Origin of the sequence: Flavobacterium sp. GSP27 (assembly GCF_003970395.1) — a bacterium.
Classification (GTDB): domain Bacteria; phylum Bacteroidota; class Bacteroidia; order Flavobacteriales; family Flavobacteriaceae; genus Flavobacterium.
Map to the genome: position 1 here is coordinate 54,352 of NZ_RYDP01000012.1, position 57,671 is coordinate 112,022.

A 57,671-nucleotide genomic window follows, 5' to 3' on the forward strand; every position below is an offset into this window, starting at 1 on the left:
GCAACCGTTTTTACGCTTTTGATTTGCAGGCTTGATTTTTTTGTTTCTTTTTTGATCAAGCAAAAAAGAAAAGAACATGTATATATACACAAAACATCCTCGCTCTCCACTCTTTCCCCCTGCCCTTAAATAAAAAGCATAAAAAAACAACATTTGAAATTAAAAGGAGGACTGCCAGTGGCAGTCAGGTAAATAAATACAACCGTTTTTACGCTTTTGATTTGTAGGCTTGATCTTTTGTTTTTTTTGCATCAAGGCAAAAGAAAAAGTTAAACAACGATCACTTATAATTAAAGTGAAGTGAGATAAAAAGTAAAAATTCATCTCATTCTCTCTAACCAAATTAACAGTTTACTGTTTTATATTTTTTTATGCAACAAATAAAATTTCACACAATAAATAAGCAGCAATGGCACAATAACAAGCCCAAACAAAATAAAATCCGAAACGTTTTGATACAAACCAAGTACCATTACCGAAACAATAATCTGAACCATACCATAAAACGCCGCAATCAATCGGTGTTGAATTTTATATTCATTACTCAAAACCTGATAGAAATGCAACCGATGTGCCTCGAAAATATTGTCTTTTAAATACAATCGGTGCAGGATCGTACAAATAGCATCAACTCCATAAACTGCTAAAAATAAAAGCCAAACCAAAGAATTTGTGACCAGAATAAGTTTCAAAACCAGATAAATTACCCAAAAAGCAATCGCAATACTGCCCACATCTCCGGCAAAACATTTGGCCTTTTTTCTATAATTAAAAAATAGAAAAACCAAACTAGCAAGCATCGCATATAGTATAAAAGCACCATCAATAAATACCTGGATATTTTGATTCACATACAACAATGACCCCATCACCACCAAAGTATACAATCCCGTTATACCATTGATACCATCCATGAAATTATACGCATTAATCAAACCTATGGCTAGAATATAAGCGAATACAATTCCTAAAACGGGAACAGAATTAAAAACACCTAAATCGTAAAAAATTACGCTGATGGCGAGAAAATGAACCGAAATTCTAATTTTATTAGACAAACTCTGAATGTCATCCCAAAAACTAACGACAGTTACCAAAGTAATTCCTGTAAAAAAAAAGCAATTATTTTGGAGGTGCTGTGCAAAATAAAGTAAAGCCGCAAACCAAAAAATGATACCGCCTCCTCTAAGCGTAATTTCAGTATGTGCTGACCGATGATTGGGTTTGTCCACGATGTTGTACCGATCAGCTACTTTGAAATAAAGCAATTCCAGTAAGAATAAAACTGCAGTTATGAATAGGTATTGCATGTATATAGAAAAAATTTGTAAATATAGAGCGAAATGTAATTTTTTTTTAAGTTCACTCTTCAAGAAAGTGAGGAAAGTATTCTCAAAATTTATGCGTTTTAAAGGTATTGTAGTTGCTCAACAAAAAAATGATGTACATGTAACTAAGTGTAATGCCATCACAATATAGCAGCAGATTGAGATGTAAAGATCGAATAGACTACTGATTAAAAACGTATTTTAATTAAAAATTAAGATCTAAGAGTATAGTATAAAAAAAGAAACAATAGGAATTAGGATTAAAAATTCTAAGATTATGTATTCTAAAATAACTCAATTCATAATGGTTATGAACCAAAAGACTTGAATGTTACTACTAAACCATCTCGAGAAGCAACGGGCAGGGGTTTGCCAATGGCTTCTGCAATCTTGTCATTACTCACCACATAATTCTCTGTCAATTTTTGCAAACGTTCTGAGTTAAGTGGCAAATGCAAATAATTACCAAGTATTGAAACCAACTTAATTTAAGAGGACTGAAAATTAAAAAATACTTGTTATCTTTTTATACTATTTTTAAATAAAAATTCTAATTTATCAAACAACATTTCTTTAGAAAAATTATTTTCATAATATGTTTTTGAATTACATTCCATTTCTTGTTTTTTTTCAGTAGTCAATTTTTTTAAATGTATAGCTTTTTCTGCCAACGCGACAAAATTACCAGCTGAAACTGCATAACCACACTTACTGTCATTTATTAATTCATTACCTTCACCATTAAGTGCTCCCAAAATGACCTTTCCAGAAGCCATATACGCTTGAATTTTAGCTGGAACTGTTAATGCAAATACAGCCTCGTCTTTTAACGAAACTAACATAACATCTGCTTTCCTAAAAAAATGAGGCATCGTGTCAATATCATGCCTTCCCAGCAAATGGACATTATTTACATTTTTTATTTTTATTTCATTTTTAATCCAATCCATTTTTCGACCATCCCCGACGATAACCCAATTTATGTCATCTGACACCGTCAATTCAGCAGCTTTTAATATCGTCTCAAAATCTTGTGATTCTCCTACATTTCCAGCAAACATAATATTAAATCCATCTGGAAGATCCGGTATAGAAACCTCTTTGAGTGAAGTTTGTGTAAAAATGTCTTCAGCCCAATTGGGAAAGTAAATAACCTCTTTCTTTTTATCTTTTAATTTTTCAACTATTGAATCTCTAAAATAATTGGAACTAATTAAAATAACATCTGAATTGTTATAAATATGTTTTACCAATCTATCAATAAAATGAATAATTTTACTGTTTTTAAAATTACTGGCAGCTAAAATACTTTCAGGCCATAAATCTAAAACCCACAAATAAAGAGGTTTCTTATATTTTTTCTTTAACCACAATCCTGGTAAAGCCATTGTTACTGGAGATAGCTGCTGGACAAAAATAATATCAAATTTACCTTTTACTCTAAACATACAGGTAAAATAGGAAAAAAAAACAAACGAAAGATAATTTATAATCAAATGAATTCCTTTACCATTTTTTCTTGGATATACTGGAGTTCTAATAACTTTTGCACGTTGTATAATCTCTTCTCTCTTCCCAAAAAAAGAATATCCTTGATAAAAATCCCCATTTGGATAATTGGGTTTTGCTGTTAATACAGTAACATCATGACCTCTTTTAATAAAATCAAAAACCAAATCATTACCCTTAAAAGTCTCAGGATAAAAATATTGAGAAACAAATAATATTCTCATTTCATTAATTTATTTCACTCCAAACTACTCTCTTAACATAATCGGTATAACTCAAAATAATCCGTACCATTTTTTCCGAAACATTAGGCATCGAATAATCAGATACGGCTCTAAAATTGCGTTCGACACCTCTATTTTGTGTTTGCAATTGCGTTAATCCCTGCATGATCCTTTCCGGATTCAATCCTACCATCATTACGGATGCTTCTTCCATAGCTTCGGGACGCTCGTGGGCATCACGAATATTCAAAGCAGGAAAATTTAATGTAGATGATTCTTCTGATATCGTTCCGCTATCCGATAATACCGCAAACGACTTCATTTGCAATGCATTATAATCATTAAAGCCCATTGGTTTCAAAAACTGAACTTCCGGACGCATGGCAATTTGTTTGGAATCAATCATCTTTTGAGTCCTCGGATGGGTACTCACAATAATTGGATAGCCATATTTTTCGGCAATCAGATTTAAACTGTCCATTAATCCCTTGAAATTTTTTTCGTTATTGATGTTTTCTTCTCTATGAGCCGAAACCACAAAATATTTGGTTTCTTGTAAATGCAACGTATTTAAAATCTCTGAAGCATTAATTTCAGGTAAATAGTGATTCAAAACTTCATACATCGGAGAACCGGTTTTGATAATTCTATCCGCAGGTAATCCTTCTCTCAATAAATACTCTCGTGCAATATCACTGTATGTCAAATTTATATCAGACACATGATCTACAATTTTACGGTTTGTTTCCTCCGGTACTCTTTGGTCAAAACAACGGTTACCTGCCTCCATGTGGAATATAGGAATATGACGCTTCTTTGCAGGAATAGCACATAAACAACTATTGGTGTCGCCTAATACCAAAAAAGCATCTGGTTTTTCAGTCTCTAATAATGGATCAATTTTTATCAAAATCTGTCCGATGGTTTCAGTTGCGGTTGTCCCCGCTGCATTCAGAAAAAAATCGGGCTTACGAATCCCTAAATCATCAAAGAAAATTTGGTTGAGTTCATAATCATAATTTTGTCCGGTGTGAACTATAATATGCTCAATAGCCTCCGAAGCGTCTAAGGCTGCCATCACTCTTGATAATCGAATTATTTCCGGACGGGTACCAACAACGGTCATTACTTTTAATTGTTCTTTCATTTCTTATTAGTTCTCGCAGATCTCACAGATTTCCGCCGATGTTTACTTTGATTTAATTAAAAATCATTTACTATTCTTTTTATATTTTCTGTTATATTTTCACAATTAAAATTAACTAATATACCGACTTTCTTTCGTGACAATTTTAGATAAGTTAAGAGTTGCTTAAAATGTAATTTAGATAAATCTTTCACAGATTTGATTTCAATAATAACTTTTTCCTCCACCAATATATCTAGTCTAAATCCAATTTCTAAATTGATACCGTCATACAATACTGGAAGTACAACTTGACTTTTAACTTCAAAGTTATGCTTTTTAAGTTCATAAAGTAAAGCAGCTTCGTAAACAGACTCTAACAATCCTGGACCTAGATTTTTGTATACTAAAAATATACATCCTCTAATTTTATAGGTAATATCATTTTCTTCCATAAAACTAAAATTTAATATTCTGCGAAGATCTGCGGAATCAGCGTGCAAACAAATTACACATTCTCAAAATACGTATCTGGATCATTCGGGTCATAAAATTCATTAATCCAAAAATTGGTATAAAGAATCTCTTCCCCAATGTTTTTTATATTATGAGCGTACCAAATAGGCATGTCTACATACGCAGGTTCAGCTCCATCTAAATAGAAATCCAATACTTCATCAGTACCTATACGACGCAATTGAATTAAGGCTTTCCCTTTAATTACTGCAAAACGTTCTATTTTGCGGGTATGATAATGATTTCCTCTCGTAATTCCGGGAACCGTAGTAGAAAATGATACCTGCCCACCAACTCCTAATCGAATGATTTCTACAAAAGATCCTCTAGGATCTGTATGCTTGACAAATTTTACTGGGAAATGATTTTTTATATCCATATAACAACGAAATGTATTGAACAAATTCAGTTCAAATGCAGTATTGATAGTAGGAATTACCCCGTTGTCTTGGTATTGCTCTTTATAGGTTTCCAGCAACGATAACAGTTGAGAAACTTTAAATTCCGAAGTATGAGGAATAACAATTTCTGATTTACTTTCTCCTCTCCTAATTTCTGAAAGAATCGCATCAACCAATTCTCCCACATAAATTAACTTCATATCCCCATCCACTTCAATAGTAGGAGTATCATTATGGGATAATTTATGGCAAAATGTAGCTACCACCGAATTGTAATTGGGATGACCAAAAGGTCCAAAAACATTAGGAATAATCATTCCAGTGAATTTTCCTCCTGCCTTTTCAGCCCAATACATCATTAACTCTCGTCCTTCTTTTTTAGATTTCCCATACAGGTTATCTCTTTCTTCTTGGGTAGAAGAGGAAAATAAAACATGTGCTTTAGAACTTGTAACTTCAAGAGCCTTTATTAATTTCTGAACTAAACCAATATTCGTATCATAAATAACTTGAGGGTCATTATGGCGGTTCATCGCAGCTAAATGGACAATAACATTACATTGAGCAACAAATTCATTTAGCTTATTTTCATCAGCAAAATACTCTTTTTGAAAATCAATTCTCTGGAATTCTACTGGGAATAACCCTAAAGTATTGTATAAATGCGTCCCGACAAAACCTGCCTGTCCTGTTATTCCTATTTTAATCATAATTATATTTTCTAATTGATTTCACACTGATAATAGCTGATCTAGCTACATACTGATTCTTACTAATTTCAAAAAATTAAAAAAATCTGTGTAAAACTTTTCTATTTAAAATAATCAATATCAAATCGATATTCATCTTGGATTTCTCCTAACAAATAATCTGCCATGACCAACAATTTAGCTCCTTCCTTAAGTGCTTGAATACTACTTACGTATCCTTGAGGAACATGAAGAACATCAAGTGTTTCAGCATTTACAATAAAAGAGAGTGATTTTAACCCTTTGGAAGGATTCTCCCAATTATCAATGGCAATCAATTCAATTTTAAAACTACCTTGTAAAACAGAAAACCACCGTTGCTCTGTGCGGTGTCCTTGCCACCCACGAACAAATGTGGTCTCCTTATTTTCTATAAGATAAATCCTTTTTATAGCCGTTGCATCAAAAGAATTATTAAATCGAACTGTACCTCTGGTATCAGAATGACTTCCTCCATTTATTATTCTCGGAACCATATTGTTTTTCGATTGATAATTAATGTCAATGTCTGCTGTCTGGAATTTGTTATCAGATTACTGAACACTAAAAACTGACTACTGAACACTAATTTTACCCGGGCATCTGAGCTACATCTTCTCCAAAAATTTCTTTTCTGATTAAAGGTAATGTTGCCAGTAATTTTTTCATTCCCTCTACGCCTTGTTGTTCTGTATTATGAGAATGATAATCTTCTATTATAGAAACGTCTTGTTCTCCTTCCGAAAAATATTGTGCATAATTCAAATCCCGGTTATCAGCTGGAATTCGATAGAAATCACCCATATCCTCAGCTTTAACCATCTCTTCACGCGTACACAAGGTTTCATACAACTTCTCACCATGACGGGTACCGATAATCTTGATTTCAGTATCCGACTTACACAATTCTTTTAAGGCTTGTGCTAAATCTCCAATAGTTCCCGCAGGGGCTTTATTCACAAATAAATCTCCCGGATTACCGTGTTCAAAAGCGAACAATACCAATTCCACCGCTTCATCTAGCGACATTAAGAAACGAGTCATATTCGGATCCGTAATCGTGATTGGATTCCCTTCTTGAATTTGTTTTAAAAACAATGGAATCACAGAACCTCTTGATGCCATCACATTCCCATAACGGGTTAAACAAACTGTCGTATCAGATAAATTTCTGGACGCTGCCACAGCTACTTTCTCCATCAAAGCTTTAGAAATCCCCATAGCATTAATAGGGTAAGCCGCTTTGTCAGTACTCAAACAAATTACTTTTTTAACTTTATTGGCTCCGGCGGCATCAATCACATTCTGAGTTCCAAAAACATTGGTTTTAGTTGCTTCCAATGGAAAAAACTCACAGGATGGCACTTGTTTTAATGCTGCAGCATGAAATACATAATCCACCCCACGCATTGCACGTTCTACACTACTATAATCACGAACATCTCCTATGTAAAACTTAAGCTTATCATTCTTCAAGTGATTACGCATATCGTCTTGTTTCTTCTCATCACGAGAAAAAATACGGATTTCTTTAAAGTGGTCGGTATGAAGAAAACGATTTAATACGGCGTTACCAAAAGAACCAGTACCACCAGTTATAAGGAGGATTTCATCTTGTATTTTCATTTTATTTTATTCTTTCTAAAAAAATTATTCTTGCTGATATTCTCATATCTAGTTCCTTATTGATTTTTAAAATTAAAAAAAATCTGCATTCATCCGCGTTTTTTTAATCTGCGCTCATCTGCGTAAAAATTTTCATTATGGTTTTATTTTAAAGATCCTATTTTTTTCTAACTGAGTTGGATAGTTAATTAATACTGCTTTATAAGGTCCTCTAAACACGAATAAACTTCCTGCAGCCACTCCGATCACACCGTGTTGATCAATCACTTTTTCAATATCGTCCAAAGAACCAGCACCACCTAATACAGTCATAGGAAGCGAAATTTTTTCACGTACTTTAGCGATTAAATCCAAATCGTAGCCTTTCATCACCCCATCCTTATCAATAGAATTGATTACTATTTCTCCTGCTCCCAATTTTTGCGCTTCTTCTACAAATTTAAAAGGATTGATTCCTGTGGCTTTTTTTCCATTGTGGGTATATACTTCGTACCCACCAAGTAATTTTTTCTTAACATCGAGAACCACAATAACGCTTTGTGCACCTACTCGATCTGAAATTTCGGTAATTAATTTGGGATTATGCAAAACTGCCGAACTCAAGGCAATTTTTTCAATACCAAGGCTAAAAATGCGTTGTGCTTGTTCTACTGTTTTAACCCCTCCACCATAACACAAGGGCATCATTGATTGACTAGCCAAACGCTCGATAAGACTGTAATTGGGTTCTTTCCCTAATACAGTTGCATCAATATCGAAAATTGCTAATTCATCAACCTCTTTCTCATTAAAAATTTTAACCGCATTTATGGGATCTCCTACGTATTTCGGATTTTTAAAATTCACGGTTTTTACCAAACCATTGTCATGAATTAAAAGACTTGGTATAATTCTAGGTCTAAGCATGCTTATAATTTTGCGAAATTATGTAATAAGGTTTCACCATAGTGATGACTTTTCTCTGGGTGAAATTGAATCCCGTACACATTTTCATGATGGGCTGCACAAGTAAATTGTCCTCCGTACTCAGAAGTTGCCAAGATATCAGCCGTATTGTTACATTCAAAATAATAAGAATGTAAAAAATAAAACAAAGCCTCTTTTTCTAATCCCTCAAATAATGGATTGCAGATTACAGGATGAACATCATTCCAACCCATGTGAGGGAGTCGGGTAACTTGCTGAATCTTGGTCTCGTCAAATTTCTTTATAGAAGCATCAATCCATTTCAATCCCTCCAGGGTTCCTTCCTCACTAGAATTACCCATCATTTGCATTCCCACACAAATACCAATCACCGGTACTTTTTTGACCATCACTAATTCGTCTAGTTTTTCGCGCATGCCAGACTTTATTAGTTCGGACATTGCATGATCAAAATGACCTACACCAGGTAAGATTATTTTTGTCGCATCTTCAAGATCTGCTGCTGTTCTTGCAATTTTGGTTTCAACATTAACTCTCTTGTACACATTTACAAAGGCATTCATATTTCCAACACCGTAATCAATTATAGTTATCATCTGAATAATCTCTTTTCTAAACCTAAAATAGACATTGCTTTTGCTCCTAATCTAATTAGTTTTATTTTATTTTTATAATCGTGAAAGGTTTTATTCTCTCCCTCGAATATTTCTTGTAATTCACTCACTGATAGGTCTAACTTATCAGCTACATATTCAAACTCTTTCTGTAAAAAATCTTCGCTTAATTCTGGTCTAGACACTCTTTCTAATGCTTCTTCTCTTGTCATTTGACCCGTTAGAATCAAACTCGAAAAATGGGCACGTCTTTTTTGGAAACCAAATTTTTTCGGTAACCAATAATCTTCATAAAATCTTGTAAATCGAGATTCGTGGTGTTTGTGCTGAAAAGGTTCCCAGCCAAATTTCTCCATTAATAATTTTTCTACATCTGTTTTGATATAGGGAACTAAATTTAGAGGTTTATAAACCTGCATCCCTAAAACATATCGGTAATACAATTTATAACTCAAAATATCCACTAACGGAAAAGTCTTAAGCGGACGTTTTCCAAACTTGGAATGGATGTCTTTCACCAACATGGTATCTATACCCGGAAAACCACCCCATTCTTCAGGTTCTCTGCAACATTCTGTAGAGAAATTCCCTCCAGTTAAAACGTACTTAATTTTATTTTTTTTAGCAAATTTATACAAACCCGAAAAAAAAGCATAATCCTGGGGCAAATCCTGATCGGCAATTTGAGATTTCAGAAAAGCTACCTGCAAGTCCTTCATTTCTTCCCAATTAATAACATCCGTATATAAATCCAATCCTAGACCATTACACAATTTCTCGATATTACCAACTGCTTTATCAGTATTCCATCCAGCATCAACGTGAAACAATAAAGGTCGTAACCCCATAATTTCTTTAGCAACATAAGCCACATAAGAACTATCAAGTCCACCACTTAAACCAATAATGCAATCAAAATCTTTTCCTCTTCCTTCTTTTTTAATTTTTTCTGCAACTACCATCAATTCAGCATGTCCTTTTTCATCTGTATTCCAATCAGGAAGGATAATATTTTGAAAATTATGGTAATAATCTGAAACCCCATTACCATCGAAAACGATGTTTGGGTCCGAAGTATCCATAATGGTTTGCGTGCAGATTTGGTAAGGTCTTCTATTCATCTTTTCTTTTTATTGATAATTTTCTAAAAAATAACTGAAGTATTGATCTTAGAAATATAATTCTAGACCATAGCTTCAAATATAACTTTCTTTTTACAATACTAGCGTTTGCCCCATGAACTCTTCTATTTAGTGTTACTTCATCACAATGCAAATTAGATTTAATTATATTTGCTGCCGTTGCAATCCATAAATCATGTGATTCTACATAATCAGGTATTGGCAGAATTAATGCTTTTAATTCTTTTTTTAAAGCCATAGCACAACCATAATAATTCTCTTTCCCTTTAAGTATATCAATGATATTGCTTAAATTTTTATCCGAAAATTTAGAATCTACACCATCGATATTAAAATCAATTTTACCTCCTTTTGAATCAACAAAATTAGAGTTTGTCGAAACTAACATAGCATCCGAATTTACCAGTTTGCTTTTCATCAAAGCTACTCTGCCATCTATCCAAATATCATCTTGATCGGACATAAAAATTATATCTTTAGTCGCCAATGATATTGAACGTCCGAAAGAAAAAACATGACCTCTATTAATTTCATTTAAAAATATTTTAACACGTTCATCATTAATTGACATAATGATTTCTAACGTATTATCAGAAGAACAGTCATCAACAATTATAATCTCGTCATCATGATGTAATTGTTTAATAATTGATTCTAACTGCAACTCGATAAATTTTGCGCCATTATATGATGCTAAGCAAACACTTATACTCATTTAGTATTTATATTATATTTTTTACCAACTCTTCCTAATATACCATCTTTTATAGCCTGAATATATTTTTTTAAATAATCCCATTTATCTGCCACAATAAAAACAGTTAAAAAATTATGTACCAGAGCCGAAACTATTTCCTTTAATCCCATTAAAAAAGGAACATGCTTACTTCTAAAAAAAAGAAATGAATTTCGAACTTTATAATATGACCTTAGTGAGCTATGAATGAAAATTCTCGTGAATTTTAAATCTACAGATTTATCCCCTATTGAATGTTTCATTATAGCCGTAGGAAGAACTCTGATAGGAATTCCTTTAGCTCGACATCTTAAACACCATTCAGTATCTACAAAATCAATAAAATAATCCTCATTCATAAGACCTACTATATCAAAAGTGATTTTTGAAACCGCACTCCCAGATGAAATTACAACATCTACTTCATAGTTCTTCAGGTCACTAATAACATCAAATTGTTTTAATAATCCAAATTTATTTAATCTATAACTAGGAAACTTAAAACCTATATTTTTATCATAAAAGACTGGAGAAAATACCTCCGGCACATTATTACACATATTATTTGTCAATTTTCGAATAAAATCATTTTCAATTTCAGAATCTTGATCAAAAAAGACAACAATTTCAGCACCTTTTTCCATGGCTAAAGTAATACCAATGTTTTGTGCTTTGGCTATACCTAAATTTTCATTTAAACGTATCAACTCAACATCTAAACTATTTGAAATATTCTCTATATAACAATTTTCAGTATTATCAACTAATATAACATTAGTATCACAAGATAAAATTGCTTTACAAATTCTTTCTAAATTAGGAATATCTGGTTTATAACAAACAATTACAGAATATATTTTCATCATAAAATCAGATTAAAGGCACTTCTTCATCTTTAACATTAGAATTATCTAATATCTTATACCAATACCACAGAATAATCAAAAGCCCGTAAGAATTAAACATTGTTGGATTTGTAATTGAATTCAACACATATATTAAAACTAAAAGTAGATACAAACTGTTTTTATTTGAATAGCAGAGTATTTTTTTTGTAGGAAAAATAATATAAAAATATAATAGTGGCGTAAGAATGAAACCAAAATACCGCAACATATCCAATGGGGTTAATTCTGTATGTGCTTTTATTGCTTGAACACCTTTTGAATAATAATAAGAAGCCAATCCTTCACCGAGAAAAAAATTAAAAAAATTCAAGTGATCAAAAAAAGATTCATAATGACCAATTTTAACGGTATTAGATGCCTCTTGTGTATCAAAAACTGACGTATTAGTTATTAAATAAGTAAATAGAATTGTCAATAATGGAATACTTATGGCAAAAAAAACAATCTTGGTTATAAATTTAGATTTGAAGAAAATAATCATTATCGTTGCACAAATTGAAGTCAAAACAGAGCCTCTAGAACCACTCACAAAGATAGTTGTGAAAATAATTAGAATTGCAATTAAGCTACTAAATTTTTTCTTTTCAACAAATGAAATCACATAAAGAATTAATGGCAAATACAGAAATGGAACTGTTCCTATATGAAAACTTATTAATCCTTCTTCTGCAAATTCCCTTAAACCATTAGAACCCGAACTATAGTTTTCAAAAAAAACATAATAGGGTCCCGAAAAAGGCATATCAATAAAAATAATTACTATTAAAAAAGAAAGTGCGGTATAAGCTGCTATTATTAGCCCAGACACTTTGGCTATCTTCTCAATATCAATTTTATAGTAAATAATCGGATAAATGAGGAACAATACCAGCACTGAAAAAAAAAATTGCTCTCTTAAAACAGAATCAACGTTATTAAAAAAAGAAAAAAGAAAGCCATACAAAAAAATAAGTAAAATAATAAACGGAGAAATTGTATTGAATCTATATAATTTATAATTAACTATAGTAAAACTTATAATTATAACAAATATTAATTTGTTAAAAAAAATTGTAGGAAATAACAAGGTAGAAATAAAATAAAGGTAAAAAAGTAATTTCACCCAATTATTAACCGAAATGAACTTCATAATAAAAAATTAATCATTAATAAAAAACTGATAAGCTTTTTTTAGTGTGACAATCTTAATCTATAAATATTTAGCAAACAAATTGAAAAAAAATCATAATTAAAAAGAAAAATATTGTTATACAACAAACAAAATTCTAGTTAAGTAAAGAGATTGCTTTTAACTAAAAAAACGATAAGGGATTTGAATATCCATAGAAATACTAATAATTTAAATTGTTAAAACATTACAAATAAATGCAATTTAGTTTCTTTTCAAAAAGCTTTTAATAATTCTAACATAAAATACCCTTTGAATGAATTTTAAAAAATAATTTTTCTTAAAATTATTTAAATTCGCTTGGAGAGAATCATTCAAATTTAAATATTTATCAACAACTAATTTAATAGTCATATCGTCTAATATAAAATTCCTAAGAATTTCACCATCTAGATGATTATATTTTTTAAATTCATCTACCATCATTTCTTCAGTTAATTTAAGTTTATAAAATCTACCTGAACAATTATGGGATAAACTGGTAGAAAGTCTGTTAACAACGTATCCATCTGAAAAAGATTCAAAATAAGCGCGACTATCATAAACTATCACTGGCCTTCCACATGCCATTGCTTCATAAACCGAGCGTCCTAAACCAATGACAAGATCAACGTCATTTATTAGATCTTCTACATTCCAAACTGGGTTTGTATTTTTATTTAAATAAAAAAGAGTAATTCCCAAAGTATCACAAACTCTTTGTAAAAATTTATTTGCATCCTCCGATTGACATAAACTCAAAACATTTTTAAGTACTTTATTTAAATTTTTTTTGGAATAAAATTTAGACGTGTCAATACCATTCATTATCACAACAGATACAAATCCCTTAATTGCTAAATGATTTTGTACTTCTTGAGAGATAGCTATATGAAAATTAGCACACAAAGATGGCTGTTCTAACGGAGGATAAACCCCATGGCAAGTTTGTATTATAAAACCAAATCCCATTAAGACTTCAACACAAGTATTATGATTGGCTAAAATTAAATCATATTTTTTTTTACTTAGAAATTTAACTCCTAATTCTTTCTCCATTTTTGTAGAAAAATCACCTTTCATAAAAGTGAAATATTCTACGTCAAAACCTCTTGCGAGCAATTCTTTGATAATTGCATAAGTATAAGTCTCAGTTCCACCAGTTTGCACTAAATGATTACTTGCAATAAGAATTGATTTAATTTTTTTCATAATATTAATAATATCCAAAAGATTAGTAAAACGATAAATAGCTTCTTTAGATAATAAATAGCATTATCAACTTCACAACTTTTACAAAAAATGTATTATCATAAACATTTAACATTAGTTTCTTGAATAGATATCTATAATTTTAAAACAGATTGAAATTTTTGGATAACTGAAAACTACAACATTGATTATTGTTAAAATAATAGATTTTTTTTAATATGTTTTTTTCTTTAGTTTACTTTTAAAAAAAGAGCGTATGAAATTTCTTTCATTATTACTTAATCCAATAAAATAAATAGATGTTAAATTAATTGATGTGTAAAATAGTGATTTTACAAAAAAATTAAAATACGGATTGGATATCGAAATGAAAATAAAGTGTGAAGATAACACCAGAATAATCGTTACTATAAAAATTTTTAACAATACCTTTTGAAAAAAAGAATGAAGATTTAAATCTATTAAAAATCTCAAAAACAAAAGTCTACCTAATAACGTGATTGAGTTAATAACAATAATTACAATAAAAATAACAGTAGGATCGTTATACCGACTTAAAAATAAATAAGAAATTGGCAAGCAAAGGAATATAAAAGTCCCAATTGTTATTTGGTACCATTTTATGACACCTGTAGCTTGAGCACCAGTTACCAAAGGTCCTGAAACACAATCAATCAAAATATTTATTAAACACAAAACAACAAATTCTGAAGTATATCTTGGAGGATTTTTCAACCATAACTGCAAAATAAAATCTATATTATAAATAATTGGACAAGCTATTATAAACATTAAGAAGTAGGAGAATTTTGAACTCTGAAAAATAAGATTTAATGATTGCTCTTTATAACCTAAAGCATATTGCTTTATAATTTGAGGGTTTACTGCCATTTGAAAATTAGTGACAAAAACATGAACCGCAGATTGCACCTGCATACTTATTCCATAGGCTGCATTTAATAGTGTTCCAAAAAAAATATTTAATAATATATTAGAACCCTGACCTCTTGCTACCCCAGCTATATTCCCAAACAAACTCCATCCTGAAAAAGAAATTAATTCTCCATATAATTCTTTCTCGTAATAAAATTTATACTTCGTTTCTTTAAAATAAACTTTACAATAAATTTTGTGAGCATTACTTGAAATAAAAGAAACTAAAAAAAGCAAAAAAGAATAAAATATTAATTTATCAATATCAAAAACGACAAGAATATAAACAATAATCAATTTTAAAAAAACTTCAACAATACTCATATAAGCATAGACTTTCATCTTTTCTCTAGCAATAATTAAAGCGTCGTATGGAACTTGAATTGTACCTACAAAAAAAGTAAAAATAGAGAATTGGTAAACCCAATTAACTGCTGACATTCTATTGACCGGTAAATTCAATTTATTATTTACAAACCACAATCCAAATGTTTCTGCTAATAAAAAAAATAAAACACCAATGGATATATGAATGTTTAATGTTGCATTAAACGTCTTTTTCAATTGCTCTAAATCATTTTTTCCTATATCAAAAGTCAAAAAACGCTGTGTAGCCGCAGTCATCGCACTATTAAAGAAACTGAATAATGTAACTATTCCACCCACTATACTGTAAATTCCATAATCTTGAATTCCTAAAGCGTTTAAAACTATTCTGGACGTGAACAATGTGACTCCCATAGTTAAAAGCATTCTAATGTATAGAAAAGCAGTGTTTTTAGCTATAAGTTTAGAAGATGACATTTGATTTTGGTAATTTTCTTTTTTTCAAGTATTCATTTCAATAATAAAAATATCGAAGCTATTAAATAAATTTGGTTATTTCTTAGAAATTTTAAATCTTAATTTTTATGTAAAATAAATAATATTTTTAAGAAGTCTTTTAATTTTGAACTGTCAATTAATATTCTTGATCTTAGAATAAATTCAATAAAATTAAAAATCTCCATAAAGTCATTTCTAATAAAATGACAACTTTTAAGGATTTTATCCCAAAATGGAATAGCTTTCTCCGATTTGTAAAAATGATTTAATTTAAAGGTAAAGTGATGAAAACAGACGCCTTATTATCAATACTAAAACGGTTAAAAACCCCGCCAGAAAACCACCCAAAACCAAACCTTTTACTTTCCCAAATTTTTCTTTCTTCAAAGGCAAAATCGGTCTGTCAATTACCTGAATTAGTGGTGTTTCCTTACGCAACGTTACTTTCGCCAATTCGCTTTGTTTGACTAACTCGGTAAGTATGGCGGTATTGGCTTGCACATCGACCTGCCTGCGGGCAGAAGGAGCACGGCGAACATTCATCGCAGGATTCAAACCAAAAGTATTGTCATTGGCAACAGCAACACCAGTAATCGCACCATTCAATTCTCTACGGATAGAATCGGTTTGACGTTCCAAAATATCCATATTCATTCGTGCTTTTTTACTTTTGGTCGTGACATAAAAATCAGAAACTTCTTTGACAAGCGCTTCCGTAAAATACTTGGAAAACAATTCATTAGTAGAAGAGACATCTATGTTAATAATAGCAATTTTTTTGTCTTTTTGCCCAACAGCCAATCCGGTTTTAGACAAATCTTGATATACCACACCCAAGATACTGTCATGTACACGGGTAAAATGGGTACGCTTGGTATCGGGTAAAAACTGGATGGTTGCAAATTTTGGTTTGTCATTCCACTTTTCCCTCCAGCCCTGATTTTGTATGTACATCTCCGCCAAAGAAATGGTTTTTCCATCCACTACAACGGGGCTCAACAAGGTTTGCTCTACCATCGCACGGGACTTAAACAATTCGGTCAAATTAGAACCGGTAAAAATACTTCCTCCACCGCCGCCAAGGTCTATACCAAATGAACTCGCCAAACCTAAGGCTCCTCCTAATCCGCCTCCTGATTTTTCATCTTCTAGTGCGAAGGACAAAGTAGCTGTATATACCGGTTTTTTTATAAAAGAATAGGCCAATCCTAAAGCTGCCCCTATAACTCCTGCTAAAACAATAATTTTCCATTGCCCAAGCAAATAAGAAAACCATTCTCTTCCTTTTTCAATAAGTTCTTTTAACGATATTTCATCGTTTGGTATTTGTTCGTTCATTTTTCGGTTTTCTGTTATCCGTTGTCTGTTAATCAGCCTGCCCCGAGTTTTTACCGAGGGGTCACTTCGAGTGATTTTATAAAATAGCGACAGCAGTTGCATAAAATTGTATCGAGAAGTAGATTATTGATTTTTCATTTCCTTTGGATCTGGTTCAAAAATATAAAGTGCTGAATTTTCGATTCCCTTTAGGACTAGAGCAAAAACTAAAGATACCTACTTAAAAGCGGTCAAAATAAGTAACGCTAAACTTGACATTACACTTCCTATTCCTACCCATTCCCCGGCACTCATTTTTTTAACTTCCGGTTTTTCTGGCACTATAATTTGAGAACCTGCAGTCACTTTAGGATACGTTTTTATGAATAAGAAAGAGCTTACTACATCTGCTTTACCATTTGGATAAATAATGTAGGCTTTTTTCTTCCAACCCTTGGCATCGATACCACCAACAGCATCTAAGTAATAATTAAATCCTTTTCCTTTTGTATAAGGAATCTCCGAAGTTAACAATACATTACCTGCCACTTTAACCCCTTCATTGTAAGTTGCCACTTCAATCTCATCACCGGGAAACAAAGTTACATTGGTGTTGCTTTTTGGATTTTCAACAATGGCTTTCCAATCCACTGGTATGGTGGCAAATTTTAAATCTTCTTTTAGTTTTTTAGTAAGCTTGTTTTGGATACTGTCTTTTTTACCCAAATTCATATTTACATTTTCCAATGCTTCTATTTGTTCGGCTTGAATGGGTCTCTTGATCTTAACGCCCTCTATATTGGCAACTGATGTCAAGCCACCTGCTCGTGCAACAATATCATAGACTTTGTCTTTTTTAGTTGCCAAAACATATTTCCCGGAATAATGGACCGCTCCGCTGATAGTGACCATTTTTGGTTTATCATAAACGGCCATTTTACGGATATTCACCACATCAAAAGGCTTCAAATCAAAGTTCTTTAACTGTTCATTGTTATCAGCCGTAATTTCGATATTAAATAGTTCCGCTTTATTCGGATTGGCATCGTCTATTTCTTCCGATTGAATCATTCTTGCTATCTCAACTCTCTTAGAAGCCGATCCTGTTAATCCACCAGCTTGAACCAATAGATCATTTAAGGTTAAGTTTTCATGATACTGATAAACACCTGGTTTTTTAATCTCACCATCAATGGTTATTTTAAAGTCTTCAACAAAATCTAAAATTGAATACACCGTTACGATGTCTTCTTTAAATAATGCAACATCCGCTTCTAGATCCCCTGCTAAGGCTTTGGCTAAATTTACATTGACTATTTCCGTGGTCAAATCCGATTGTAGTCGAATGATTCTCGCTCTGTTGCTATACGCATCTTCTTTTAGACCTTCCGCCTTTGCAATCAAATCGGAAACACGCATTCCTTCATAAAAAGAATACGTATCCGGTCTAAAAACGGCACCGTCAATTTTGATACGGTTTTCAAAACGATTCAGAATTTTAGTCACTCTAAACACATCCCCGGACAACGGTTTATAAGTATTAAATTCTGCAAATTTTACATCTCGAACTTTAAATTCTTTAGCTGTTTTTTGCAATACATTTACCGAAGCAGTGTACGCCAATTCATTGAATCCTGATGCAAAAGACAGTAAATCTGCAAATGTCTCCCCTTTTTTCATTTCAAAAATACCAGGACGTTTTACCTGTCCCTCGACGGTAACCCTTTGATTGTAAGCCGGAATTCGAATGACATCATTATCCTTTAATCCCACATTATCCGATTGATTTCCATTGACAAGGAAGCGGTAAATATCAATGTTTTTGTATACTTTATTATCCCTTAACAATTCAATATTTCTGTAACTGCCGTTTTTTCCCGGGCCACCACCTAAAAATAACGCATTATAAACGGTTGCCAAAGAAGATATCGAATAATTACCCGGTTGTTTACTGCCAATTATCGTTACTCTAATCGTTCTGATGCGACTTAAAGTCACTGCGACTTGAGATTGTCCTGATCCCACTGTACTATACACTCTTGCGATTGCACCTTTTATTTTTTGGGTAGCAGCCTCAATCGTCATTCCGGAAACGGAAATCTGACCTACATATTGAATGGTTATTTTACCCTCTGTAGATACTGGAATACTAGCATTAAATTCTTGTACTCCATACACACTAACCTGCACTTCATCACCGGGTCCCAACACGTAATTTACAGGCGTAGCCAATTTTAAATTGGGTTCAAAATTTAAGGTAGGATTATCGAAAAGCTCCGAACCAAAAATTAAAGCATTTAGGGTATCTTTTACTTTCGTATTGACGATTTTTTCTTGTTTTCTATCTTCCGTATCACTGGAATTACTAGTATTTGAAACGCCTGTTTGCAAGGACAGACCAGCAATTCGAGTTCTTAATTTAGCAAACTCCGAAGCGGGCATTCCTTTGGCTAGAGCCATAGGTTCTGCTTGTTCAATCGTCATATTGTTTGTTTGCAGCTGTGTTTTTATTTTTGCGATGTCGCTATCGATCAAATTATCCACTTTTAAAGTACTCAAATCAGTACTTTTTAACAAGTCCTGTGCAAGTACGTGGGAAGATTGGAAAAAAGCAAACAACAATAAAAGAGCAACAATTATTTTTCTCATAAGTAATGTGTAAAAATGTGTATTTTTTTAATTCGAAATATTTTAAGTACTATTTTTTTAAATAAGTAATAGCTAAAATTTAATGTCGTGTTTTACTAAAATTCTAAATTTATTTGCCATAAATTTCAAAGATCGGCACAGATTAATTCGCCACGTAGCTTTAAAAATCGTTTTAATTCATCCAATCTGTGGCAGAAAACTCTTTTTAATAATTGCCACAATATATTTTTCGTGTTACTTATACTATTTTTTAAATAACAAGAAACCCGTTGGGCGTAATGAATAAATTCCCATTAATCTTAAAGAAAAAATTGATGCACAGCACATAATTTTAAAATAGAAGTAATAACCATGGTATAATGTCGTATTTTAAAATCAAGATAAAATTATGTAACAATATAATTTAAAGCTGTTTTACTTAAAGTTAATTCTTTTGACTTTACGACTTTTAAACTTTCGACTTACTTATGTTTCTATGTGGTCAAAAAATTAAACAAATTGAATTACACCCAAGGGGTTAACTAGAATAAAACAAACAACTCTTTATCGTTTTTATTGTAGGAAGTTCTATTTTCTCTATCTTAATTTTATTCTGTACCACAAATCTGTGTCAAAAGTTTTAATTATTAGTTTATTAAATCCTAAAATTATCTCGATTTGTATTTTTTTAATACAATAAATCAGAGTTCTCTCTCCAATTGACTATAAAATTCTTAACATCCTGAGACCTTTCTTTTTGCAAAATCAAATTAGTGGTATCCGTTGTTAAGGGAGCTTTTTCCGATTTTTTTGAAAGCGGTACGATTAAGCAAACGCGTAATTTAGTAAATTCTGAAGCGGGCATTCCTGTCGATAAAGCTAGAGGTTCGGCCTGATGAATAGTCATATTGTTGCTTTTCAACTAAGCTCTACTCTTTTCGAGAGCAGCATCTGATAAATTGTCTACTGGCGGAGTACTCCAATCGGCAGTTTTTAATATATCCTGAACGCTTATCTGGACAGAATGAAAGAGGATTAAAAGGACACTACGGCAGTACCTATTATTTCCATAATTGTTTTTCAAGTATTTTAAATTCTAAAGGGGAACACTATTACCTTATAACGAACCGCTACACCCAATTCTTTATTTTTATAAAAGCTTCGCTGCTCAAAATCCCATTTTACAGTTATTTTGTGCGGCTTGCGCAAAAGTAGCAATTTTTATAGCATTAGAAATAAAAAGGTTTACAATTAATCTTTTCTTAACCGATTAAACCTTTTTTCTTTTAAATGGTTAATTGGTTAATCGTTTAACTGGTTAATCGTTTACTATTTCGTTAACCGATTACACTTTTTTCTTTTAATGGTTAATCGTTTAAGTGGTTAATTGTTTAATCGGTTAACTGGTTAATCGTTTACTATTTCGTTAACCGATTACACTTTTCTCTTTAAATGGTTAATCGTTTAAGTGGTTAATTGGTTAATCGTTTACTATTTCGTTAACCGATTAAACCTTTTTCCTTTAACGTTTATTTATATCCCAGTTTTTTTCGATTTTCCCATTTCTTTTGCTCTATTTTTTCTTCAATAAATTGATCCATTACAGTATAAATTTCCATCAATTGTACATCGTGTTCTCCAAGGCGTTGTTCCAAATCATTTTTCAATTCCATGATTTGTTCAGAAAGATGACTTTGCAAACTAATTGTTTTTCTGATTTCTACAAAGGCACGCATAATGGCGATATTAGTTTCAACTGCTTTTTTAGATTTTAAAACCGTACTAAGCATTGCAACTCCTTGTTCACTGAAAGCAAATGGGGTTTGAGGGCTAAACTTTATTGATTCTGGTAGGTTATCACAATTTGTGATAAGCTCCTGCCATTCTATTTTATTGAGTTGAAACATAAAATCATCAGGAAATCGATAATCGTTTCTACGCACTGATTGTTTTAAACTTCTTGTTTCCACTTCATATAGTGATGCTAAATCAAAGTCAAGCATAACTTTTACTCCACGAAATTCATAAATTTTTGATTGAAATAAACTTAAATCCATATCTAGTTCTTTTCATTGGTTAATTGGTTAATCGTTTAACTGGTTAATCGTTTACTATTTCGTTAACCGATTAAACTTTTTTTTCATCGATTAACCGATTAAACCTTTCTTAAACGATTAAACTTTTCTCATCGATTAAACGATTAAACCTTTCTTAAACGATTAACCCTTTCTTAAACGATTAACCCTTTCCTACTACTCGTATAATTTTCCAAGCAATGTTGCAGGGTCAATATTCAATTTTGAGAAAGCAAACCATTTTTTGCCTAAGTCTTTAAGTGATGCTCCTATATGATACACTTCCGTTTCATCGATTATCAAAAAACGATCATGTGATTTGGAAAATTGCTTAATTTCGACAAGTTCGTATTGGGAATTGAACCGCTCTAAATCGAGTTTTAACTGTTTAGTAATGTCTTTTGTGTAAATAATAACGCCAACTCCTTTTTCTCTCTTTGACAACTGTATTAAAACAGTTTCGTCTACGAAATTATCAATAAGAAGGATCGATTTTTTTGCAGATTTTATCAGTCTGGAAACAAAGGAATGTGCATCGAAAATTTGTCCATCATAGAAAATCCCTTGATTAGGAGACAAATTTGTTTTTAAAATCAAATCAAATTCATTGTTTTTATTTTCCAAAGAACCTACTTTTTTTTCTAAAACATCCATTCGATGATGAATAGCATAGCCTTTGAGCAGATAGTTTTTCAGAATTTTATTTGCCCAAATACGAAACTGAACCCCTCTATTTGATTTCACTCTATAACCTAAAGACATAATCATGTCCAAATTATAAAACTCTACTTGATACGTTTTACCATCACTAGCAGTTGTCGCAAATTTTGCGACAACTTGAATTCCTTCAAGTTCTTCTTTGAGTGCATTAGAAATATGCTTGCCTATAGTTTTAATATCACGATCAAACAAATCAGCGAGTTGAATTCGATTTAACCACACCGTATCATCTTCAATACGAACCTCAATTTGGCTTGTCAGAATTTCAGATTGATAAATGATGATTTCGTTGTTCATTATTTTCTGCTTGCTTGGTTGTTTTTTAAATGGTTAATGGGTTAATCGTTTAACTGGTTAATCGTTTACTATTTCGTTAACCGATTAAACTTTTTTTTAACCGATTAACCTTTTTTCTCTCTTTGACAACTGTATTAAAACAGTTTCGTCAACGAAATTATCAATAAGAAGGATTGATTTTTTTGCAGATTTTATCAGTCTGGAAACAAAGGAATGTGCATCGAAAATTTGTCCATCATAGAAAATCCCTTGATTTAGGGGAAGAGAGGTATTTAACAAAATTTCAATTTTCTGGTCATGCTCAAAAATCTTTTTCTCGATATTTTCAATTCTATTCTGAATCGCATAGCCTTTCAACAAATAGGATTTCAAAGTATTAGTTGCCCATATCCTGAATTGTGTCCCCGTTTTTGACTTCACTCTATAACCGACGGAAATAATCACATCGAGATTGTATAGCTTAACTCTTCGCTTTATCTTTCTAGAACCTTCTTGTTGAACTGTCAAGTATTCCTTGATAGTTGAAAATTCGTCTAGTTCCCCTTCTTTGAAAACATTATTAATATGGAGACTAATATTTTGTTTTGTTGATTGAAATAAATCTACCATTTGTAATTGAGTTAGCCACACAGTCTCATCTTCTATGCGAACCTCAATATGGCTTGACAGCATTTCTGCCTGATAGATAACTATTTCGTTGTGCATTATTTTCTGCTTGCTTGGTTTTTTAAATGGTTAATCGTTTAACTGCTTAATCGTTTACTATTTCGTTAACCGATTATACTTTTTTCTTTAAATGGTTAATGGGTTAAGTGTTTAACTGGTTAATTGTTTACTATTTCGTTAATCGATTAAACCTTTCTTAATCGATTAAACTTTTTTCTCATAGATTAAACGATTAACCTTTTCTTAACCGATTAACCCTTTCCTAACCGATTAAGCGATTAACCCTTTCCTAACCGATTAAACTTTTCTTAACCGATTAAACTTTTCCCTACATCTTAACTTGCTTAAATGCATTTACATTCTCCAAAAACCAATTGTAGGTTCTCTGGATTCCTTCTTCCAGCTGCACCTGATGTTTCCATCCTAGTGCGTGCATTTTGGAGATGTCCATTAGTTTTCTGGGGTACCGTCCAGTTTGCTGGTTCCAAGGGACCTGTGAGCAAGTATTCCTCTTTCAAGGGCTGTGGTGCCAATTTAGGATAGATGCACGAACTTCCCACCATTCCATTGTGTCCTGCGATATATATTTTTGAGGCGGTGTCCATTACTGTAATAATTCCGGTTTTTCCTGTTCCAATGCATTGTATACATTCTTAACATCTTGAGAACTATTTTTTTGAAGAATCAAATTAGCAGTATCCGTATAGACGAAAATAGTGTTTTTCATTCCCACAAACGCCGTATAATTTGTATTGCCAATCACCATATTTCCATTGGGATCAACAGGATGCCCCGTTGCCACTAAATAGTCGTACACCGATTCAAAAGAACCCAAGTCCGACCATGAAAATTCAGACACGACCACTTTTATCTTTTTACTGCGCTCCATTACCGCATAATCAATACTGATGGATGGTATATCCATGGATAAAGCCAAATCTAGATTTCCATTACTGTTGTTGTCCCATGCAATTTTAGATTTTTCATAGACTTCCGGATTATAGGTCTTTAATTCCTCCAGAAAAATGCCTGCTTTGAAACAAAACATCCCGCTGTTCCATAAAAAATTGCCTTTAGAGATAAATTCCCTCGCGGTAACTTGGTTTGGTTTTTCCCGGAAGGAAACTACATCCTCACCCTTGCGCTCAATATACCCGTATCCCGTTTCTGGTTTCGTCGGAATAATACCGAAAGTAACAATAAAACCGTTAGAAGCCTTTTCTACTGCTTCCTGAATCGCCTTATTATAGTGTTCCATATCGCCTATAATATGATCCGAGGGCGTCACGATTAAAATAGCCTCCGGATCAGAAGCTAGTGCAGCAAAAGCGATGGCTGCAGCCGTATTTCGCGGAGTAGATTCAACAATATCGATATATGGAGTATTGGATTTTTCTAGAACGTGCCGACTTAAATGACAGTTATCACTATTTCCTACAACCATAATCTGGTCCACCAAAGTACGATTGCGCTCCACGGTCATTGCAAATAACGATTTACCTTCAAATAAATCTAAATATTGTTTGGGTTGACTTTTGCGAGATAGCGGCCACAATCGGCTTCCCACTCCTCCGGTAAGGATTACATGTGTTACTGCAGGCTGTTTTTTCATAGTGTTTTTTGTGCAATTAGTGCTTATAAGTGATTTGACGCCTCGATTTGGGGTTTACAAAACAGCCTATTGGCGACTATTTTAATTATATTTTTATTTAGACAGGAATCAAATTAAATTCCCTTCTTTTCTTTCGCTTCTTTTTTAAAGTTTCGAGTTAATGACTTAAAAAACTTAGTATGAAGACTACTAAACGCAAACTTCTTTGCTGTAATGACTTGAATACTTTAGAGTACAGTGAGAGGATGAAATGTTTGAATTTTAGAACATAAACACGCCCCTAACCTCTATAGCTCCACTTTTCACCACTCAGCATTCACTAAAAAACACTACTTCTCTTTCATCAGTTCTTTCTCTGTGACTTCTTTTCGCAAGCTGCTACTTGAAAAACGATGGTCTCGTATATTAAAAAAAAGCACGATCCCTTTTTCTTCACAGTAGTTTCGTCCCGTAAAATTCTTGTCTTTATATTCATCTCCTACGATGCGGACATCAATTTTGAACGCACGTAAAATATCCTCCAGATCTTGCTCTGTTGCATAAGGAACTATTTCATCTACATGCTTACAGCCTTTGAGTTGAATATAGCGTTCAACCACAGATTGGGTAGGCCTGTTTTTTTCAGGACGATCGATAGTAGGATCTGTTTGCAGTCCCGCAATTAAATAGTCACACTGTCCTTTTGCTTCCTCTAACATTTTGATATGTCCGGCATGCAACAAATCAAAAGCACTGAATGTTATCCCTATTTTCATGTTTTCTACTATTATGGTTTGAGTCCGAACGGTACTATTTACAATCTCCCATCGACTGCATCCCCTAAAACTCCTTTTACATCATACAACACACTAGTTTCTTTTTGTAACTGTGACAAATCTATCGCTAAAAAGGCAGCATGCGCCACTCCTAACACAATGGCATCAAATTTTTTATTGGGCACTGTAGCGGTTGTTTCTAATTGGTATTCGTGTTGTACTTCTGATGGGTTTGCCAAGGGATCATAAATGGTGATGACAATGCCATAATCCGCTAACGCAGTGATTACATCCACAATTTTGGTATTGCGCACGTCGGGACAGTTTTCTTTAAAGGTGATGCCCAGCATTAAAAGTGCCGCACCATTTATAGAAATGCCCTTTTTGATCATCAATTTTACAATTTGAGACGCTACATATTCTCCCATACTGTCATTTAGGCGTCTTCCTGCTAATATAATTTCAGGATGATATCCAAATTCTTGTGCGCGTTGTGCCAAATAATAGGGATCTACCCCAATACAATGTCCGCCCACTAATCCGGGTTTGAAAGGCAGAAAATTCCATTTGGTGCTCGCTGCTTCCAAAACGGCATGCGTATCAATATTCATTAAATTAAATATCTTGGCCAATTCGTTTACAAACGCTATATTGATATCGCGCTGTGAGTTTTCAATTACTTTGGCGGCTTCGGCTACTTTTATACAAGGAGCCAGATGTGTTCCTGCCGTAATAACAGATTGGTATAATTCATTCACTTTTATTCCGATCTCCGGCGTGGAACCAGAAGTCACTTTCAGAATTTTCTCGACCGTATGTTCTTTGTCTCCGGGATTAATTCGTTCCGGGGAATAGCCGGCAAAAAAATCAACATTGAATTTTAATCCTGAAAATTTTTCTAATACAGGCACACATTCTTCCTCAGTTACACCAGGATAAACAGTGGATTCGTAGATAACGATATCGCCTTTTTTTAAAACCTTTCCCACCGTTTCAGAGGATTTGTACAAAGGCGTTAAGTCTGGACGATTATTTTTGTCTACCGGAGTTGGCACCGTGATGATGTAATAATTGCAATCCGCAATAGCAGTGCTTTCTGAAGATACTATTAATCCGTTTGTAGCTGACGATTTTTCGACTACGCTCTGCCTCTCGACTGCGCTCGAGGTGACAAAACTTGAGACTAATACCTTGCGTAATACTTCATCCGAAATCTCCAGTGTAGTATCCGTGCCTGATTGTAAGGATGCTACCCGAGAGGCATTGATATCAAATCCCACAACAGCATATTGAGTTGCAAATAATCGAGCCAATGGAAGTCCGACATACCCTAATCCAATTACCGCTATTTTTATACTTGAATTCATTTTTTTTTAAACAATTACAATTGAATTGTACATTTTAACCTACCGCTTCGCGACTTCAACTCACATTAATGAGCTGAAAAAGTCATAGATAATAGAGGCAAATATAACTAGAATATGTTGCCGTTTTATTTTTTATTTCTCCTCTGAAACACAAGAAAACATAAAAAAAGACACAAATAACTAGCAATCAATACAAACCATTTGCGAAATCCATTTAAACCCAGATTAAAAATCACCTAAATCAGTGACTAAAAAAAGACGCCCTACCAAACCGACTTTAACTATACCGTACCATACTATAAATGTATCGTCTTTTTGTTTTTTGATAAGAACGGATATTTCCTTTTGAACCAGTAAGGCATTACGGTTTGTTACCCTTAAAAACTTACTTTTATTCCCGTTGCGTGTAATTATACCAAACGTCAGTTCGAGTGCGAAGCGTATCGAGAACCGTTTTTATATACCAAACGTCAGTTCGAGTGCGAAGCGTATCGAGAACCGTTTTTAATTTAAAATTTTCTTGTTCTCGATACGATCCCGCCCAAAAGCGGAATCACTCGAACTGACGGAAAATTATCATCAAAAATTAATTATACCCAACAGCTTAACTTTCTTACTTTTCTTACTGGCTAAAAAATCAATCCTAAAATGAACCCTTTCATCAGGACCGTGTTCTTTACACTGTATCGATAAAACTTTTTTCGGTTCTGTTAAAAATCAAAACTCCCACTAAGAACACCAGTACCGTAATCAAAAAGGTATATCCCAATCCCAAAACAGATATGTGTCCAACATCCAGCAGCATGTATCGTGTCGTTTCGATCACATACGCCAAGGGATTGTAGGTTATCAGCCAGCCGTAATCCGGCAATTTTTCTTTGATGAGTGCCATTGGGTACATCACGGCGGACAAATACATCAATAATTGCACTCCAAAACCAACCAAATTACTAAAATCTCGGTATTTAGTGACTAAGGAAGAGATAAACATTCCCAGTCCCAATCCTAAAACTCCCATCATAACGATCAGTAGTGGAAAAAACAAAGTCGCTGTATTCATCCCTATGGCAGCTCCTTGGGCATAATAATAGCCGTAAAAACAAATGAATATAAAAAATTGAATTCCAAACTTCAATAAGTTGGAAACAACAATAGACAGCGGTACAATAATGCGAGGGAAATATACTTTCCCAAAGATACCTGCATTACTGCCAAAGGTATTCGAGGTACCATTGAGACAGGCCGTGAAGTAATTCCAAACGGTAATCCCGGCCAAATTAAACAAAAAAGGCGGCACGGTTCCGGTATTGATACCCGCAACATTATTGAAAATAATAGTAAAAGTAATGGAGGTAAACAGCGGTTGTATAAGGTACCAAAGTGGCCCTAAAACCGTTTGCTTATAGACGGTCACCACATCCCTTTTTACAAAAAGCAGCAGCAAATCTCTATACTGCCATACTTCCTTCAGGTTAAGGGAGAAAAATTTATTTTTAGGTGTTATTTCAAACAGCCAAGTGGTGTTTTTTTGTTCGGAATCGTTCATTGGTTCATGCTAAAATGCTACTTTTTGTTGTTCTTTCCGTGCGAAAAAAGCTCAATTTTCTACTGCTAAACTCAATTGAATTCTTACGAAGCAAATATAAATAATTTGCATTAAGTATTGTTTAAAAAACAACTTGTTCACATAATTCTTTTTTGCTGCGTCAGAATCGTGCGGAACAGTAGCGCCACTTAAATGGTTCTCCAGAAACACTTTCTTTGCTTGCGAATCCTGCAACACACCCACGCCATTCCATGCAGGAACGGCATTTATCAATCGGATTACGGTGGTGGCAATTTATTGACTGGAAACATTCGTGAACATCATGTGTAATTATACCAAACGTCAGTTCGAGTGCGAAGCGTATCGAGAACCGTTTTAAATTATACCAAACGTCAGTTCGAGTGCGAAGCGTATCGAGAACCGTTTTTAATTCAAAATTTTCTTGTTCTCGATACGATCCCGCCCAAAATCGGGATCACTCGAACTGACGAGTATGATCATCAAAAATCAATTACAATTGCATGGGTACTTCCATCAACAGGATTTCGGCACTAGCGGAATTAGCGGTAATTTTAATAGCATTAGTATCCCAGATTCCTACTCCGTCTCGCTCGTTTAAAGCAATGTTTCCTATGGCAAAATCGCCTTTCAAAACAAAAGCGTAGATTCCATTTCCGGGTTTTTTTAATGCATACGTGGCAGCAAAATCCTTTTCGAATTTCCCTATATGAAACCACGCATCTTGATGAATCCAAACACCTTCATCCTCAGGATTTGGGGATAGAATTTGTTGGAGTTTATTGTGACGGTCGTTTAAATCTAAAGTAACTTGATCATAACGAGGCGTTACATTTTTTTTATTTGGATAAATCCAAATCTGCAAAAATTTAACCAGCTGGTCTTTATTTTTATTGTATTCGCTGTGAAAAATTCCGGTACCGGCACTCATGGCCTGAATATCCCCTTCCTTGATTACGGTAGTATTGCCCATACTGTCATGGTGTTCTAAATCGCCTTCGAGCGGAATAGAAATAATTTCCATATTGTCATGCGGATGTTTCCCAAAACCCATCCCTTGATTGACTCTGTCATCATTGAGCACGCGCAATACGCCAAAATTCATTCGCTCCGGATTTTGATAATTCGCAAAACTAAACGTATGATAGGATTCCAGCCAACCGTGATTGGCATGACCCCGCGTGTTTCCTTTGTGCAAAACAAAATGCGTAAGTACTCCTTTTGTATTTTTATCTGTATTTTCCATTGTTCTATTCTTTAAAAATATAATGCAAAGGTGCGTCAAAAAAAAGGCAGCTGCATTGAACCAGGACAAGAAATGAAAAATTATGAGACTTTAAAGTTTTGTCATTTTGGTTCTCACTTTACTTAAAAACTCAGCCGAAATCCCCAGATAAGAAGCAATGTAATGCTGGGCAACGCGCTGCGATAGTGTGGGATAATGTTCCAGAAACTCTATGTATTTTTGGGTCGCTGTTTTAGAAATAGTATGAAACAAACGGTCTTGCGTAACGGCCAGACTGCGCTGCATCAGGATGCGGAACGCGCGTTCAAACTTTGGTGCTTTGGCAAATAATTCTTCTTTTGCTTCCGGGCTGAACAGCAAAAAATCACAATCTTCCAACGTTTCGATATACACACGGCTTGGTGCATCTTCGTATATACTAAAAGAAATATCGCTCACCCACGCATTCTCGAGGGCAAATTGCAGAATAACTTCAAAACCATTGTCGTCAATATAATATTTCCGGACACAACCTTTGATGACAAAAGCTTCAAAATGGCACATTTCGCCTTCCTGAAGTAAAACCGTTTTCTTAGCAACGGTTTTATATTCCAGCAAAGAATTGAAAATTTCTAATTCTTTGGGTTCAAAAGTGACATAACGACTTATGTTTTTATTAATTTGGGAATACAATAGTTTCTCGTTTAGAATTTAAAGATAGCTAAATACCCTTAAAAAATGACTCGTAAATATATTAAATTAGCAAGATTTCCTCAAAAAACAAAATCTGCTCTCGATTAAATTCCTATTTTTGTTCCAATAAAAACATAATAAAAAAATTTATGCTCATTATAGGAATTGCAGGTGGTACAGGAAGCGGGAAAACAACCGTTGTACATCAGATTATGAATGAATTACCACAGACAGAAGTTGGTATTATTTCACAAGATTCATATTACAAAGAAAATCACGGACTCTCCTTTGATGAAAGAGCATTGATCAATTTTGATCATCCCCGAGCCATTGATTTTGAGTTGCTAGTGGCCCACCTCAAAGAATTAAAGGAAGGAAATAACATTCACCAACCCGTTTATTCCTTTGTAACCCACAACAGGTCTGACGATACCGTTTTTACTCATCCCAGAAAAGTGATGATTGTAGAAGGAATTTTAATCTTGGCCAATCCCGAATTAAGAGAATTATTTGATGTAAAAATATACGTTCATGCCGATTCTGACGAACGATTAATCCGACGCATGAAACGCGATATAATGGAACGTGGCCGTGACATGAATGAAGTCCTTAACAGATACCAAACCACATTAAAGCCAATGCACGAGCAGTTCATTGAACCAACCAAGGCATTTGCGGACATCATTATTCCAAATGACAAATACAACACAGTAGCCATTGATGTGGTGCGCGCAGTAATAAATCAAAAAATTCTGTGATTTAGTTGTAATTTTAACAGAATAAGTATTAGGAGCTATTTCCCGCTTTCCGTTGCAATCTTTTAGTAGGTGAATCTTCCTTCGTCAGTATCACCTACTAAAAGGATTTCCACTATAATCGGGGCTAAAAAAAATAAAAAAAATGACAAATCCATATAAAGACAAACCTTGGTTTAAATTCCTGAGCAACAAATATGTCTGGGTCCTGTTGTTCTTTTCGTCTTGGATGATTTTTCTGGACAACTATTCGTATTTTGATCATCGCATTTTAGACAAACAAATTAAAGATCTGGAAGACAATGCAGAATATTACAAAGACGAAATAAAAAAAGACAAAGAGAATATCAAACAATTAAACAATTCCGAACAAATAGAAAAATACGCCCGAGAAAAATACTATATGAAAAAAGATAGTGAAGACATTTACATCATCGAATTTGAAGGCGACACGATTCAAAAATAAAATCCCATTCCCAACCATTCCCAAAGGGAAGAGAGTGTACAATTTATAGTAATTATTAAAAACAGAACACCAAGTTTCGGTTCCCTCTCCTATGACGAGGACTGGAGTGAGGAAAATGACTAACAAAATGGATACAAACCTTTTCGATGATTTCAACCCCATTTCCTCCAAACAATGGAAACAAAAAATCCAATTTGAACTCAATGGAGCGGATTACAATGAAACCGTAGTTTGGAATTCTCCGGAAGACATTCAGGTAAAACCTTTTTACCACAAAGAGGAGTTTACAAAAGTATTCCCCGTTTCCACAAAAGCAACAGAATTTAGAATTTGCCAAAATATATTTGTCTACGACCTTGAAAAATCAATAGAACGGGCATTAGACACATTGAATCGCGGGGCAGACAGCCTGCGCTTTACAATAGAAAACGAATCAATTAACGTTACCGATCTATTGGAAAAATTGCCTTTAGAGAACGTTACCGTTTATTTTAACCTGGGATTTATTTCAATCGATTTCGTCAAAAAAATTGATGTTTTCGCCAAGAAAAGCAACACTGTAATTTTCTGTAATCTGGATCCTATAGGACAATTAGCCAAAGATGGAAACTGGTTTACAACGAAAGAAAAAAGCAATTTTGACACCCTGAATTTGCTTTCGGCAGCAACAACATCGGTATCGCTACTTAGTATCAACGCTGCGTTGTATCAAAATGCCGGTGCCACTATGGTACAGCAAATTGCTTATAGTGTGGGACAAGCCAATGAGTATTTCAATAGAATTGACGCCATAAATACACCCATTGTTTTTGAAGTGGCCGTAGGAACAAATTACTTTTTTGAAATTGCAAAACTACGAGCGTTGCGCTTGCTTTTTAATCTGATTGCCAAGGAATACAACCATACTTTAGCGTGCAACATCATCGTTTCGCCTACCAAACGTAACAAAACATTATACGATTACAATATAAATATGTTGCGTACCACAACTGAATGTATGAGTGCCATTATTGGAGGAGCGGATGCTATTGCCAATTTACCTTATGATGCTTTGTACCACAAAGACAACGAATTTGGCGACCGCATAGCGAGAAACCAATTGTTGATCCTCAAAAATGAAAGTTATTTTGACAAAGTCAATAATCCGGCAGACGGCAGTTATTATATCGAAAACCTAACCAATCAACTAGCGGAAAAAGCATTGGCTTTATTCAAAGACATAGAGGCAAATGGCGGTTTCCTGAAACAACTTAATGACGGAATCATCAAAAGAAAAATTCAGGAAAGTGCGGATACCGCGCAGGAACTATTTGATTCTGGGAAAGAAATTTTATTGGGAACAAACAAACATCCTAACAAACAGGATAAAATGAAACATGATTTAGAATTGTTTCCTTTTGTAAAAGTCAAACCAAGAAAAACCTTGATTACACCCATAATCGAAAAACGTCTGGCAGAAAAAACGGAACAGGAACGATTGGATCTTGAATAGTAAGCCCGACGCTGTTATTTAATTTAATACCATTGGAAAAGAGTATATTTACTTTGCTAAAAACATAAAATAATGGAACCCATAAGACAAATCGTTAAGGTGAAAAATCACAAAATAAGCATCACACTGCCGAATGATTTTAATGCTGATGAAGTTGAAGTGATTATTCTTCCAAAGTCGAATACTTTAGAAATCCCTCAATGGCAAATGGACCAAGTTAGAGAAAGAACTGAGAAATATCTTAAGAATCCATCTTCAGCTCAAGATATTGATGATTTTCTAAAAGATATTGACGGTGGGTTATAAAATTGTAATTGTAGAGGAAGCTAAACTTGATTTCAAAACAGCTTTGGATTGGTACAAAGGCATTCACCCTAAATTGGGCGATACGTTCTCCAATTCGTTCAAGGAAAGTTTAAAAATAATTAAGTCAAATCCATTACTTTTTCAAATAAGATATGATAAGACCAGAGTAGCTTTAATTGAAAATTTTCCATACTTAATTCATTTCAACAGCTACGAGAACATAATTGTCATTACAGCTATTTTTCATACTTCAAGAAATACTGAAATATGGACTGAAAGGAATTAAAATTTCAAAAAACTATAATCTTTGTACTAAACAAATGAAAAGAAAAGATTTACAACACATACAATTAAAAAGTACAGCGCTAAAACTCGAGCATGAAAATGCTGTGGCTGATGCATTTCTAACTGCAGAAGGAATAGAAGTAAAACCTACGTATTCAGAACAAGATATTAAGAATCTTACTCATCTTGATTTTGGGGCTGGTTTTGCTCCCAATTTACGCGGCCCATACACCACAATGTACGTCCGCCGACCATGGACGGTGCGTCAATATGCCGGATTTTCAACTGCCGAAGAAAGCAATGCTTTTTACAGGAGGAATCTGGCTGCGGGTCAAAAAGGACTATCCATTGCTTTTGATTTACCCACACACCGCGGCTATGATTCCGATCATGAGCGCGTAGTGGGCGATGTGGGAAAAGCAGGAGTTGCCATTGACTCCGTGGAAGACATGAAAGTATTATTCGACCAAATTCCGCTTAATGAAATGTCCGTTTCTATGACCATGAATGGTGCTGTTTTACCTATTATGGCTTTCTATATTGTCGCCGCCGAAGAACAAGGCGTAGCACCCGAGTTGCTTTCCGGTACGATACAAAATGACATTCTCAAAGAGTTCATGGTGCGTAATACCTATATTTATCCGCCGACGCCTTCGATGAAAATCATTGCTGATATTTTTGAATTTACCAGTAAAAAAATGCCCAAATTCAACTCAATTTCCATTTCTGGCTATCACATGCAAGAAGCGGGAGCCACGGCTGATATTGAATTGGCGTACACGCTGGCCGATGGCTTGGAATACATCAGAACTGGATTAGCAACCGGAATGAAAATTGATGAATTCGCCCCACGACTGTCCTTTTTCTGGGCGATTGGAATGAACCATTTTATGGAAATTGCCAAAATGCGCGCAGGAAGAATGATCTGGGCGAAATTAGTAAAGCAATTTGAACCAAAAGACGATAAATCATTAGCGTTACGAACCCATTGTCAAACTTCGGGATGGAGTTTAACCGAGCAAGATCCCTTTAACAATGTGGCAAGAACCTGTATTGAAGCAGCAGCAGCAGCTTTTGGAGGCACACAATCTTTGCATACCAACGCCTTAGATGAAGCAATTGCGTTACCAACAGATTTCTCGGCCAGAATTGCCAGAAACACGCAACTTTATTTACAAGACGAAACTAAAATTACCAAAACGGTTGATCCTTGGGCAGGCAGTTATTATGTAGAAAGTCTGACAAATGAAATTGCTGAAAGTGCCTGGAAACTCATTCAAGAGGTAGAAGAACTGGGCGGTATGACCAAAGCTATTGAATCCGGAATTCCTAAACTTAGAATCGAGGAAGCAGCTGCCAGAAAACAAGCGAGAATAGACAGCGGGCAGGATATTATTGTGGGCGTTAACAAATATAGATTAGAAAAAGAAGACCCTTTACAGATTTTGGATGTGGACAATCAAATGGTCCGCAAGCAACAATTGGAACAATTAGACCGAATCAAAGCGACCAGAGCTACTGAAAAAGTGCAGGAATCACTGAAAAAATTAATCCTTTGTGCGCAAACTGGTGAAGGAAATTTACTGGAAATAGCGGTTGAAGCCGCTCGAAACAGAACTACGCTGGGTGAAATCAGCGATGCGCTGGAAACAGTTTTTGGAAGATACAAAGCACAAATTAAATCCTTTAGCGGTGTGTATAGCAAAGAAATAAAAGACGACAAAAGCTTTGAAAAAGCAAAACAACTGGCAGATGAATTTGCAAAAAAAGAAGGACGTCGCCCTAGAATCATGATTGCCAAAATGGGACAAGATGGTCACGATCGTGGCGCTAAAGTGGTGGCTACCGGGTATGCTGATGTTGGTTTTGATGTTGACATTGGCCCCCTTTTTCAAACACCAGCTGAAGCGGCCAAACAAGCGATAGAGAATGATGTGCACATCCTGGGAGTTTCCTCACTGGCGGCAGGACACAAAACGCTGGTACCACAAGTTATTGCAGAACTTAAAAAATACGATCGAGAAGATATTATGGTCGTGGTAGGTGGCGTAATTCCGGCACAAGATTATCAGTTTCTATTTGATGCCGGTGCGGTTGCCGTTTTTGGCCCTGGCACAAAAATCAGTGAAGCGGCTATTAAGATATTAGACATTTTAATGGACAGTTTCGACTAAAACTACAGCCTATTATTTTGACTCAAAATTTAAGAACATCAATCGAAAGGTTGGTGTTTTTTGTTTTAAATCAGATGCCTATCCGCTAAACGGACTACGTTTATAAAACGGAACAAAAAACACTTATTATTTTGCTTCTTTTAAGCATTGCAATCGTATCAAATGTTCAAGAAACGGAGAAAGCAAAAATCAAAAATAGAAGGAAACCATCAATTTAGTGGTGCATCCCAATAGAGAAATCCTTAAGGCTAAATAATTCGACTATGGGATAAAAGAAAAGAGGCCGTCAAATAATGACAGCCTCTTTTTTTAAGATAAAAAAGGAATTAAATGTTTTTTGCCGTTGCATTATTATCCGCAATAATACACGAAGTATCATACCCTCCAAACATTTTCATATAGCTTTTTATAGAACTACCATAAGCGTCTCTAAAATTTCGTTTTCCTTTATTTTTAAAATATTTTTTTACAGAGCCTGCTCCGCCAAGGTGAGCTGCCGCTAATATCCCGGATTCGGTAACGAATATTCCGTTTAATATAGTGCCTTCGTATTTTTCAATTTCTCTTTTCAGCTCCCATTTGTTTTTCGCCAGTAGCGCTAGAAATGCTTTTTCCTGTAATTCAGGACTATTCAAAAAGGCAGACCGATTATAGACTCCAACCGATTTAAGTGTCTCAATACCAAACTGATATTTTCCCATATATCCGAGGGAGTTCACTTTTTTGTATTTACTTTCGGATTCTCTATATCCAATAGCTTCTTTAAAACCGATAAAGAAATTTCCGGTAAAAGGAATGTTTAATTTGGTGTATTCATTTTGTTCTTCAGAAGGAAATAAGTAGTGTGCTCCCTCATCTTCATTAATAAGAAACCAAGGGCTGGTTTCTAGGTTAAACGGTTTAAAACCTGAGCTTAAAAAAACTGTAATCACAGTCAGACCTGTGTAAAAAGACCACTTCTTAATCATAAATTGTTTTTCTTCAAAACGCTGTCCCGTTAAGAAATTTCTATGCGCAAAGATACAATAAAAATAATAAGTCTGATAATCAAGTAGTTAAACTTTTCTAAAAATAAATGAAGTGGTATTTTATATCGTTAAAACGCACGAATTCAATTGTAGGTGCCGGAATTTTAACCGTGTTCAGAACGGAAAAAACAGTCTTTAAAAAATGGGACTGCGTCTTTATTTTCGTCAGATCAACATCAATACTCAAATAAAACTGTCGGAATCTTTGTGGATTTGTGGTTGAAAAAGCGTTATTATCGCTATTTCCGGTCAGCATTCCTTCGGCTCCGTAACCCAAAGCTACATTTAGCCATTTTGGAATCCTAGAGCGTTTTGCAAAAGAGTGCAAATTAACAGAAAGCCAATAGGTTTGTCCATTATAGTCTTTTAGAATTTGCTCTGTAAAAGAACTGCCCAAAACTTCCGGTCTGTAATTGGCATATTGGGTGGTATGAAAAGAGAATTTAGGGGTAATACGCTGTTCATTCCAGATTAATTCCTGAGAAACGTATAAAGCTGTCCCGGAAGCATTGGCAATTATATCGCCATAGGAGGCACCCCACGCAGCAGAATATCCATCCAGAACCTCAACGGCGGTAATAAATGCAAAGCCCAAGCCGGCTCCGTATAGTAGCTGATTTTTTTTAGAAGCCCCACTCCACTGCAGCATTTGGGCACCAAGACGTCCCAGATGATACGAAGAAAATACATGCCCAGATTTGTCCATCTGCAGCCAATCAGTATTGTCATTTATAAAATGAAAATCAGATTTGGGATAATCAGCGTACCAAAGTTGGTTTAAACCGATCAGCGTTCCTGCGGTCAAAACAGCTTCAGCAACAAACACCTCTTTTTGCTTTTTCCTATTCAAAGAATCGGAGGGTTTAAAAAAAGATTCCGCACGCTCTTGGGCAAATACAATTTGGAAACCCACTAAAAATAAAAATAAAATCCCTTTTTTTAATCCCAAAACTATCTTTTTACGCCTTGGCTGTTGATCCAATCCGAATATTTTTTGGCGTTTTTATTGTGTTCCGTTAATGTGGCAGCAAACTCATGGTATCCAAAACGTTCCACGCTGGCACAAAAATAAATAAACTTGTTTTTCTCAGGATCCAAAACCGCTTCCATGGCTGTAATATCAGGCATAGCGATAGGTCCAGGAGGCAGTCCTACGTTCATATAGGTATTATACGGATGTGCCATTGTCAAATCTTTGTAGAAAACCCTTTTGATAACCTGATCAAAATCGTTTGCTTTCTTCTTTATCGCAAATATTACCGTTGGATCTGCCTGCAATGGCATTCCCGTTCGCAACCGATTGAGATACACGCCGGCTATTCTTGGTCTCTCGTCTTTTTTTACGGATTCTTTGTGAACAATTGAAGCCAGAATAGTCGCTTCGATGGGTGTAAGTCCCTGTTTTTGCGCTTTGGCAACTCTTTCCTTGTTCCAAAAATTACGGTATTCCTTAATCATTTTATCACGGAACTTTTCAGCGGTAGTGTTCCAATAAATCTCGTATGTATTTGGAATAAACAGTACCAAAACAGTCTCTTCATTGAACCCGTTTTCTTTCAAGAAAATAGAATCTTTGAAGGAAGTCAGTAATGACAAGCTATCCGCTTCAATTTGTGAACCTACACGCCCGGCTAAATTCTCAATACGTTCCTGATTATTAAAAGCCAACTTTACTGCTGAATTAAGACGCAATGTTTTTACCAGTTCATAACTGTTCATTCCCTTTTTGAATAAAAAACGCCCCGGAATTACATTGTCAGAATAGCCTCGTTTATTGGCCACCATCTCAAAACGATCCAAGTTTTCGACATACGGAGCAATTATTTTTTTGACCTCTTCGTAATTGGAATCCGTTGGCACGTATACGTACACTTCGTTCTCTGAGAATTTGGTGTTAGAAGAAAAAATTTGGCGCAAAATAACCAATCCGTATAGCATCAGTATTCCTATTAAAACAACAGCGGTAATGGTAATAATTTTTTTTAAATTCATATATGGTATTTTTATTGGAAAAGTAGTATTTTTAACTTTAGTTTGAAATTATGATGAATTAAAACTACATTTTTTAAAATTTAGTATTGATCAATTGAAAAACAGCTTCGTCTTTATAAATACCATTCACAAAAGTCCACTCTTTTTTGACGCCTGTCATTTTGAATCCAAATTTAGTAAAAAGTGCTTTACTAGCTTCATTTTCGGTTCCAATATTTGCATATAACTGGTGTAAATTTAGATTATAAAAAGCATATTCAATTAATAATTCCAAAGCTTCGGAACCAATATTCTGTTTTCGATTTTTGCTTTTTTGAATGACAATACCTACTCCCGCCCTGTTATTCTTTGGATCAAAATCAAATAAATCGATCAAACCTAGGGCCGGGAAATCCTGATCCTGACAAATAGCCAATCGCAATTGCTTGGCTTCATAAATATCCTGATGGGCATTTTCTAAATATTGCTTGACTAAAAACCGGCTGAATGGCGTATGCGTATTGCTGACTTCCCAAATGCTCTGGTCGTTTTCTATGGCATATACAAATTCCAGATCATTGGGTTCTAATGCCCGAATGTAGATATTGTCTCCTTTTAATGTTTTCATTTTAAAATTAAGATTTTACTTAATTATTTTTATACCCTATTTTTTTTCTAGGTTCGGTATTATCTTTTTTGTCAATTAGTTCATCAAGATAATTAAACACAAGTTCTATATTTTTAGTGTGATTGGAGAGTTTCTTTTTAATTTCTTCAATTTCTAATTTCATACTCATAGTATCGGTAAGCATCGCTCTTATTTTTGTGAAAACACGTATAATTTGAATATTTACTTTTATAGCAGTAGTGCTGTTAAGTACACTTGACAACATTGCGACACCTTGTTCTGTGAATGCCATAGGCATATACCTTGTTCCTCCCCAACTTGAGGTGCCAATTTGGCTCCTCAAATTATCGAATTCTAACTGATTAAGTTCAAACATAAAATCTTCTGGAAAGCGTTCTATGTTCCTACGAACCTGCCGCTTGAGTTGTTTGTTTTCTACCGCATAAAGTTCCGACAAATCTTTATCTAACATAACTTTTTGATCTCTTATCAAATAAATTTTACTGCTGATAATATCATCCGGAATCATAATTGCTTTAACCATATTTTCTACTTTGTTCGTGAAAATTATTTTTTAACTGAATAAAAATTAAATCCTTTAGCTTCCTAATTAAATAATAATTGTTCCTTTAAATACAAATTCAGCTGGCCCTTTAAGGAAGACTTTGGAAAATTGTCCTTCCTTTTTTTCGAAAGAAACGACTAATTTTCCGCCTTCTACATTTAAATCGATCGAAGTAGCATTTGTTTTTCCAATAACGTTCATTGCAATTGCTACTGCTGTTGCGCCTGTTCCGCAAGAAAGTGTTTCATCCTCTACGCCTCTTTCATACGTTCGCATAGAGAAAGTGGCCTGGTCAATTTGTTTGACAAAATTGATGTTACTTCCTGCTTTCCCGTACAAATCTCCGTATCGAATAGCAGCTCCGTTTTCCTTGATATTGTAATTTTCCAGATCGTCTACCAGTTGTACATGATGCGGCGATCCCGTATTTAGAAACACATGATCTGTACTGACTTTTACGGCATCAACATCAATCATTTGTAATGATACCAATCCGTCATCGTCAATTGTGGCGTGATGCAAACCATCTGTGGCTATGAAAGTAGCTTTATTCTCAATTACCTGCAGCTTTTTGGCGAAAGCCACTAAACAGCGTCCACCATTGCCACACATGGAACTTTGGTTTCCATCGGAATTGTAATAAACCATTTTGAAATCGGTTACAGGGTCGTTTTCCAATAAAATAAGACCATCACCACCTATTCCAAAACGTCTGTCGCACAAGTGCGCAATGTGTTGTGTATTCTCTTTTGGGAAAAAATTCGAACGATTATCAATCAGGACAAAATCATTTCCTGTTCCTTGGTATTTATAAAATTGTAGTTGCATTTTAATTTCTATTGTGTGCTACAAAAGTACGAACTATTAATGAAATGTTAATCATTGTTAAAGAGCGTTAAACTGTATTTTAGGAAGCTATTTTATTTTTAATTTTACAAGTAAATATCTTAATAAACGAATTTAATTATGAAATCGCCATGACAGAAGCTGTCGCAAACACCAATGAAGATCTGGCGATACCATATTCCTATAAAAAACAAATATTATCTACATATGAAAAAAATTTCAACTCTTTTTTTGGTTTCGTTGTTGAGTGGGGGAGTCACACTTGGCGCTTACAAATTATTATTTGATACCAATGGGTATTTTTCCAGTGAAAAAAATGCCTTGGTAACAGCTGCATCTGATTCGTATGAAACGAAAGTCGGACTGTCTCCCGAGATTCTTGATTTTACCGAGGCTGCAGAAAAAACAATTCATACGGTGGTACACGTAAAAAACGTCTCCCGCAGAACGATTACCAATCCTATTTTAGAATATTTTTATGGGTATAAAGGCGGACAATCCCAGGAACAAGTGGGAACGGGTTCCGGAGTAATCATTTCTGAGGACGGTTATATAGTGACCAATAATCACGTCATCAAAGGCGCATCAGAAATTGAAATCACCTTAAACAACAAAAAATCATACATGGCAAAACTTATTGGAACCGACTCTAAAATGGATATTGCCTTGTTGAAAATTGATGCGAATGAAAAATTACCGTATACTGTTTTTGCCAATTCTGATTCGGTGAAAGTGGGTGAATGGGTTTTGGCTGTCGGAAATCCGTATAATTTAACCTCTACGGTAACAGCCGGAATTGTTTCGGCGAAAGCCAGAGATTTAGGCACCAGCGGAATTCAGTCTTTCATACAAACAGATGCTGCGGTAAACCCCGGAAATAGTGGTGGTGCCTTAGTGAACACGCGTGGTGAACTGATCGGAATCAACACGATGATTTCCTCCATGACCGGTTCTTATGTAGGCTATTCGTTTGCAGTTCCTTCGAATATTGCCCGAAAAATCATTGAGGATCTCATGGAATACGGGAATGTACAACGCGGAATTCTTGGGGTTGAAGGAGGCGAACTAAATAGCATGACTTCTAAAGAACTGGGAATCAATCAAACACAAGGCTTTTACATTAATAAAGTCACCAAAAATTCTGGTGCTGAAAAATCAGGACTTGAAAAAGGAGATGTCATCATCAAATTAGACGAATTAAATGTGGCTACTTTTGCGGATCTTTCCGGATACATCAATACGAAAAGACCCAATGACAAAATACAGGTTACCTATATCAGAGATGGAAAAACAAGAGTAGCTCCTGTAGTGCTTAGCAAAAATGAATTTTTCAGCGCGGAGTTTAAAGGCATCGAATTAGAAAATATTGAGGCTGCTGACAAGCAGAAATTCAAAATCGATTATGGCGTGCGAATCAAATCCATAAGCAGCCAAAATCTGAAGCAATACGAAGACGAGCTGGTGGGAAATATTATCTTGAGTATTGACAATGTCAAAGCTACGGATGTTGCAACGGTATCCCAACTTTTAAGTAAAAAAGAGCAAAACCAAACCATACGCATCGAAATGATTACTAAAAACGGAGAAGTCATGCGTGTAATTCTCTAGCGCATTCCTGTTTTAAAAAAACCAAAGCCATCTTGATATTTCAGGGTGGCTTTTTTATTTTTAAAATAAATCCAAAAATAGCTTACGAAATCGATTGAAATGGGTATTTTTGCGCCAAATTTTAAAAAATACAATCCTTTATTTTCATTAAATTTTCAACATGGCAACTACAACTTTATACGAAAAGGAAGTTTCTTTTCAAGCCGACAGGCGACGTGCAGGAGTAAAACTGATTAAAATTATCAGCGATTTATGGTATGATAAATCCATTGAGATGGTTTTATTTAGAAACCCGCTAATCGACAGGAATGTTAGTGATATTATCAACCTGCATGAATATGCGGCTGAATTTGTAGGCAAACCCATTTCAGTATTTGATTCGGTTAAAATTGCAAAAGCGATTTTAGAATTGAATTTACCGCCTGCAAAATTAGACATTGGAAAACTGACGTACGAATATGGTTTAGAAGAAGATACATATCCTGACGCCAAGTATTTTGTCATTGACAAATTAAAAAATGCCAAAAATTCAGAGGAAATTCAACCAAAAGATGTGGTGCTGTATGGTTTTGGTCGCATTGGTCGTTTATTAGCCAGAGAATTAATGTCGAAAACCGGAAAAGGAAGTCAATTGCGATTGCGTGCCATCGTAACACGCGATAAAAATGATGCTAATTCTCTTGAAAAAAGAGCTTCTTTATTGCGTTACGATTCGATTCATGGTGATTTTCAAGGCTCCGTAACGGCTGATCCTGAAAATAATGCTTTGATTATCAACGGAACCACTGTACACATTATTACGGCAAACGGACCTGAAGAAATTGATTATACGCTTTTTGGAATCGATAATGCATTGGTTATTGACAACACGGGTGCTTTTACCACACACGAAGCACTAAGCCGCCATTTGGTTTCCAAAGGTGTGGAAAAAGTATTACTTACCGCTCCAGGAAAAGGAGTTCCTAATATTGTTCATGGCGTAAACCACAACGAATACAACCCGGATGAAATCAATATCTTTTCGGCGGCATCGTGCACTACGAACGCTATCACGCCAATCTTGAAAGCTGTTGAGGATACTTTGGGCGTTGTCAAAGGACATCTGGAGACCATCCATGCGTACACAAACGACCAGAATCTTGTGGACAACATGCACAAAAAATACCGTCGTGGAAGAGCCGCCGCTTTGAATATGGTGATTACCGAAACGGGTGCCGGAAGTGCTGTTGCAAAAGCATTGCCTTCATTAGAGGGAAAATTAACGTCGAATGCCATTCGGGTACCGGTTCCTAATGGCTCTTTGGTCGTCTTGAATCTGGAAGTATCCAGAGAAACATCGCTGTTAGAAATCAATGCTATCATGAAAAAATATGCATTGGAAGGCGAATTAGTCGAGCAAATCAAATATTCGATGAATAACGAATTGGTTTCATCGGATATCGTCGGCACATCGCAGCCTGCCATTTATGACAGCAACGCCACCATTGTTTCAAAAGACGGAAAAAATATTGTGTTGTACATTTGGTACGACAACGAATACGGCTACAGCCATCAAGTTATTAGATTGGCTAAATACATTGCCAAAGTAAGGCGTTTTACGTATTACTAGCCTGCCGTTTACAGGTTGTGGATTTGCGATTGTAATTTTTTTTTAGTTTTAGTTTTAGTCCCCTTAGTTTTAAATTTGGAACAACCGCAACCCAGCCTGAATTCAATAGAAAATCCGTCCCGTTAGGAAAAACGAGACGGATTTTTTTGTTCCTATTACACCGAATTGGCACGCAGATGACACGGATTTTAGCGGATTTTTTATGTGTGTTAATTTGTTATTACTGTGTTGAATTGGTACGCTGATGACGCGGATTTTAGCGGATTTATGTGTGTTAATTTGTCATTACTGTATTGAATTGGCACGCAGATGATGCGGATTTTAGCAGATTTTTACTGATTTTTTAAAAAGTCTTATTTGAAAATTCGATTTAACATCCGCAAATTCATAACTCATAATTAAAAAAACTATTCCTTAGCTTTTGTCAAATAATACACCGGAATACCAATCAGCATAATCAAAACACCCCAACCGCTTGTACTGGTTTTGGTAAACAACAAGGCTATACAAATTGCTGTCGCGATAATTAGATACAGTGCCGGTAAAAATGGATATCCAAAAGCTTTATACGGTCTTTCAGCATCTGGCATTTTCTTGCGCAGAATAAATATTCCGAGAATAGTCAGAATATAAAATATCAAAACGATGATAACCACAAAATCCAATAAATCCCCATATTTCCCTGTCAAACACAACGCCGAAGCCCAGATACACTGCGCCCAGATAGACCAAGCCGGAACGCTGGCATGATTCAATTCAGCAGCTTTCTTGAAGAAAACACCATCTTGCGCCATCGTATAATACACTCTGGCACCCGCCATAATCAATCCGTTGTTACAGGCAAAAGTCGAAATCATAATCATCACCGCAATTATTAATGTTCCCACCGAACCAAAAATACGTTGCGAAGCCACAACAGCCACACGATCTGATTCGGCCGTAGCAATTTCATACAAAGGCACTACAGCCAAGTACATCAAGTTAGCCAAAATATAAATCACACTCACGATTAAGGTTCCTAAAAACAAACTCAATCCCACGTTACGTTTTGGATTTTTTATTTCTCCAGCTATAAAAGTTACTCCTTCCCAAGCCACACTAGAGAACATTGAACCTACTAGTGCTGCCGAAATTCCTGATATCAACGCCGTTCCGCTAATAGGCAACCACGAACCCGTTTCCACATTCAGGGCTTGTGACGTCCAGACATTGTTCCAGTTCGCGTCCCAAACTTCTGCTTTGGCAGCCATAAAACCAAAAATAATCAAACCTGCCAACGACAGAATTTTGATAACCGTCAGAACCGTCTGTAAAATCTTAGAGTTTTTTACCCCACGGCTGTTGATGTAACTCAACAAAATTATCGTGAAAATAGACACAATCTGGGCGGCATTGAGTTTAAAATCCCCTATCTCATATAAAATATTCTTATCACTTAAAGGCGCGTATAAATAGGCGGCAAATTTGGCAAAAGCCACACCCACGGCAGCAATGGTACCGGTTTGTATCACCGCAAAGAAACTCCAACCGTACAAAAAACCCACCAGTTTCCCGTAGGCTTCCTTGATGTACACATACTGCCCGCCCGCTTTAGGAAACATCGCGCTCAACTCACCATAACTCACGGCAGCAATCACGGTAATCGTTCCTGTAAGCACCCACATGGCAATCAACCAACCGGCAGAACCCAGCTGTCGCACCATATCCGAGCTCACAATAAATATCCCGGAACCTATCATAGAACCCACCACAAGCATGGTTCCGTCGAGTAATCCTAATTCTCTTTTAAAATCGTCTGGTTTATGGTCTTCCATGTTTTTTTGGGTTTTGGGTTTTGGGTTTTGGGTTTTGGGTTTTGGGTTTTGGGTTTTGGGTTTTGGGTTTTTAATTGGCTAAAGATATACTTTTTTTGGAAATTTCATAAAAAGGACTGAGAAAGTGACAACAAAGTGAATCGTGAAAAGTGAGTGGTGAGTGGTTAAGAGTGTAGTTGTTCCTTTGGGCGTGACCCTGCAGCAGCTTTGTCGTTCCTCCTCGCCACTTTGGGTCGGACGGTACGCTATATCTTTATTTTCTTAAAGAAAGAAAATAAAGGATGCCGCTTCCCTCCCTCACGCAAACCGCACTAACTATAACGTTTGTTTTTTTGTATAAAAACTGTAAGAAAATTTTAATATATTTGAAAGAATATAAAAAAAGACAAGCAATAGCGACAATCTACCTGATTTTGGGTGTATGGACGCTATTTTATAGCGAGTGTATACAAGTTACTGGAGACTTGTGCCGAAATTACGCAGGTAGAAACAATTTGAAAATTAACATTTGTTTCCGCAGAAAATTTATAAAGCAGAAACTTGAAAGTTGGAATTTGACAGCGGAAGCTTGAAAAACAAACAGAAGTGCTAAAATTGGAATCTGACAGCGGAAACCTGAAAAGTTGAAACCTGAAAAAAAGAAGCGCAAAAGTTCTAAACGAACAAATATATGGAATTAAGAAAATTTAGATTTAAGAAAGAATTATTTACAATTGATGGAATAAATAATATTACTGGATTAGTAATTACTTCTGGTCATGGATATGGTTTTAAAACTTATTGTTGCAGAAAGTGTGGAGAAATATTTGTTGCACAGCTTGAATCAGTACAAATTGAAAATATTGAGACATATAAAGAAAATTATTGTCCTAAATGTAACGTTAGATTAAAAGAAAACTTGGTTGAATATCCTGAAAACATTTTTTATGAAAATAGAATATTGAAAAATAATAATGATATTGACAGAACCCATTTTGATAACACTGAAATATTAGAAGCGTATTTATTGAAATAAATATAGCCCTTAAAAAATATATTAACCGTAAATTAGAAGCCTAAAATTGGAGTTTGACAACAGAAACTTGAAAAGTTTAAGGTTTAATTGCTATTTCGACAAAAAAAAGCCTCCAGTAACAACCATTTTGAGCTAGCTGGAGTTTAGTGGAATTATCGTTTCGCATCAAGTTTTCGTTAAGCCGAAAATTAAGAGGTTACGAACTTCCAGCCATCTCAAAGTGGCATAACGTTACTGGCTAGTTATGCCGAAATTACGCAGGTAATTTCGATTTGAAAATAAGCAGTTGTTTCCGCAGAAAGTTTACAAAGCAGTTGGCGGTAATTTTAAGAAATTCGAGAGAATTTAATGATATTTTAAAAAATATAAATTATGATAAAGTTTTGGTTAATTGCTGTTTTTATTATTATTATTTCAACATATATATTGTCGAAATTAACTATGAAATCACAAAGAGAAGAAACTGGTGAACGAATTTGGAGATTTGGGAATGGAAGGTCTGTTTATTGGCGTATTCTAACTTTGTGCAGTTTTGGAATAACTGTTGTAATAATGCTTATTATGCATTGGATAGGAATTCCTATTCTGTAATTAAAAATATTTTAAATAAGCAATTTAAGCCCAAACCCGCTTTAGTACTAGAACAAAGCGTGAAAATTGGACCCGATCGCTCGGACATCTGATTTTTTCGGACAACGATTATATTAATCCCTCGGATATTTAATTTTCGGACAACGATAGGGCGGATTTGCAATCCGAGCCTACAAAGAGAATGATTCAGCAAGAAATTATACTAGTTTAGAGAGTGAATTAGAATTTCTTTTATTAGAATTATTATGATATTATTTACGGGCACGAATTGAAAATCCGCGCTATCATGTTTAATAATTTGGCAAGAAACCCGATAGCGCTGATATGCCACAATAGTTAGCGCAGTTTTGTAAACTGTGCCCACAACATTAAGCAAATAACAAAAAATCGCTACAAAGTATAAAGCTATAACAACATAAGATGTTTGTTGAAATAATATAGAATGGGCTGGTCGTTATTTTTTAATACTTTGTGTGACTTATTTTATTTCATGAATAAACAGTCCGTTTTAAAAAAAAGAATTTTTAGTGTAGTTTAAATCACATAAGTAATAACTATGGTATAATGTCGTATTTTAAAATCAGGATAAAATCATGTAAAAATCTGATTTAAAGCTGTTTTACTTAAAGTTAATTCTTTTGACTTTACGACTTTTAAACTTTCGACTTACTTATATTCACTCAGTGACTACAAAAATACAGTTCGCTTGGAGGTTTTTATCCAGACCCATCGGAAAAACAACTGACCTTGGCACTAAGACTTGCGCGAAAGAGAAACCGAAAGAAAAGTCAAAAAAAGAAAATAAAAAAAATGAAATTTAAACTTATAAATAATATTGACAAACTTGGAACATTTGGACTTTTTCTAACTGCAATTTTCTCACCTTGTTGTTTTCCTCTTTTTGCATTTGGAGCATCAGCACTTGGGCTTGGAAGTTTAGAATTATTCGGAGGTTGGACAATGTGGATTTTTCAAATAATGGTTTTGATTTCAATTATCGGAATATATATTTCGTATAGAAAACATAAATACTTCTATCCATTATTAATTGCAATTTCGAGCGGAATAATTATATTTTCCGGATATTATTTGAGTAAATCTGAAAATTCAACTTATTTAATTTATGCAGGAATGTTTGGACTTTTTATCGCAACAATTGGAAATTATTATCAAAATAAAATATACGTAAATTGTAAAACTTGTGGAATATATGAAGGAAAAACTGTTGAATTGAAATCGACAATCATATGTCCGAAATGTGGATACAAAAAAGACGAAATGATGCCGACAAATGCTTGTGAATTTTTCTACGAGTGTAAAAATTGTAAAACAATATTGCGACCATTAGAAGGAGATTGTTGCGTATATTGTAGTTACGGAAGTGTGAAATGTCCACCAATTCAAGTTGGAACAAGATGTTGCTAAAAACGAGAATAAATGAAATAAATTAGTCCTTCTTTCAACAGTTAGAGTTATGTGGCGTGGCGTGGCACTAACAATGAAACTCGTTTTACACAGTCCATCCCATCCCCTTATTACGGGAGAATCCAGACCCTTCGGACGGATTTGCAATCCGAGCCCATAAAGAGAATGATTCAGCAAGAAATTATACTAGTTTAGAGAGTGAATTAAAATTTGTTTTATTAGAATTATTATGATATTATTTACGGGCACGGATTAAAAATCCGCCTATCCTGGTTATAGGGACCCAAAAGCAGGAAAAATTTATATCTATTTGGTAGCAGCCGCCCGCAAAATTAATATTCTAAATACTTAACTAATCCTATTTTATATGACAAAGCTTAATCTAATTATTCCACTCTTGATTTTGACTATACAACTAGTTAACGCACAATCAGTAGAAAGTTTAAAAATAAAAAAATACACACAAAAGAACGCAAACGAAATTATTACTGAATTCTCAGAATTTTTAAGTATCCCTAACGTAGCATCAGAGCCATTAAGCCTTCGTAAAAATGCTGATTTCATCATGTCAATGATGAATCGAAAAGGTATCAAAAATGTGCAGTTATTACATGGAAAAACTAAAAATATTCCGCCAGCCGTTTACGGTGAAGTTCTTATACCGGGTGCAAAGACAACTTTGATTTTCTATGCCCATTACGACGGCCAACCTGTAAATCCTGAACAATGGAATCAAAATCTGAGTCCTTTTATCCCAAAGTTATATACGGCAGCTATTGATAAAAACGGCAGTAACATTCCTTTCCCTTTAGATGGAAAATACAATAACGAATGGAGAATATATGCCAGAAGTGCTTCCGATGACAAAGCAGGAGTTGATGCTATTATAAATGCTTACGACGCCATCAATAAAAGCGGCTTAAAACCGAGTTACAATCTTAAATTCTTTTTTGAAGGAGAAGAGGAAAAGGGCTCAACACACCTAGATGAAATCCTACAAGAGAACAAAGCCCTTTTACAATCCGATTTATGGATAATATGCGACGGACCGGTACATCAGTCTGGGAAAAAGCAAATTTATTTTGGTGTTAGAGGAGATACAAACCTTTACTTTACGGTATATGCCTCAAAAAGGCCATTACATAGCGGACATTATGGTAATTGGGCTCCAAACCCAGCGATGATGCTAGCACAGCTGTTAGCATCAATGAAAGATAACAATGGTCGCGTGACGATAAAGGGGTTTTATGATGATGTAATACCATTAACACTATCAGAGAATAAAGCATTATTGACAGTTCCTTCTGTTGACGAACAGATGAAAACTGAGCTTGGTATAAATAGTGCTGAAATGCGAGATAAAACATTAAGCGAATCGATCAACCTGCCCTCTTTAAACATAAATGGTATGCAAAGTGGTAACGTAGGCAAAATGGCCTCAAATCAAATTCCAACTACTGCTACCGCTGTTATAGACCTGAGGTTAGTATTAGGGAACGACTGGGAAAGACAACAACAAAAAGTAATTGATCATATAATAAAACAAGGCTACTTCGTCACAAGCAACGAACCTACAGATGAAGAAAGAAATTTGTACCCTAAAATTATAAAAGTCATCCGTGATAAAAATGGAATAAATGCGCAACGCACCTCCATGGACTTAGCAATTGTCAAAAAGGTGATTTCTGCAGTTGAAGCCACAACAAAAGACCAAGTTGTACTGCAACCAACTATGGGAGGAAGTCTACCGTTATATTTATTTGAAAAATATCTAAAAACAAACACCATTTCCGTTCCAATAGCGAACCATGACAACAACCAGCATGCAGAAAATGAAAACATTCGACTTCAAAATTTGTTTGATGGTATAGAAACTATGGGGTCATTAATGCTGATAAAATAACTCTAAACGGTAGCTTATCATTAACTTAAATAATGTAATGAGAATACTTTTTAATCCTAATCACTCGGATATTTAATTTTCGGACAACGATAGGGCGGATTTGCAATCCGAGCCCAAAAAGAGAATGATTCAGCAAGAAATTATGCCAGTTTAGAGAGTGAATTAGAAGTGGTTTTATTAGAATTATTTTGATATTATTTACGGGTACGGATTGCAAATCCGCTATCGAAAGCAGTTTTGTAAACTGTGCCCACAACATTGAGCAAATAACAATCACAAATTTTTTAGAAGCTATAAACAAAATAGACTAAAGCACCTCGTTTTAACTATTATTGGAACCAATAAATAATTCGTAACTAATGAACCATCCGAACACCCAGAATTTAATGGATTCTGATACCTTTATTTTCTGCCTGGAAGCCGTTCCTAATACAGAAATTACCACCACAACTGAAGTGATTAAAAACTTAGAGCAATTGGCTTTTGAACAAGGTATAACCAGTATTTACAAAACCTGTGATACCATTGAGGGGTTAGAAGAAAGCTTAAATGCATTGCTTTATGACGACCATAATTTTAAAAATTATGAAATAATCTACTTAGTGATGCCAGGCGAAAGAAATACCATTTGTCTCAATGACTATTACTATAGTTTAGAGGAAATTGCAGAGCTTTTTGAAGGAAAAATGAAAGGAAAAATTTTACATTTTGCAAATGCAAAGGTATTGGACTTAAGTCCGGAAGAAGCACAATACTTTTTAGATATCACCGGAGCACGTGCCGTTTCCGGGTATGGAGCACCATCTAATACATTAACAAGCTGTGCCATAGACAAAGCTTTTTTTAGCTTATTTGAAGAGCAAGATAATGTTGTAGATATTGTTACCGAATTACATGAAAAGCACTTTGCACTTTGTCAGCTACTCGATTTTAGATTGTATTATTAATCTTGATGCGCTGATATACAATTAAAAGCGGGGTACCTATCAATTTCATAAACGCCCGCATTAAAACGCCTACGGGTATTCTATTCATTCAGATCAAAAGCTAAATACACATTCCGGGGTTCAAATTTATTCTGGGTTTTGAACTATTAGATAAAGCCAAAAAACAGTACTCTAATTTCACAAAAAAAGTAACCTATTTAAACCAAAAATTCTAATTCTACATAATGGTCGCTTCACGAAAGAGATTCGATTGTGAATAAGTGTTTCAAAAAGATTTATTTATTTGGCCCTCACACTCCATTCAAAATCCATTTCGGATACTTGAATTCCTTTTTCATCGGTTCCAATGGATTTCATCCAAAACGTTTGTCCGTCTCCTGTAGCAATAGTTTCTTGAATCGCCTTTTCTATTAAATGGCCGTCATTACAGGTAAAAGTGATTCTGCCTGTAGCTTTCTTGGTAAAATTTCCTTTGTTATTCGCAACAAGCATAGAGATTTTTTTGCCGCTTTTTTGAATTTGAAACATTACTAAAGCACCCGTGGCAAGCTCTGCAGCCATGGCTTGCACGGCAAAATACATCGAGTTAAATGGATTTTGGTTTATCCAACGGTGTTTTACAGAAACTATACACTGGTTCTCACCAATGGTTTTTACGCGTACGCCACAGATAAATGCCGAAGGTAATTTGAAAAACAAAAATTTATTAAGTTTAGAGGCTGTAAGTTTCATAGGTAGCTACTGTTTGTTTTTATGGGAATAGAGTGTCGCCATTCTGTATTATTCTTTGGATTTTGAATTTAGGCGAGTTTATTACCGCTAGGTTTTTGCTAAATTACAAAAAAATACTATGCGTACATACAAAAATTGTTTGTTAATGTTGTGTTAAATTTTGGTACTATGCGTAACAAGATACTATCTTTTAGATATATATTTGCATAAGAAATTACTATATACTTTTAATCATGGAAACAACAACTGAAAAAAACATCGCGACATTTACGCATTTAAGTACTTTAACGCAGTATTTCATTCCTTTTGGAAATTATATTTTTCCAATTATTCTTTGGACAACCAAGAAAGAGGAATCTGAATTTGTAGATCACCACGGAAAACAAGTGTTGAATTTTCAATTGAGTTTATTGATCTACTCTTTGGTGCTGATTATGATTGCAATTCCTTCATTTCTTATTTCGGCTTTCAAAAATGTTTCTTTCGAATCATTGATACATCATAACGACATTACACTTTCGAATTTCAACCTTGAAGACAACATTGCACTATTAACGGTTGGATTAATTTGCGTTCTGATTTTCGGACTTTTGAAAGTGGCTGAATTCTTCTTGATTATTTATGCCTCGATTAAAACATCAAACGGAGAAAAATACAAATATCCAATAACGATTCCGTTCCTTAAATAAGGAAGCAGTCAGATTAAAAGAGAACAGACGTAATACAAGGAGCGAACAAACTAGCCCTGATTGAAACGACATCCTTTACTTGCTTTCTTTAAGCAAGTAAAGATAAAGTGGAAAGCAGGAATAAGCTCCGAAAAAAGAAAAAGAGAATCATGCAATACGAGATTGCTTCGTTCCTCGCAATGACAAATCATCACCCGAGCCAGAAAGGAGAACTGGCACGGCAATCAAAAAATGAACCGTTTAATCAACACTAAAATCAAAAAAAGAAATTATGAACATTGAAAACACAAAAGCCCAGATGCGTAAAGGTGTTCTCGAGTTTTGCATCCTATCCGTTTTAAAAGAAAAAGAAGCCTACACATCGGAAATATTGGACACATTAAAAAACGCAAAATTATTAGTCGTGGAGGGAACCATTTATCCACTGCTGACGCGATTAAAAAACGATGGATTGCTCAACTACCGTTGGGAAGAATCCACTTCAGGACCTCCAAGAAAATATTATGGCTTGACCGAAATTGGACAAACTTTTTTAAACGAATTGAATGGTACCTGGACGGAATTGTCCGATGCCGTAAACCTAATAACCAACCAAAAACAATAGTCATGAACAAAACTGTAAATATAAACCTAGGCGGAATGTTCTTTCACATCGATGAAGATGCATACCAAAAATTGACGCGCTATTTTGATGCTATAAAACGTTCTATATCCAATTCGTCTGGACATGATGAAATCATCAAGGATATTGAAATGCGTGTTTCGGAATTATTAAATGACAAACAAAAAACAGACAAATACGTTGTTGGTTTGAAAGATGTAGATGCCGTTATCGCCGTAATGGGACAACCGGAAGATTACATCATTGAAGATGACTTGAAGGGTTCTCAAAGTTTTAGTGACCACTCAAACAGACGAACTAAAAAACTATATCGCGACAAAGAAAAAGGGATGATTGGCGGAGTAGCCGCAGGATTAGGGCATTATTTTGGCGTAGATGCCGTGTGGATCAGAATCGTTCTTATCTTATTGGTTTTTGCTGGATTTGGAACTGGAATTCTCGCCTACATCATTCTTTGGATTGTAACTCCGGAGGCGGTTACTACCACTGAAAAACTGGAAATGACCGGGGAACCGGTTACCATTTCTAACATTGAAAAAAAAGTTAGAGAAGAATTTGAAAATGTTTCTGATAAAATAAAAAATGTGGATTACGACAAGTATGGCAACCAGATAAAAACAGGTGTCGGGAAAATAGGAAGTTCTTTTAGCGACTTTATCATGACTATTTTTAAAATTTTCGCCAAATTTTTAGGTGTAATTTTGATTATTACAGGAATAACAATACTGTTTTTTTTGTTAATAGGTATTTTCACATTAGGTTCCGGAATTTTTATTGATTTTCCTTGGCAAGGTTTTATAGAAGCAGGTAATTTTACAGATTATCCAATATGGGCTTTTGGATTGTTAATGTTCTTTGCTGTTGGAATCCCGTTCTTCTTCTTAGCATTATTAGGGTTCAAGCTATTGGCCCCAAACATGAAGTCTATTGGAAATATTGCAAAATATACGCTGTTTGCATTATGGCTAATTGCAGTAGCATTAGCAATATCAATTGGAATAAAACAGGCCAGTGCATTTGCCGTAGATGGGAGAGTGGTTAAGAAAGAAACCCTTAATTTAAATCCAAATGACACCCTTTTAATTAAATTCAAACACAATGATTATTTTGCTAAAAATGTGGAAGACCGTAATGATTTCATGGTAACACAAGATTCTACCGGAACAGATATTATTTATTCGAATGAAGTTAGTTTTAAAATCGAAAAAACAGAGGAGAAACTGCCTTATATTCAGATTGAAAAAGAAGCAAGAGGAAAATCGTTATCAGAGGCAAAACGAAGAGCCGAACAAATTAAATACGGTTATAAAATAATAGGCAATCAATTGATTTTAGACAACTATTTACTTACTGATTTAAAAAATAAATACAGAGATCAAGAAATAGAAATAACAGTATTTGTACCTGAAGGAACGTTATTAAAACCAGATGCCTCTGTACAAAATTACGACAGATCTGATGATGAATTTTTCAATTTACACTACAGTTCAGATAATTACATTTACAAAGTAGAAAATTCTCAAATAAAATGTTTAAATTGTCCCGCTGATGAAAACGAGTATAATGATGTATATAGCACCGCTCGAGACGATAGCACGGATGTTACGGTTACCATAAATAACAATGGCGTTACTGTAGAGAAAGACACCCTAAAATCAAACAAAACCAATAAAGGATTGAAAATAAATAAAGACGGGATCATCATTAAAACGAATTAGTCATGTTGAAAATCATCACCTTAATTACAAAGTTCATTCTGGTTGCCTTAACAGCCTTGTTATTCGGTTCGTGCAACCACTCCATTAATTTCAATGCAATAGAAGGAAGCGGAAATATCACCACAGAAAAGCGGCTTGTTGAAGGTGCTTTCAAAAGCATAGAGGTTAACAATGCCATAGATGTCGTTATAGAACAATCTGATAAAATTGAAATAATTGTTCAAGCAGATGATAATTTACAAAAACACATCACTACCAAAGTAGAAAATGGAACACTTGTTATTTCGTGTGATAAAAATTCTTTCATCAACATGAAATCAAAAAAAGTGACAGTAAAAATGCCTGTTATTGATGAATTAGAAGCAACAAGCGGCTCGACTATCACGAGCAAAAACACCCTGAAAGGGGAGAACATCCGATTGAATACTTCGAGTGCAGCATCGATAGATTTAAGCATCGAATCTGACAATATTACTTGTGACACCAGTAGCGGAAGTACCATTACGATTAATGGGAAAGCGCTACAGATTAAAACAACTGCATCAAGTGGTAGTGAAATCAACGCTGATAAATTATTAGCAAATGAAGTTAGTGCCGATGTTTCCAGCGGTGCGTCCATTAGCGTTCATCCTATCGTTAGCTTAAATGCTCAGGCATCCAGCGGAGGAAACATCACGTACGACATACAGCCAAAATCGATTCAGAAAAATACCAGTTCAGGCGGGAGCATCAGCCAAGAATAAGATATACTTTTGTTAAAATATAAAGAAATCATCCATCACAAGTGGATGATTTTTTTATATTTGTGTAGACACTAATTTAAATGACCATGAAAAAATATACTGTTATACTCCTGCTGCTTGTATCAACTACATTGCTATTTGCTCAGAAAAAAGAAAAAATAAAAGGATCAAAAACAGTGACTGTTGAGCAAAGAGAAGTCGGCAATTTTGAAGCGCTGCTGGTCGAAGACAATCTAGAAGTCCATCTGGAAAGAGGAGAAAAAACAGCCCTAAAAATTGAGGCTGATGATAACTTACATGGTATTATTTCTTTGGATTTAAAAGACAACACCTTGCGTATTTATACAACAAAATCAGCTGTTAACTATAAAAAAATGATTGTAAGAGTGACCTATACCAATGAATTAAACCTCATTACCGCCAAAGATGAATCGACCGTCAATGCGATACAGGAGCTTTTGTTAAACACCATTACACTAAAAGCCTATGATGCCTCCAAATTATTTGTGAATGTCAACGCAACGGATTTCTTACTTCAGGCAGATGACAAATCAAAAATAGAACTCAATTTAAAATCTGAAAACAGTACTGTCGAATTAAGCAAAAATGCAACACTTAAAGCCTTAGTTACCACAATTGATTTGAAGGTAGATTTGTACCAAAAATCAGCTGCAACCCTAGAAGGAAATGCCACAAATATGCGGATTCGACTGGATAACAATGCCTCATTCACCGGAAATAAATTCAATACAAAAAATGCGGACATAATAACTGAAAGTTATTCCAACTGCAGTTTATTTGTGGAGACGGCGGTAATTATTGATGCCGCTGGCAAATCTGAAATTCAACTTCTGGGTAGCCCAACAATAGAAATACGGAAATTTACTGATGAAGCTCAATTGGCGAAAAAATTGAAAT

The 57,671-nt window shown here is 34.6% G+C and carries 54 protein-coding genes and 2 pseudogenes (1 of these 56 running past the window's edge); 18 read left to right on the forward strand and 38 right to left on the reverse strand.

Annotated features, from left to right (window positions below; translation table 11 throughout):
• Positions 1-359 precede the first annotated feature (359 nt).
• From EKM05_RS11215 to EKM05_RS11365, 30 genes and pseudogenes are all read right to left on the reverse strand, one after another.
• Positions 360-1,310 carry a glycosyltransferase family 4 protein gene (locus tag EKM05_RS11215; RefSeq protein WP_126555292.1) on the reverse strand — a complete coding sequence of 317 codons (951 nt, stop codon included), beginning with the start codon at positions 1,308-1,310 and terminating at the stop codon, positions 360-362.
• Between the two features lie 326 nt (positions 1,311-1,636).
• Complete coding sequence (locus EKM05_RS11220) at positions 1,637-1,810, reverse strand: hypothetical protein (protein WP_199749581.1); 174 nt, start codon at positions 1,808-1,810, stop codon at positions 1,637-1,639.
• A gap of 36 nt (positions 1,811-1,846) precedes the next feature.
• Entirely contained in the window at positions 1,847-3,061 is a 1,215-nt protein-coding gene (locus EKM05_RS11225) for a glycosyltransferase family 4 protein (protein WP_126555295.1), read from the reverse strand.
• Positions 3,062-3,065: 4 nt separating this feature from the next.
• Positions 3,066-4,208, reverse strand: a complete 1,143-nt coding sequence (gene wecB, locus EKM05_RS11230; protein ID WP_126555298.1) for a non-hydrolyzing UDP-N-acetylglucosamine 2-epimerase — start codon at positions 4,206-4,208, stop codon at positions 3,066-3,068.
• Positions 4,209-4,264: 56 nt separating this feature from the next.
• The gene (locus tag EKM05_RS11235; protein WP_126555301.1) at positions 4,265-4,642 is read right to left on the reverse strand and encodes a GxxExxY protein; all 378 of its coding nucleotides are present in this window, start codon (positions 4,640-4,642) and stop codon (positions 4,265-4,267) included.
• Positions 4,643-4,695: 53 nt separating this feature from the next.
• Positions 4,696-5,814, reverse strand: coding sequence for an NAD-dependent epimerase/dehydratase family protein (locus EKM05_RS11240; protein WP_126555304.1), 1,119 nt, complete (start codon positions 5,812-5,814; stop codon positions 4,696-4,698).
• Positions 5,815-5,915: 101 nt separating this feature from the next.
• Positions 5,916-6,329: a WxcM-like domain-containing protein gene (locus EKM05_RS11245; RefSeq protein WP_126555307.1), complete on the reverse strand. Its 414-nt coding sequence runs from the start codon at positions 6,327-6,329 to the stop codon at positions 5,916-5,918.
• Positions 6,330-6,423: 94 nt separating this feature from the next.
• Positions 6,424-7,458, reverse strand: coding sequence for a polysaccharide biosynthesis protein (locus EKM05_RS11250; protein WP_126555310.1), 1,035 nt, complete (start codon positions 7,456-7,458; stop codon positions 6,424-6,426).
• Between the two features lie 135 nt (positions 7,459-7,593).
• Positions 7,594-8,364, reverse strand: coding sequence for an AglZ/HisF2 family acetamidino modification protein (locus EKM05_RS11255; RefSeq protein ID WP_126555313.1), 771 nt, complete (start codon positions 8,362-8,364; stop codon positions 7,594-7,596).
• A gap of 2 nt (positions 8,365-8,366) precedes the next feature.
• On the reverse strand, positions 8,367-8,981 hold the full coding sequence (hisH, locus tag EKM05_RS11260; RefSeq protein ID WP_126555316.1) for an imidazole glycerol phosphate synthase subunit HisH: 615 nt from the start codon (positions 8,979-8,981) through the stop codon (positions 8,367-8,369).
• Positions 8,978-10,120, reverse strand: coding sequence for an N-acetyl sugar amidotransferase (locus EKM05_RS11265; protein ID WP_126555319.1), 1,143 nt, complete (start codon positions 10,118-10,120; stop codon positions 8,978-8,980). The genes hisH and EKM05_RS11265 overlap by 4 nt, the downstream gene beginning before the upstream one ends.
• On the reverse strand, positions 10,113-10,856 hold the full coding sequence (locus tag EKM05_RS11270) for a glycosyltransferase (RefSeq protein WP_126555321.1): 744 nt from the start codon (positions 10,854-10,856) through the stop codon (positions 10,113-10,115). The genes EKM05_RS11265 and EKM05_RS11270 overlap by 8 nt, the downstream gene beginning before the upstream one ends.
• Complete coding sequence (locus tag EKM05_RS11275) at positions 10,853-11,743, reverse strand: glycosyltransferase family 2 protein (RefSeq protein WP_126555324.1); 891 nt, start codon at positions 11,741-11,743, stop codon at positions 10,853-10,855. The genes EKM05_RS11270 and EKM05_RS11275 overlap by 4 nt, the downstream gene beginning before the upstream one ends.
• Before the next feature lie 4 nt (positions 11,744-11,747).
• The gene (locus EKM05_RS11280; protein WP_126555327.1) at positions 11,748-12,887 is read right to left on the reverse strand and encodes an O-antigen polymerase; all 1,140 of its coding nucleotides are present in this window, start codon (positions 12,885-12,887) and stop codon (positions 11,748-11,750) included.
• 270 nt (positions 12,888-13,157) lie between these two features.
• Positions 13,158-14,144, reverse strand: a complete 987-nt coding sequence (locus EKM05_RS11285) for a UDP-glycosyltransferase (RefSeq protein ID WP_126555330.1) — start codon at positions 14,142-14,144, stop codon at positions 13,158-13,160.
• Between the two features lie 213 nt (positions 14,145-14,357).
• Positions 14,358-15,881: a lipopolysaccharide biosynthesis protein gene (locus tag EKM05_RS11290; RefSeq protein ID WP_126555333.1), complete on the reverse strand. Its 1,524-nt coding sequence runs from the start codon at positions 15,879-15,881 to the stop codon at positions 14,358-14,360.
• 291 nt (positions 15,882-16,172) lie between these two features.
• A complete protein-coding gene (locus EKM05_RS11295; RefSeq protein ID WP_126555336.1) occupies positions 16,173-17,240 on the reverse strand; it encodes a Wzz/FepE/Etk N-terminal domain-containing protein in 1,068 nt (355 codons plus the stop codon).
• Between the two features lie 216 nt (positions 17,241-17,456).
• Entirely contained in the window at positions 17,457-19,868 is a 2,412-nt protein-coding gene (locus tag EKM05_RS11300) for an SLBB domain-containing protein (RefSeq protein ID WP_126555339.1), read from the reverse strand.
• A gap of 667 nt (positions 19,869-20,535) precedes the next feature.
• Entirely contained in the window at positions 20,536-20,754 is a 219-nt protein-coding gene (locus tag EKM05_RS11305) for a hypothetical protein (protein ID WP_126555342.1), read from the reverse strand.
• A 622-nt stretch (positions 20,755-21,376) separates the two neighbouring features.
• Positions 21,377-21,904, reverse strand: a complete 528-nt coding sequence (locus EKM05_RS11310; RefSeq protein WP_126555345.1) for an ORF6N domain-containing protein — start codon at positions 21,902-21,904, stop codon at positions 21,377-21,379.
• A 195-nt stretch (positions 21,905-22,099) separates the two neighbouring features.
• The gene (rhuM, locus tag EKM05_RS11315) at positions 22,100-22,939 is read right to left on the reverse strand and encodes a RhuM family protein (protein WP_199749582.1); all 840 of its coding nucleotides are present in this window, start codon (positions 22,937-22,939) and stop codon (positions 22,100-22,102) included.
• A 96-nt stretch (positions 22,940-23,035) separates the two neighbouring features.
• Positions 23,036-23,644, reverse strand: coding sequence for a virulence RhuM family protein (locus EKM05_RS11320; protein ID WP_126555351.1), 609 nt, complete (start codon positions 23,642-23,644; stop codon positions 23,036-23,038).
• 289 nt (positions 23,645-23,933) lie between these two features.
• Positions 23,934-24,068 (reverse strand): annotated as a pseudogene (locus tag EKM05_RS14665) (GDP-L-fucose synthase); the annotation flags it as partial.
• A 141-nt stretch (positions 24,069-24,209) separates the two neighbouring features.
• A complete protein-coding gene (locus EKM05_RS11335; protein WP_126555354.1) occupies positions 24,210-25,217 on the reverse strand; it encodes a mannose-1-phosphate guanylyltransferase in 1,008 nt (335 codons plus the stop codon).
• A 329-nt stretch (positions 25,218-25,546) separates the two neighbouring features.
• Positions 25,547-25,972: an adenylyltransferase/cytidyltransferase family protein gene (locus tag EKM05_RS11340; RefSeq protein WP_126461356.1), complete on the reverse strand. Its 426-nt coding sequence runs from the start codon at positions 25,970-25,972 to the stop codon at positions 25,547-25,549.
• Positions 25,973-26,010: 38 nt separating this feature from the next.
• Complete coding sequence (locus EKM05_RS11345) at positions 26,011-27,339, reverse strand: nucleotide sugar dehydrogenase (protein WP_199749583.1); 1,329 nt, start codon at positions 27,337-27,339, stop codon at positions 26,011-26,013.
• A gap of 676 nt (positions 27,340-28,015) precedes the next feature.
• On the reverse strand, positions 28,016-28,885 hold the full coding sequence (locus EKM05_RS11350) for an ABC transporter permease (RefSeq protein WP_126555357.1): 870 nt from the start codon (positions 28,883-28,885) through the stop codon (positions 28,016-28,018).
• Between the two features lie 51 nt (positions 28,886-28,936).
• Positions 28,937-29,158, reverse strand: a complete 222-nt coding sequence (locus EKM05_RS11355; RefSeq protein WP_126555360.1) for a hypothetical protein — start codon at positions 29,156-29,158, stop codon at positions 28,937-28,939.
• Positions 29,159-29,396: 238 nt separating this feature from the next.
• Positions 29,397-30,149, reverse strand: coding sequence for a pirin family protein (locus tag EKM05_RS11360; protein WP_126555363.1), 753 nt, complete (start codon positions 30,147-30,149; stop codon positions 29,397-29,399).
• Positions 30,150-30,239: 90 nt separating this feature from the next.
• Positions 30,240-30,821, reverse strand: coding sequence for a Crp/Fnr family transcriptional regulator (locus EKM05_RS11365; RefSeq protein ID WP_126555366.1), 582 nt, complete (start codon positions 30,819-30,821; stop codon positions 30,240-30,242).
• Between the two features lie 149 nt (positions 30,822-30,970).
• Here EKM05_RS11365 and udk point away from each other — a divergent pair, with 149 nt between their 5' ends.
• The 6 genes from udk to scpA all read left to right on the forward strand — a co-directional run bounded on the left by udk (position 30,971) and on the right by scpA (position 36,299).
• Positions 30,971-31,579 carry a uridine kinase gene (gene udk, locus EKM05_RS11370; protein ID WP_126461373.1) on the forward strand — a complete coding sequence of 203 codons (609 nt, stop codon included), beginning with the start codon at positions 30,971-30,973 and terminating at the stop codon, positions 31,577-31,579.
• Positions 31,580-31,721: 142 nt separating this feature from the next.
• Entirely contained in the window at positions 31,722-32,042 is a 321-nt protein-coding gene (locus EKM05_RS11375; RefSeq protein ID WP_126555369.1) for a septum formation initiator family protein, read from the forward strand.
• 127 nt (positions 32,043-32,169) lie between these two features.
• On the forward strand, positions 32,170-33,534 hold the full coding sequence (locus EKM05_RS11380) for a methylmalonyl-CoA mutase subunit beta (protein ID WP_126555372.1): 1,365 nt from the start codon (positions 32,170-32,172) through the stop codon (positions 33,532-33,534).
• A gap of 72 nt (positions 33,535-33,606) precedes the next feature.
• Positions 33,607-33,840 (forward strand): hypothetical protein, encoded by a 234-nt coding sequence (locus tag EKM05_RS11385; protein ID WP_126461382.1) that lies wholly within the window; start codon positions 33,607-33,609, stop codon positions 33,838-33,840.
• On the forward strand, positions 33,830-34,126 hold the full coding sequence (locus EKM05_RS11390; protein ID WP_126456040.1) for a type II toxin-antitoxin system RelE/ParE family toxin: 297 nt from the start codon (positions 33,830-33,832) through the stop codon (positions 34,124-34,126). Before EKM05_RS11385 ends, EKM05_RS11390 begins: the two co-directional genes overlap by 11 nt.
• A gap of 34 nt (positions 34,127-34,160) precedes the next feature.
• A complete protein-coding gene (scpA, locus tag EKM05_RS11395; RefSeq protein ID WP_126555375.1) occupies positions 34,161-36,299 on the forward strand; it encodes a methylmalonyl-CoA mutase in 2,139 nt (712 codons plus the stop codon).
• 326 nt (positions 36,300-36,625) lie between these two features.
• On the opposite strand, the gene EKM05_RS11400 is transcribed toward scpA, so the two are convergent.
• The 6 genes from EKM05_RS11400 to dapF form a co-directional block, all read right to left on the reverse strand.
• Positions 36,626-37,267: a peptidoglycan-binding protein LysM gene (locus EKM05_RS11400; protein ID WP_126555378.1), complete on the reverse strand. Its 642-nt coding sequence runs from the start codon at positions 37,265-37,267 to the stop codon at positions 36,626-36,628.
• 97 nt (positions 37,268-37,364) lie between these two features.
• On the reverse strand, positions 37,365-38,309 hold the full coding sequence (locus EKM05_RS11405; RefSeq protein WP_370275767.1) for a DUF2279 domain-containing protein: 945 nt from the start codon (positions 38,307-38,309) through the stop codon (positions 37,365-37,367).
• Positions 38,279-39,319 carry an endolytic transglycosylase MltG gene (mltG, locus tag EKM05_RS11410; protein WP_126461392.1) on the reverse strand — a complete coding sequence of 347 codons (1,041 nt, stop codon included), beginning with the start codon at positions 39,317-39,319 and terminating at the stop codon, positions 38,279-38,281. The genes EKM05_RS11405 and mltG overlap by 31 nt, the downstream gene beginning before the upstream one ends.
• 73 nt (positions 39,320-39,392) lie before the next feature.
• A complete protein-coding gene (locus tag EKM05_RS11415) occupies positions 39,393-39,926 on the reverse strand; it encodes a GNAT family N-acetyltransferase (protein WP_126456048.1) in 534 nt (177 codons plus the stop codon).
• Positions 39,927-39,945: 19 nt separating this feature from the next.
• A complete protein-coding gene (locus tag EKM05_RS11420) occupies positions 39,946-40,470 on the reverse strand; it encodes an ORF6N domain-containing protein (protein WP_126461395.1) in 525 nt (174 codons plus the stop codon).
• A gap of 66 nt (positions 40,471-40,536) precedes the next feature.
• Positions 40,537-41,319: a diaminopimelate epimerase gene (dapF, locus tag EKM05_RS11425; RefSeq protein WP_126555381.1), complete on the reverse strand. Its 783-nt coding sequence runs from the start codon at positions 41,317-41,319 to the stop codon at positions 40,537-40,539.
• Positions 41,320-41,544: 225 nt separating this feature from the next.
• Here dapF and EKM05_RS11430 point away from each other — a divergent pair, with 225 nt between their 5' ends.
• Both EKM05_RS11430 and EKM05_RS11435 read left to right on the forward strand, forming a co-directional pair.
• Positions 41,545-42,945, forward strand: a complete 1,401-nt coding sequence (locus EKM05_RS11430; protein WP_126555384.1) for a trypsin-like peptidase domain-containing protein — start codon at positions 41,545-41,547, stop codon at positions 42,943-42,945.
• Between the two features lie 160 nt (positions 42,946-43,105).
• On the forward strand, positions 43,106-44,554 hold the full coding sequence (locus tag EKM05_RS11435) for a glyceraldehyde-3-phosphate dehydrogenase (RefSeq protein WP_126461404.1): 1,449 nt from the start codon (positions 43,106-43,108) through the stop codon (positions 44,552-44,554).
• Between the two features lie 407 nt (positions 44,555-44,961).
• On the opposite strand, the gene EKM05_RS11440 is transcribed toward EKM05_RS11435, so the two are convergent.
• Positions 44,962-46,368: an APC family permease gene (locus tag EKM05_RS11440; RefSeq protein ID WP_126555387.1), complete on the reverse strand. Its 1,407-nt coding sequence runs from the start codon at positions 46,366-46,368 to the stop codon at positions 44,962-44,964.
• Positions 46,369-47,038: 670 nt separating this feature from the next.
• Between EKM05_RS11440 and EKM05_RS11445 the strand changes: the two genes are divergently transcribed.
• The 5 genes and pseudogenes from EKM05_RS11445 (at position 47,039) to EKM05_RS11465 (ending at position 52,249) form a co-directional block, all read left to right on the forward strand.
• Positions 47,039-47,383 (forward strand): hypothetical protein, encoded by a 345-nt coding sequence (locus tag EKM05_RS11445; protein ID WP_126555390.1) that lies wholly within the window; start codon positions 47,039-47,041, stop codon positions 47,381-47,383.
• Positions 47,384-48,784: 1,401 nt separating this feature from the next.
• A pseudogene (locus tag EKM05_RS14670) lies at positions 48,785-49,129 on the forward strand (MerC domain-containing protein); the annotation flags it as partial.
• 51 nt (positions 49,130-49,180) lie between these two features.
• A complete protein-coding gene (locus EKM05_RS14675) occupies positions 49,181-49,399 on the forward strand; it encodes a GDCCVxC domain-containing (seleno)protein (protein WP_231507379.1) in 219 nt (72 codons plus the stop codon).
• Between the two features lie 367 nt (positions 49,400-49,766).
• The gene (locus EKM05_RS11460) at positions 49,767-51,302 is read left to right on the forward strand and encodes a M20/M25/M40 family metallo-hydrolase (RefSeq protein ID WP_126555397.1); all 1,536 of its coding nucleotides are present in this window, start codon (positions 49,767-49,769) and stop codon (positions 51,300-51,302) included.
• A gap of 386 nt (positions 51,303-51,688) precedes the next feature.
• A complete protein-coding gene (locus EKM05_RS11465) occupies positions 51,689-52,249 on the forward strand; it encodes a DUF6642 family protein (protein WP_126461601.1) in 561 nt (186 codons plus the stop codon).
• Between the two features lie 279 nt (positions 52,250-52,528).
• On the opposite strand, the gene EKM05_RS11470 is transcribed toward EKM05_RS11465, so the two are convergent.
• A complete protein-coding gene (locus EKM05_RS11470) occupies positions 52,529-52,981 on the reverse strand; it encodes a DUF4442 domain-containing protein (RefSeq protein ID WP_126555400.1) in 453 nt (150 codons plus the stop codon).
• A 233-nt stretch (positions 52,982-53,214) separates the two neighbouring features.
• Between EKM05_RS11470 and EKM05_RS11475 the strand changes: the two genes are divergently transcribed.
• From EKM05_RS11475 to EKM05_RS11495, 5 genes are all read left to right on the forward strand, one after another.
• Positions 53,215-53,670: a DUF4870 domain-containing protein gene (locus EKM05_RS11475; RefSeq protein WP_126456247.1), complete on the forward strand. Its 456-nt coding sequence runs from the start codon at positions 53,215-53,217 to the stop codon at positions 53,668-53,670.
• A gap of 271 nt (positions 53,671-53,941) precedes the next feature.
• Positions 53,942-54,274, forward strand: coding sequence for a PadR family transcriptional regulator (locus EKM05_RS11480; protein ID WP_126456245.1), 333 nt, complete (start codon positions 53,942-53,944; stop codon positions 54,272-54,274).
• A gap of 2 nt (positions 54,275-54,276) precedes the next feature.
• A complete protein-coding gene (locus EKM05_RS11485; protein ID WP_126555403.1) occupies positions 54,277-56,010 on the forward strand; it encodes a PspC domain-containing protein in 1,734 nt (577 codons plus the stop codon).
• Positions 56,011-56,012: 2 nt separating this feature from the next.
• On the forward strand, positions 56,013-56,753 hold the full coding sequence (locus tag EKM05_RS11490; RefSeq protein WP_126456241.1) for a head GIN domain-containing protein: 741 nt from the start codon (positions 56,013-56,015) through the stop codon (positions 56,751-56,753).
• 86 nt (positions 56,754-56,839) lie between these two features.
• A protein-coding gene (locus EKM05_RS11495; protein WP_126555406.1) for a GIN domain-containing protein crosses the window boundary here: on the forward strand, positions 56,840-57,671 show its 5' portion. 2 nt of this gene lie beyond the right edge of the window; 832 of the gene's 834 nt are visible here — the first part of the coding sequence; the start codon lies at positions 56,840-56,842; the stop codon is cut by the window's right edge — 1 of its three bases falls inside, at position 57,671.

Bases quoted from the DNA above. Each gene is read 5' to 3' on its own strand.
- udk (WP_126461373.1), top strand. From the start codon at position 30,971: ATGCTCATTATAGGAATTGCAGGTGGTACAGGAAGCGGGAAAACAACC.
- EKM05_RS11485 (WP_126555403.1), top strand. From the start codon at position 54,277: ATGAACAAAACTGTAAATATAAACCTAGGCGGAATGTTCTTTCACATC.
- EKM05_RS11290 (WP_126555333.1), bottom strand. From the start codon at position 15,881: ATGTCATCTTCTAAACTTATAGCTAAAAACACTGCTTTTCTATACATT.
- EKM05_RS11475 (WP_126456247.1), top strand. From the start codon at position 53,215: ATGGAAACAACAACTGAAAAAAACATCGCGACATTTACGCATTTAAGT.
- EKM05_RS11350 (WP_126555357.1), bottom strand. From the start codon at position 28,885: ATGAACGATTCCGAACAAAAAAACACCACTTGGCTGTTTGAAATAACA.
- EKM05_RS11225 (WP_126555295.1), bottom strand. From the start codon at position 3,061: ATGAGAATATTATTTGTTTCTCAATATTTTTATCCTGAGACTTTTAAG.
- EKM05_RS11345 (WP_199749583.1), bottom strand. From the start codon at position 27,339: ATGAATTCAAGTATAAAAATAGCGGTAATTGGATTAGGGTATGTCGGA.
- EKM05_RS11440 (WP_126555387.1), bottom strand. From the start codon at position 46,368: ATGGAAGACCATAAACCAGACGATTTTAAAAGAGAATTAGGATTACTC.
- EKM05_RS11320 (WP_126555351.1), bottom strand. From the start codon at position 23,644: ATGCACAACGAAATAGTTATCTATCAGGCAGAAATGCTGTCAAGCCAT.
- EKM05_RS11480 (WP_126456245.1), top strand. From the start codon at position 53,942: ATGAACATTGAAAACACAAAAGCCCAGATGCGTAAAGGTGTTCTCGAG.
- EKM05_RS11470 (WP_126555400.1), bottom strand. From the start codon at position 52,981: ATGAAACTTACAGCCTCTAAACTTAATAAATTTTTGTTTTTCAAATTA.
- EKM05_RS11235 (WP_126555301.1), bottom strand. From the start codon at position 4,642: ATGGAAGAAAATGATATTACCTATAAAATTAGAGGATGTATATTTTTA.
- EKM05_RS11415 (WP_126456048.1), bottom strand. From the start codon at position 39,926: ATGAAAACATTAAAAGGAGACAATATCTACATTCGGGCATTAGAACCC.
- EKM05_RS11295 (WP_126555336.1), bottom strand. From the start codon at position 17,240: ATGAACGAACAAATACCAAACGATGAAATATCGTTAAAAGAACTTATT.
- EKM05_RS11240 (WP_126555304.1), bottom strand. From the start codon at position 5,814: ATGATTAAAATAGGAATAACAGGACAGGCAGGTTTTGTCGGGACGCAT.
- EKM05_RS11360 (WP_126555363.1), bottom strand. From the start codon at position 30,149: ATGGAAAATACAGATAAAAATACAAAAGGAGTACTTACGCATTTTGTT.
- EKM05_RS11445 (WP_126555390.1), top strand. From the start codon at position 47,039: ATGGAATTAAGAAAATTTAGATTTAAGAAAGAATTATTTACAATTGAT.
- hisH (WP_126555316.1), bottom strand. From the start codon at position 8,981: ATGATAACTATAATTGATTACGGTGTTGGAAATATGAATGCCTTTGTA.
- wecB (WP_126555298.1), bottom strand. From the start codon at position 4,208: ATGAAAGAACAATTAAAAGTAATGACCGTTGTTGGTACCCGTCCGGAA.
- EKM05_RS11400 (WP_126555378.1), bottom strand. From the start codon at position 37,267: ATGATTAAGAAGTGGTCTTTTTACACAGGTCTGACTGTGATTACAGTT.
- mltG (WP_126461392.1), bottom strand. From the start codon at position 39,319: ATGAATTTAAAAAAAATTATTACCATTACCGCTGTTGTTTTAATAGGA.
- EKM05_RS11305 (WP_126555342.1), bottom strand. From the start codon at position 20,754: ATGACTATTCATCAGGCCGAACCTCTAGCTTTATCGACAGGAATGCCC.
- EKM05_RS11265 (WP_126555319.1), bottom strand. From the start codon at position 10,120: ATGAATAGAAGACCTTACCAAATCTGCACGCAAACCATTATGGATACT.
- EKM05_RS11435 (WP_126461404.1), top strand. From the start codon at position 43,106: ATGGCAACTACAACTTTATACGAAAAGGAAGTTTCTTTTCAAGCCGAC.
- EKM05_RS11490 (WP_126456241.1), top strand. From the start codon at position 56,013: ATGTTGAAAATCATCACCTTAATTACAAAGTTCATTCTGGTTGCCTTA.
- EKM05_RS11300 (WP_126555339.1), bottom strand. From the start codon at position 19,868: ATGAGAAAAATAATTGTTGCTCTTTTATTGTTGTTTGCTTTTTTCCAA.
- EKM05_RS11275 (WP_126555324.1), bottom strand. From the start codon at position 11,743: ATGATGAAAATATATTCTGTAATTGTTTGTTATAAACCAGATATTCCT.
- EKM05_RS11285 (WP_126555330.1), bottom strand. From the start codon at position 14,144: ATGAAAAAAATTAAATCAATTCTTATTGCAAGTAATCATTTAGTGCAA.
- EKM05_RS11465 (WP_126461601.1), top strand. From the start codon at position 51,689: ATGGATTCTGATACCTTTATTTTCTGCCTGGAAGCCGTTCCTAATACA.
- EKM05_RS11310 (WP_126555345.1), bottom strand. From the start codon at position 21,904: ATGGATTTAAGTTTATTTCAATCAAAAATTTATGAATTTCGTGGAGTA.
- scpA (WP_126555375.1), top strand. From the start codon at position 34,161: ATGAAAAGAAAAGATTTACAACACATACAATTAAAAAGTACAGCGCTA.
- EKM05_RS11250 (WP_126555310.1), bottom strand. From the start codon at position 7,458: ATGAAAATACAAGATGAAATCCTCCTTATAACTGGTGGTACTGGTTCT.
- EKM05_RS11420 (WP_126461395.1), bottom strand. From the start codon at position 40,470: ATGGTTAAAGCAATTATGATTCCGGATGATATTATCAGCAGTAAAATT.
- dapF (WP_126555381.1), bottom strand. From the start codon at position 41,319: ATGCAACTACAATTTTATAAATACCAAGGAACAGGAAATGATTTTGTC.
- EKM05_RS11380 (WP_126555372.1), top strand. From the start codon at position 32,170: ATGGATACAAACCTTTTCGATGATTTCAACCCCATTTCCTCCAAACAA.
- EKM05_RS11460 (WP_126555397.1), top strand. From the start codon at position 49,767: ATGACAAAGCTTAATCTAATTATTCCACTCTTGATTTTGACTATACAA.
- EKM05_RS11255 (WP_126555313.1), bottom strand. From the start codon at position 8,364: ATGCTTAGACCTAGAATTATACCAAGTCTTTTAATTCATGACAATGGT.
- EKM05_RS11215 (WP_126555292.1), bottom strand. From the start codon at position 1,310: ATGCAATACCTATTCATAACTGCAGTTTTATTCTTACTGGAATTGCTT.
- EKM05_RS11245 (WP_126555307.1), bottom strand. From the start codon at position 6,329: ATGGTTCCGAGAATAATAAATGGAGGAAGTCATTCTGATACCAGAGGT.
- EKM05_RS11270 (WP_126555321.1), bottom strand. From the start codon at position 10,856: ATGAGTATAAGTGTTTGCTTAGCATCATATAATGGCGCAAAATTTATC.
- EKM05_RS11430 (WP_126555384.1), top strand. From the start codon at position 41,545: ATGAAAAAAATTTCAACTCTTTTTTTGGTTTCGTTGTTGAGTGGGGGA.
- EKM05_RS11335 (WP_126555354.1), bottom strand. From the start codon at position 25,217: ATGAAAAAACAGCCTGCAGTAACACATGTAATCCTTACCGGAGGAGTG.
- EKM05_RS11385 (WP_126461382.1), top strand. From the start codon at position 33,607: ATGGAACCCATAAGACAAATCGTTAAGGTGAAAAATCACAAAATAAGC.
- EKM05_RS11340 (WP_126461356.1), bottom strand. From the start codon at position 25,972: ATGAAAATAGGGATAACATTCAGTGCTTTTGATTTGTTGCATGCCGGA.
- EKM05_RS11375 (WP_126555369.1), top strand. From the start codon at position 31,722: ATGACAAATCCATATAAAGACAAACCTTGGTTTAAATTCCTGAGCAAC.
- rhuM (WP_199749582.1), bottom strand. From the start codon at position 22,939: ATGAACAACGAAATCATCATTTATCAATCTGAAATTCTGACAAGCCAA.